General features: G+C 66.3%; 41 protein-coding genes and 1 tRNA gene (1 of these 42 running past the window's edge). 18 read left to right on the plus strand and 24 right to left on the minus strand.

What is annotated here, in order from left to right; translation table 11 throughout:
• Both ACU0AG_RS07340 and ACU0AG_RS07345 read right to left on the minus strand, forming a co-directional pair.
• Positions 1 to 12, minus strand: partial view of an FAD-dependent oxidoreductase gene (locus ACU0AG_RS07340; RefSeq protein WP_482781604.1) — the 5' portion only. 2130 nt of this gene lie to the left of the window's left edge; 12 of the gene's 2142 nt are visible here — the first part of the coding sequence; its start codon is at positions 10 to 12; the stop codon falls past the left edge of the window.
• Between the two features lie 42 nt (positions 13 to 54).
• The gene (locus ACU0AG_RS07345) at positions 55 to 1155 is read right to left on the minus strand and encodes an FAD-dependent oxidoreductase (RefSeq protein ID WP_482781605.1); all 1101 of its coding nucleotides are present in this window, start codon (positions 1153 to 1155) and stop codon (positions 55 to 57) included.
• A gap of 339 nt (positions 1156 to 1494) precedes the next feature.
• Between ACU0AG_RS07345 and ACU0AG_RS07350 the strand changes: the two genes are divergently transcribed.
• The 3 genes from ACU0AG_RS07350 to ACU0AG_RS07360 are packed head-to-tail and all read left to right on the plus strand — an operon-like array spanning position 1495 to position 5749.
• Entirely contained in the window at positions 1495 to 3222 is a 1728-nt protein-coding gene (locus ACU0AG_RS07350; RefSeq protein WP_482781606.1) for an ABC transporter transmembrane domain-containing protein, read from the plus strand.
• 2 nt (positions 3223 to 3224) lie between these two features.
• Positions 3225 to 4256, plus strand: a complete 1032-nt coding sequence (locus ACU0AG_RS07355) for an HlyD family secretion protein (protein ID WP_482781607.1) — start codon at positions 3225 to 3227, stop codon at positions 4254 to 4256.
• 2 nt (positions 4257 to 4258) lie between these two features.
• Positions 4259 to 5749, plus strand: coding sequence for a TolC family protein (locus ACU0AG_RS07360; protein WP_482781608.1), 1491 nt, complete (start codon positions 4259 to 4261; stop codon positions 5747 to 5749).
• On the opposite strand, the gene ACU0AG_RS07365 is transcribed toward ACU0AG_RS07360, so the two are convergent.
• The 10 genes from ACU0AG_RS07365 to rpsU form a co-directional block, all read right to left on the minus strand.
• Positions 5727 to 6716 carry a hypothetical protein gene (locus ACU0AG_RS07365; RefSeq protein WP_482781609.1) on the minus strand — a complete coding sequence of 330 codons (990 nt, stop codon included), beginning with the start codon at positions 6714 to 6716 and terminating at the stop codon, positions 5727 to 5729. The genes ACU0AG_RS07360 and ACU0AG_RS07365 overlap by 23 nt on opposite strands.
• Positions 6713 to 7309, minus strand: a complete 597-nt coding sequence (locus ACU0AG_RS07370; RefSeq protein WP_482781610.1) for a hypothetical protein — start codon at positions 7307 to 7309, stop codon at positions 6713 to 6715. Before ACU0AG_RS07370 ends, ACU0AG_RS07365 begins: the two co-directional genes overlap by 4 nt.
• 59 nt (positions 7310 to 7368) lie before the next feature.
• A complete protein-coding gene (locus ACU0AG_RS07375; protein ID WP_482781611.1) occupies positions 7369 to 7836 on the minus strand; it encodes a tRNA (cytidine(34)-2'-O)-methyltransferase in 468 nt (155 codons plus the stop codon).
• A gap of 118 nt (positions 7837 to 7954) precedes the next feature.
• Positions 7955 to 9451 (minus strand): Asp-tRNA(Asn)/Glu-tRNA(Gln) amidotransferase subunit GatB, encoded by a 1497-nt coding sequence (gene gatB, locus ACU0AG_RS07380; RefSeq protein WP_482781612.1) that lies wholly within the window; start codon positions 9449 to 9451, stop codon positions 7955 to 7957.
• Positions 9448 to 9648, minus strand: coding sequence for a hypothetical protein (locus tag ACU0AG_RS07385; protein WP_482781613.1), 201 nt, complete (start codon positions 9646 to 9648; stop codon positions 9448 to 9450). Before ACU0AG_RS07385 ends, gatB begins: the two co-directional genes overlap by 4 nt.
• Positions 9648 to 10595 carry a class I SAM-dependent methyltransferase gene (locus tag ACU0AG_RS07390; RefSeq protein ID WP_482781614.1) on the minus strand — a complete coding sequence of 316 codons (948 nt, stop codon included), beginning with the start codon at positions 10593 to 10595 and terminating at the stop codon, positions 9648 to 9650. Before ACU0AG_RS07390 ends, ACU0AG_RS07385 begins: the two co-directional genes overlap by 1 nt.
• Positions 10596 to 10605: 10 nt before the next feature.
• Positions 10606 to 12087, minus strand: a complete 1482-nt coding sequence (gene gatA / locus ACU0AG_RS07395; RefSeq protein ID WP_482781615.1) for an Asp-tRNA(Asn)/Glu-tRNA(Gln) amidotransferase subunit GatA — start codon at positions 12085 to 12087, stop codon at positions 10606 to 10608.
• Between the two features lie 127 nt (positions 12088 to 12214).
• A complete protein-coding gene (gatC, locus tag ACU0AG_RS07400; RefSeq protein WP_482781616.1) occupies positions 12215 to 12517 on the minus strand; it encodes an Asp-tRNA(Asn)/Glu-tRNA(Gln) amidotransferase subunit GatC in 303 nt (100 codons plus the stop codon).
• A 14-nt stretch (positions 12518 to 12531) separates the two neighbouring features.
• Complete coding sequence (locus ACU0AG_RS07405; RefSeq protein WP_482781617.1) at positions 12532 to 13122, minus strand: FKBP-type peptidyl-prolyl cis-trans isomerase; 591 nt, start codon at positions 13120 to 13122, stop codon at positions 12532 to 12534.
• Positions 13123 to 13259: 137 nt separating this feature from the next.
• Entirely contained in the window at positions 13260 to 13466 is a 207-nt protein-coding gene (rpsU, locus tag ACU0AG_RS07410; RefSeq protein ID WP_017664771.1) for a 30S ribosomal protein S21, read from the minus strand.
• A gap of 220 nt (positions 13467 to 13686) precedes the next feature.
• Here rpsU and crcB point away from each other — a divergent pair, with 220 nt between their 5' ends.
• From crcB to ACU0AG_RS07440, 6 genes are read left to right on the plus strand one after another with little or no spacing between them, the layout of a single operon-like run.
• Positions 13687 to 14097 (plus strand): fluoride efflux transporter CrcB, encoded by a 411-nt coding sequence (gene crcB, locus ACU0AG_RS07415; protein ID WP_482781618.1) that lies wholly within the window; start codon positions 13687 to 13689, stop codon positions 14095 to 14097.
• A complete protein-coding gene (locus ACU0AG_RS07420) occupies positions 14094 to 15314 on the plus strand; it encodes an RluA family pseudouridine synthase (protein ID WP_482781619.1) in 1221 nt (406 codons plus the stop codon). The genes crcB and ACU0AG_RS07420 overlap by 4 nt, the downstream gene beginning before the upstream one ends.
• Entirely contained in the window at positions 15314 to 15913 is a 600-nt protein-coding gene (locus ACU0AG_RS07425; protein WP_482781620.1) for an FMN-binding negative transcriptional regulator, read from the plus strand. Before ACU0AG_RS07420 ends, ACU0AG_RS07425 begins: the two co-directional genes overlap by 1 nt.
• A complete protein-coding gene (locus tag ACU0AG_RS07430; protein WP_482781621.1) occupies positions 15910 to 16584 on the plus strand; it encodes an HAD-IA family hydrolase in 675 nt (224 codons plus the stop codon). The genes ACU0AG_RS07425 and ACU0AG_RS07430 overlap by 4 nt, the downstream gene beginning before the upstream one ends.
• On the plus strand, positions 16581 to 16820 hold the full coding sequence (locus ACU0AG_RS07435) for a hypothetical protein (RefSeq protein ID WP_482781622.1): 240 nt from the start codon (positions 16581 to 16583) through the stop codon (positions 16818 to 16820). Before ACU0AG_RS07430 ends, ACU0AG_RS07435 begins: the two co-directional genes overlap by 4 nt.
• Positions 16817 to 17521 (plus strand): ATP12 family chaperone protein, encoded by a 705-nt coding sequence (locus ACU0AG_RS07440; RefSeq protein WP_482781623.1) that lies wholly within the window; start codon positions 16817 to 16819, stop codon positions 17519 to 17521. Before ACU0AG_RS07435 ends, ACU0AG_RS07440 begins: the two co-directional genes overlap by 4 nt.
• Here ACU0AG_RS07440 and ACU0AG_RS07445 read toward each other — a convergent pair.
• The 4 genes from ACU0AG_RS07445 to ACU0AG_RS07460 are packed head-to-tail and all read right to left on the minus strand — an operon-like array spanning position 17518 to position 21054.
• Positions 17518 to 18117 (minus strand): ABC-type transport auxiliary lipoprotein family protein, encoded by a 600-nt coding sequence (locus tag ACU0AG_RS07445; protein ID WP_482781624.1) that lies wholly within the window; start codon positions 18115 to 18117, stop codon positions 17518 to 17520. The two genes, ACU0AG_RS07440 and ACU0AG_RS07445, sit on opposite strands and share 4 nt — an antisense overlap.
• Positions 18118 to 18129: 12 nt before the next feature.
• Positions 18130 to 19080, minus strand: coding sequence for an MlaD family protein (locus ACU0AG_RS07450; RefSeq protein ID WP_482781625.1), 951 nt, complete (start codon positions 19078 to 19080; stop codon positions 18130 to 18132).
• A 51-nt stretch (positions 19081 to 19131) separates the two neighbouring features.
• Positions 19132 to 19932, minus strand: a complete 801-nt coding sequence (locus ACU0AG_RS07455) for an ABC transporter ATP-binding protein (RefSeq protein WP_482781626.1) — start codon at positions 19930 to 19932, stop codon at positions 19132 to 19134.
• 9 nt (positions 19933 to 19941) lie between these two features.
• The gene (locus ACU0AG_RS07460) at positions 19942 to 21054 is read right to left on the minus strand and encodes an ABC transporter permease (RefSeq protein WP_482781627.1); all 1113 of its coding nucleotides are present in this window, start codon (positions 21052 to 21054) and stop codon (positions 19942 to 19944) included.
• Between the two features lie 104 nt (positions 21055 to 21158).
• Between ACU0AG_RS07460 and ACU0AG_RS07465 the strand changes: the two genes are divergently transcribed.
• The 3 genes from ACU0AG_RS07465 to ACU0AG_RS07475 all read left to right on the plus strand — a co-directional run bounded on the left by ACU0AG_RS07465 (position 21159) and on the right by ACU0AG_RS07475 (position 26050).
• Entirely contained in the window at positions 21159 to 24194 is a 3036-nt protein-coding gene (locus ACU0AG_RS07465; RefSeq protein ID WP_482781628.1) for a valine--tRNA ligase, read from the plus strand.
• Positions 24195 to 24258: 64 nt separating this feature from the next.
• Positions 24259 to 24813, plus strand: a complete 555-nt coding sequence (gene dcd, locus ACU0AG_RS07470) for a dCTP deaminase (RefSeq protein WP_067407156.1) — start codon at positions 24259 to 24261, stop codon at positions 24811 to 24813.
• 61 nt (positions 24814 to 24874) lie between these two features.
• Positions 24875 to 26050 (plus strand): saccharopine dehydrogenase family protein, encoded by a 1176-nt coding sequence (locus ACU0AG_RS07475; RefSeq protein ID WP_482781629.1) that lies wholly within the window; start codon positions 24875 to 24877, stop codon positions 26048 to 26050.
• A 162-nt stretch (positions 26051 to 26212) separates the two neighbouring features.
• On the opposite strand, the gene ACU0AG_RS07480 is transcribed toward ACU0AG_RS07475, so the two are convergent.
• Both ACU0AG_RS07480 and ACU0AG_RS07485 read right to left on the minus strand, forming a co-directional pair.
• Positions 26213 to 28387 carry a TonB-dependent receptor gene (locus tag ACU0AG_RS07480; protein WP_482781630.1) on the minus strand — a complete coding sequence of 725 codons (2175 nt, stop codon included), beginning with the start codon at positions 28385 to 28387 and terminating at the stop codon, positions 26213 to 26215.
• A 170-nt stretch (positions 28388 to 28557) separates the two neighbouring features.
• A tRNA-Gly gene (locus tag ACU0AG_RS07485) sits at positions 28558 to 28632 on the minus strand.
• 214 nt (positions 28633 to 28846) lie between these two features.
• Between ACU0AG_RS07485 and ACU0AG_RS07490 the strand changes: the two genes are divergently transcribed.
• The 3 genes from ACU0AG_RS07490 (at position 28847) to ACU0AG_RS07500 (ending at position 31189) form a co-directional block, all read left to right on the plus strand.
• Positions 28847 to 29779 carry a tetratricopeptide repeat protein gene (locus ACU0AG_RS07490; protein WP_482781650.1) on the plus strand — a complete coding sequence of 311 codons (933 nt, stop codon included), beginning with the start codon at positions 28847 to 28849 and terminating at the stop codon, positions 29777 to 29779.
• On the plus strand, positions 29776 to 30387 hold the full coding sequence (locus ACU0AG_RS07495) for an LON peptidase substrate-binding domain-containing protein (RefSeq protein ID WP_482781631.1): 612 nt from the start codon (positions 29776 to 29778) through the stop codon (positions 30385 to 30387). The genes ACU0AG_RS07490 and ACU0AG_RS07495 overlap by 4 nt, the downstream gene beginning before the upstream one ends.
• A 67-nt stretch (positions 30388 to 30454) precedes the next feature.
• Entirely contained in the window at positions 30455 to 31189 is a 735-nt protein-coding gene (locus ACU0AG_RS07500; RefSeq protein WP_482781632.1) for a 7-carboxy-7-deazaguanine synthase QueE, read from the plus strand.
• Positions 31190 to 31284: 95 nt separating this feature from the next.
• Here ACU0AG_RS07500 and ACU0AG_RS07505 read toward each other — a convergent pair whose 3' ends face one another.
• The 6 genes from ACU0AG_RS07505 to ACU0AG_RS07530 all read right to left on the minus strand — a co-directional run bounded on the left by ACU0AG_RS07505 (position 31285) and on the right by ACU0AG_RS07530 (position 38095).
• Complete coding sequence (locus ACU0AG_RS07505) at positions 31285 to 32982, minus strand: ATP-binding protein (protein ID WP_482781633.1); 1698 nt, start codon at positions 32980 to 32982, stop codon at positions 31285 to 31287.
• Between the two features lie 90 nt (positions 32983 to 33072).
• On the minus strand, positions 33073 to 33858 hold the full coding sequence (locus ACU0AG_RS07510; RefSeq protein WP_482781634.1) for a TIGR02186 family protein: 786 nt from the start codon (positions 33856 to 33858) through the stop codon (positions 33073 to 33075).
• A 10-nt stretch (positions 33859 to 33868) separates the two neighbouring features.
• Positions 33869 to 34786, minus strand: coding sequence for a sulfite exporter TauE/SafE family protein (locus ACU0AG_RS07515; protein ID WP_482781635.1), 918 nt, complete (start codon positions 34784 to 34786; stop codon positions 33869 to 33871).
• A gap of 220 nt (positions 34787 to 35006) precedes the next feature.
• Positions 35007 to 36119, minus strand: coding sequence for a hypothetical protein (locus ACU0AG_RS07520; RefSeq protein ID WP_482781636.1), 1113 nt, complete (start codon positions 36117 to 36119; stop codon positions 35007 to 35009).
• A complete protein-coding gene (locus ACU0AG_RS07525; RefSeq protein ID WP_482781637.1) occupies positions 36116 to 37537 on the minus strand; it encodes a glycosyl transferase family protein in 1422 nt (473 codons plus the stop codon). Before ACU0AG_RS07525 ends, ACU0AG_RS07520 begins: the two co-directional genes overlap by 4 nt.
• A gap of 120 nt (positions 37538 to 37657) precedes the next feature.
• Positions 37658 to 38095 carry a VOC family protein gene (locus ACU0AG_RS07530; RefSeq protein WP_482781651.1) on the minus strand — a complete coding sequence of 146 codons (438 nt, stop codon included), beginning with the start codon at positions 38093 to 38095 and terminating at the stop codon, positions 37658 to 37660.
• A 311-nt stretch (positions 38096 to 38406) separates the two neighbouring features.
• On the opposite strand from ACU0AG_RS07530, the gene ACU0AG_RS07535 reads away from it, so the two are divergent.
• The 3 genes from ACU0AG_RS07535 (at position 38407) to ACU0AG_RS07545 (ending at position 41404) form a co-directional block, all read left to right on the plus strand.
• The gene (locus ACU0AG_RS07535; protein WP_482781652.1) at positions 38407 to 39057 is read left to right on the plus strand and encodes an SIMPL domain-containing protein; all 651 of its coding nucleotides are present in this window, start codon (positions 38407 to 38409) and stop codon (positions 39055 to 39057) included.
• A 228-nt stretch (positions 39058 to 39285) separates the two neighbouring features.
• A complete protein-coding gene (locus ACU0AG_RS07540) occupies positions 39286 to 40035 on the plus strand; it encodes a metallophosphoesterase family protein (RefSeq protein ID WP_482781638.1) in 750 nt (249 codons plus the stop codon).
• 58 nt (positions 40036 to 40093) lie between these two features.
• Complete coding sequence (locus tag ACU0AG_RS07545) at positions 40094 to 41404, plus strand: UDP-glucose dehydrogenase family protein (RefSeq protein ID WP_482781639.1); 1311 nt, start codon at positions 40094 to 40096, stop codon at positions 41402 to 41404.
• Positions 41405 to 41549 lie beyond the last annotated feature (145 nt).

Below are 41549 nucleotides of genomic sequence, written 5' to 3' on the forward strand. Positions count from 1 at the left end.
GATTTTCTTCACGGGAACTCCTTGGGCCGGTGTTCGTGCGAAACCTGCACAAGGTTACGCCGGATTGGCAAGCGCGGCGTATTTGGCGATCCAGCGCCGGTCGATGCGGTGCTTCCAGCGCAGCACCCATGCCCCTTGGGCAGACCACGGGCCATAGCTGGCAATCGCCGATCCGTCGCCGGTGTTGATCAGGTAAAGGCTGTGGCGGCGTGGATGGTAGGCGGCTTGGGGAGGCTCGCCCGCCAGCACGGCGCGCAGGTTGGCGGCGATCACCGGTCCGGCGAAGACCGCGTGGACACCCGACCGGGCGAGCGGGCGGTCGATCCGGGCCGCGACATCGCCTGCGGCAAAGATGTGCGGGTGCGAGGGCGATTGCTGCTGCGCGGTGACACGGATGAACCCCGCATCGTCCACCGCCAGCCCGCTATCCCGCGCCCATGCCGGTGCCGCACTGCCCAGCGCGGCGATGATCGCATCGGCAGGTTCGAGCGTGGCATCCCCCGCCATGATCGCCCCGCCCTCGATCCGCGCCCTGCCATGGATCACCGCGATATTCTGCCGCGCCAGCGCAGCGGCGACCCTGCGCTGCACTGCCGGGGCAAAGCCGGGCAGCACGCCCCTCTCGCCCGTCACCAGCGTGACATTGGCAGGCGCGCCTTCACGATTGCGCAGCGCAAAGGCAAGTTCTACCCCGCCCGCGCCGCCGCCTGCCACCACCACGCGGGGCAGCGCGGGCAGAGCCTCCAGCCGGCGGACAAAGGCGCCGATCGGGCGCACGTCGATCAAGCGCGGATCATCGCCCAGCACGGCCCGCGCCCGCCCCTCCCCGCCGGTGTCGATCGATGCAAGGTCGAAGGCGATGGTCTGGCCGCCCGCTGTGGTCACCCTGCGGGCGTCCGGCTTAATCGCGGCGCAGCGATCGAGCACCAGCTCCGCCCCCGCCCGCCGCGCCAGCGCGGCCAGATCGACCAGCCCCGCCGCGCTCGTGTGCTGTCCCGCGATCCAGCCGGGCACCATGCCGGAATAGCGCAATTCCGGCTCCGGCGTCAGCAGCACCGCCTGCGCGCCCGCAGGCCGACCGCGCGCGATCCAGTCGGCCAGCACCGCCACATGGGCGTGCCCTCCACCGATCAGCAGCAGCCTTTGTGCCTCCACCTGCGCAAACTCCCCCGCTGTATCCGATAATCCTGCGCTTCATTGCCCGCGGTTCAGCCAAGAGCAAGGAATGAACGCTATCGGACTGCCCAGACGACAATGCTTCGCAATAGCTTCTCATAGGTTTGTATATTCAAGAAATTGCACATGTCGCGCCGCGCAGGAACCGCAGGCGCGCTGGGCGATTGACCACTTGCAGCAGCAAGGCATTGCGCTTCATGCAATCCGGCTTAACGCGCCGGGCGACATGCGGGCGCAAGGCGGATATATCCCGGTTTCCGAGGGGCCGGCACCTGCGGTGCGATTGCGTGAACACAGGTTTCGATATGAAAGGCTGCCATGGCAGGTGAAGGCCAGAATAACGGCGCGGAAATCTCGCTCGCCAAATTCTTCAGGATTTTCTTCGAGATCCTGAAGCCCGAAGCGAATTTCTACTGGCTCGCCGCGGTCTATGGCATCGGCATCAGCCTGTTGAGCCTTGCCACGCCGATTTCGGTGCAGATGCTGATCAACACCATCGCCAACACCGCGCTCACCGCGCCGCTGGTGATGCTGTCGCTGACGCTGTTCGGGCTGCTGACCATCTCCAGCCTGCTCTATGCCCTGCGCGTCCACCTGATGGAGCTGTTCGCGCGGCGGTTCTACGCCCGCATGGTGGCCGAAATCTCGCTGATTTCGGTCTATGCGCAGAACCCCTTCTTCGGCGACTTCAAGAAAAGCCCGCTGTTCAACCGCTATTTCGATGTGGTCTATGTCCAGACCGCGATCCCGATCCTGTTCATCGGCGGGTTCACCACCCTGTTGCAGATTGCCGTGGGGTTTGTGCTGGTGAGCCTCTACCACCCCTATTTCCTCGGCTTCACGCTGGTGATGATCGCGCTGATCTGGGTGGTGTGGCTGATCTGGGGCGGCCGTGCGCTGCGCACCGGGATCGACCTGTCCCATGCCAAGCACCAGACCGCCGGATGGCTTGAACTGATCGGCGGCTCCAACGGCTTCTTCAAGTCGCAGCGCCGCATCGACTACGCGCTCGACAAGACCGACGAGTTCACCGGACGCTACATCGTCGAACGCAAGCGGCACTTCCGCCACCTGTTCTCGCAGACCATCGCCTTCCTGCTGATGTATGCCGCCGCCAGCGCAGCGCTGCTGGGGCTGGGCGGGTGGCTGGTGATCCAGAACCAGCTTACGCTCGGCCAGCTGGTCGCGGCCGAACTGGTGCTGTCGGCGGCGTTCTTCGGCGTGGCGCAGCTGGGCAGCTATCTCGGCTACTTCTACGACCTGTTCGCCGCGGTCGAGGAAATCTCGCATTTCTACGATGTCGAACAGGAACAGCCCAAGGGCGCCGACCCCTTCGAAGGGCCGGACCACACCATCGTCATGAAGGCCGTGCGCGGCCATGCCCGGCATGAAGAGGCGCAGTTCGATCTCGAAATCCCGAGCGGATCGATCATCATGGCCGCCGCCAGCCATCACGGGGTGCAGCGGTTGTTCAACAACCTGCTGAAGATGCACGTCCTGCCGCAGGGCGGCTATGCCACGCTCGGCGGGATCGACGTGAAGGACATCGAGGCGCACCACCTGCGCAAGAACGTCCACGTGCTCGACCGGCCAACCTTTGTCGAAATGACGATCCGCGAATATCTCGCCCTGTCGTGCAAGGACACCGCGCCCAAACGGATGGTCGCCGCGCTGGAAACCGTGGGGCTCGCCGATACCATCGCCACCTTCGACAAGGGGCTGGACACGCCGATCGCATCGACCGGCTTTCCGCTGTCCTCGGTCGAATTGCAGCAGCTGAAACTCGCCAACGCGCTGCTCGAAAGGCCGCGCATTCTGGTGCTGTCGCGCCTGTTCGACCTGCTTGACCCCGAACCGCTGCAACGCGCCATCAGCGAACTGCGCGAACAGGCCTATTCGACCGTGATCTGTTTCTCCAACCGCCGCATCGATCTGGGCTTCGACCGGTTCCTCTATCTCGAAGCGAACCGGCAGACCTATTTCGACAATTTCGACGAATTCTGCGCGGCGGCGAATGCCGGCGCCAACGGGCAGGCGGAGGGCTGACCATGGACATGCTCAAGCAGGACATGGCCCACTTCACCACGCTGGCCTCGATCAAGACCCCGCGGGTGATGCGCGCGGTGTTCGTCATGCTGCTGGTGGCGATCGTCATCGCGGTTGCCTTCCTGATCTATGTGCCGTGGGTGCAGACCACCTCGGGCCGCGGGGTGGTAACCACGCTCAGCCCCAACGAACGCAAGCAGGATATCAACGCGCTGGTGCCGGGCCGGATCGAGGAATGGTACGTGCGCGACGGCAGCTCGGTGAAGAAGGGCGATCCGATCGTCCGCATCGCCGATATCGATCCCAACCTGCTCGACCGTCTGCGCGCCGAACGCGGCCAGATCGAACTGCAACTCAAGGCCGCGCAATCCGCGCTCGCCACCGCGCAGATCGACGAACGCCGCAGCCGCGAGCTGTTCGAGGCGGGGCTGGCGGCAAGGCGCGATTTCGAACTGGCGCAGATCAAGGTCGCCGACATGCAGGCGCGGGTGGCCGCGATGCAAGCCGATCTCAACCGCGCCGATGTGAACATCTCGCGCCAGTCGGTGCAGATCGTGCGCGCCCCGCGTGACGGCTTCATCCAGAGCCTCAACGCAGGCGATGCCGCCACCTACATCAACGCGGGCGACGTGCTGGCGACCTTCGTGCCCGACAATGCCCAGCGCGTGATCGAAATCTTCATCGACGGGCGCGATGTCGCGCTGGTGAAGAAGGGTGACCGCGCGCGCATCCAGTTCGAAGGGTGGCCCGCGGTGCAGTTTTCCGGCTGGCCCTCGGTCGCGGTCGGCACCTTCGGCGGGCGGGTGATCGCGGTCGACCAGTCGGCGCAGGTCGATGGCCGGTTCCGCGTGCTGATCGCCGAGGAAAAGCTTGATGGCTACAGCTGGCCGGAGGAACGCTACGTCCGCTTCGGCGCGGCGGTGCAGGCCTGGGTGCTGCTGGAGACAGTGCCGGTCGGCTACGAAATCTGGCGTCAGCTCAACAACTTCCCGCCTGTGCTTCCGCCCGCGGAAGGCGCCGGGCAGGCCAAGTGACGATGAAGCGCAGGCTGGCCTTGACGAAGCTGGGCGCGCTGCTCGGCGGGGCGGCGCTGCTGGCGCTGGCTGCGCCGGCGCCCGCTGCCGCGCAGGATATCGCCGCGGTGGGCGAGCCGCTCGATGTGGCGCTGACCACCGGCCCGCTGCTGCCCGACGAGGTGCTGCGCTCCTCCGCCCTCACCTTCCCCGCGATCCTCGAAGCCTTCGAGCGCGAAGCCGCCGCCCGGTCAGACCAGCTCGCCGCCGACGGCGCGTTCGATCTGATGCTGAAGGGCGAATATTACGACCGCCTCACCGGCTTCTATTCGGGTGGCTTTGCCAAGGGTGAAGCGCGCCAGCCGCTGCGCCCCTATGGCGCGGAAGTGTTCGGCAGCTACCGCGTGTCGGACGGCACCTTCCCGACCTACGAGAACATCAATTACACCAATGCGCTGGGCGAGATCAAAGTCGGCGCGCTGTTTTCGCTGCTGCGCAACCGCGACATCGACAGCCGCCGCTTCGCGATCGAGGACACGCGCCTTGCCGCCACGCAGGCGCAGCTCGATGTGCTGCTGGTGCAGCTCAACGTTCAGCACGAAGCGCTGCGCGCCTATTGGCGCTGGGTCGGCGCGGGCGAGGAAATCCGCGTGTTCGAGGAACTGCTCGAAATCGCCGAGGCGCGCCAGATCGGTCTCACCCGCGAAGTGCGCGAAGGCGCCCGCGCGCGCATCGCGCTTACGGAAAACGAACAGAACCTGCTGCGCCGCCGGTCCTTGCTGGAAGAGGCCAAGCGCAATTTCGCCACGGCGTCGAACAGCCTCGGGTTCTATCTGCGCGGCTCGGACGGGCAGATGATCGTCCCCACCCGCGAGATGCTGCCCGATATGGCGCAGTTCCGGGCGATCCCCCCGGCGGAAAAGCTGGCCGCACTGCCGACCAGCGAAGTGATCCGCAACCGCCCCGAACTCCAGACCTTCAAACTGGCGCTCGAACGGGCGAACAACCGCGTGGCGCTGCGCCAGAACGATCTGCAACCCTCGCTCACGGCCTCGGTCGAGCTGTCGCGTGATTTCGGGCAGATCGGGCCGGGCGGGCCGGGCTTCGATTCGACCGATACGGTGGTGGGCGTGACCTTCACCGTGCCGCTCCAGCGCCGCGAGGCCCGCGGGCGGTTGCAGCGCGCCGAGGCTGAACTGCGCGAAACCGAACTGCGCCAGCGCCGCATCGCCGACCAGATCACCACCGAGGTCAGCAATATCCTCGCCAATCTCAGCGCCGCGCTGAAGCTGGGGGAACTGGCCGATGCCGAGGTCAAGCAGGCGCAGCAGATGGTGCAGGCCGAACGCACGCGGTTCCGGCTGGGGGCGGGCGATTTCTTCCTGGTCAACGTGCGCGAGGAAGCCGCCGCCAACGCCCAGATCAGCGCAATCCGCGCCGATCTGAGTGCGCGTCTGGCCGAAGCCAGCTACAACGCGGCGACGATGAACCTTACTGCGCTGGGGCTTCGCTAGGGGCAGCAGCCGCCGCAGCTTGGGCTTCCGCAGCCGCGGCAGCCTCCGCCGCAGCCGCCTCGGCCGCTGCCTTGGCCGCCGCCTCGGCTTTGGCCTTCGCCCTCGCCTCGGCCAGCCCGATCAGATCGACCGGCACATCGCGCTCATAGGCCAGCACCCCCGGCACCGGCGGAATCCGGCCTACCAGCGCCCGCAGGAAGTTGTTGCGCTTGCCCGCCGCCCGCAATTCGGCCTTGGCGCTGGGATATTGCGCCAGCGATGCCGGCACGCTCCAGTCGGTGTCGCGCGCAGGGCGGTCGGGCAGCATGGTGCGCTCGAAGGTCGATTGCTCCAGCGCCTTGCGATCCGCCCAGTCGAGGCTGAGGAAATCGCCGAGCGAGGTGATCTGCCCCGCCTTGGCTTCGAACTTCACCGAACCCATGCAATAGCACTGCCCCAGCACCGGCGTGCCGGGCAGATAGAGCACCGGGCCGAACCAGGTGTATTCGCCCGGCTCCACCTCGATCAGATAGCTGAAGCTCTTGTTCTCGCCATCGACCTTGTCGAACACGAATTGCGGGCCGAAGGGCACGATCATGCGGTAATCGATCGGCGTGATCGCGAAGTTTTCCTCGGTCGGCTCTTCGGGCTTTTCCTTGGGCGGACGGCCGGATTTCACCGCGATGTCATAGCGCTTGAGCTTGCCGGGATAATCCTTCTTCGCATCCTCCAGCTCCTCGCGCCACTTCGCCTCGTAATTGGCGATTTCTTCGGGCGACGGGGTCTTGAGGAAGATGCCGTTGGTGCGGTTGCGCGGGCTGTTGACGTAGATATAGGCCTTGGCCGGATCGATCTTGGCCTTGCCCGAAGTAATGTTCTTCAGCTCGATCTGCTTGTAATCGGCAACGTCGGGCTTGATCTTCTCGGCAGCGGCAGGGGTCGCGGCCAGCGCCAGCGCGCCCGCGATCAGAGTGATGATGCGCTTCATGGTTCGAGCACCTCCAGAGCGGGCTTGGGACCGGATGCGACACGCGCCTGCTTCAGCAGCGCGGCTTCGCGATCCTTGGCGTTTTCGCGGCTCAGCCCTTCCTCGAAATGGAATTCCTGCCACAGGTCCTTTTTCAGGCCATAGCGGTCATAGCCCTTGTAGAACATGCAGTTGCGCAGATTGATACGCTTGATCCGGCGGCGTTCGGCGCTGCCGAAGATGGCATCGGCCATCAGCCCGCCCAGCGCCCCGCCGATCCCGCCGGCCAGCGCGCCATATTGCGACATGGCCGATGCGATCGCGGCATCATTGGCACCCATGTAGAAATTGATCCCGCTCGCCAGCGAATCGCATTCGGTGATGTCGGCATAGGCGTGGGCAAAATCGGTGTCGGGCCGGTGGAAGAAGAAATACTTGTCGAAATCCGCCGCGATGGTCGGGTCCGGCGTATAGGCCAGCGACGGCATCGCCACCGCTTCCACTTCGGCGGCGGTGAAGGTCTTCATCGGTGGTTCGGTCTTGATCGCCTGCGCCTGCACCGCGGCAGGCAGGCTTGCCAACACGGCAAGCATAGCGGTGTGCAGCAATTTCATGGATATGCGCCCCTTTCCCCCTGCGCGTGAAGTGACAGAGCGAAAGGCCGTCTGCAAGCCTATATCTTCCCCCGGAGCGCCTGATAGGCCGCCGCCGATACCGTGTTGGCGAGGTTCAGCGAGCGGATCACGCCAGACCGCATCGGCAGGTGGAACAGGCGGTCATCATGGCGCGCGATGATCGCTTGGGGGATGCCCTTTGTCTCCTGCCCGAAGACCAGGAAGGCGTCATCGGGGTAGTCCGGCTCGTAGAAGCTGCGGCTGCCGAATTCCTCGAACAGGAACAGCTGGTCAGGCCGGGGCGCGCGGACGGCGAGGAAGGCGTCCCAGCTGGCATATTCGGTGAGGTGCACGTGGGGCCAGTAATCGAGGCCGGAGCGTTTCACCCGCTTGTCGCTGATCTCGAAGCCCAACGGGTGGATCAGGATCAGCTCCATATCCAGCGCCACACAGGTGCGCCCCACCGCGCCGGTGTTGCCGGGGATTTCGGGCTGGATCAGGACGATGGAGAGTTTGGGGGTAGTCACGAGCGGTGACCCCGGCGGCACAGGCCCACCCCTAACCCCTCCCGCAAGCGGGAGGGGAACCCGATGCACCGCTTCTCCCCTCCCGCTTGCGGGAGGGGTCGGGGGTGGGAACGCGCAATCAGCCCAGCTTGCCCTTGAGCAGCTGGTTGACCACCGCCGGATTGGCCTTGCCCTGCATCGCCTTCATCGTCTGGCCGACGAAGAAGCCGAACAGCGCTTCCTTGCCGGCGCGGTATTGTTCGACCTTGTCGGCGTTGGCGGCGATGATCGCGTCCACGGCGGCTTCGATGGCGCCGGTGTCGGAGACCTGCTTCAGCCCCTCGGCTTCCGCGATTTCAGCAGGATCGCGACCGGTCTTGAGGACGATCTCGAAGATCTCCTTGGCCTGCCCGCCGCTGATCTCGCCCTTGTCGGCCATGGCGAGGATGCTTGCCTGCGCGGCCGCCGTGGCGTTGGCGGGGTCTGCTTCATCGCCCAGCGCCTTGATCACCCCCGGCGCGACCGAGAGTGACCAGTTGGCGACCTGCGTGGCGACTGCGGCTTCGCCCTTGCCGGTGACCTTGGCGGTTTCCGCCAGCAGGGTCTCGAAGCGCGCGAAGGTTTCGACCTCGGCGGTCAGCTCGCGGGCGTTGTAGGGGGTGAGGCCGAGCACCTCGACATAGCGCTTGCGCTTGGCATCGGGCAGTTCGGGCAAGGACGCGCGGCATTCGGCGAGGAAATCCTCCTCCAGCACCAGCGGCAAAAGGTCAGGATCGGGGAAGTAGCGGTAGTCGTGCGCGTCTTCCTTGCTGCGCATGGTGCGCGTGGTGCCGGTGCCGGGGTCGAACAGGCGGGTTTCCTGCACCACCGTGCCGCCCGCTTCCAGCACATCGACCTGCCGCATCGCCTCATGCTCGATCGCCTGCATGACGAAGCGCACGGAGTTGACGTTCTTGGTCTCGGTGCGGGTGCCAAACGGCTCGCCGACCTTGCGCACGCTGACGTTCACGTCGGCGCGCATCGAGCCTTCTTCCATGTTGCCATCGCACGAGCCGACATAGCGCAGGATCGCCCGCAGCTTCCTCAGGTAAGCCCCTGCTTCGGCAGGCGAACGCATATCGGGCTTGGAGACGATCTCCATCAGCGCCACGCCCGAGCGGTTGAGGTCGACGTAGGACATGGTCGGGTGCTGATCGTGCATCAGCTTGCCCGCGTCCTGCTCGACGTGAATGCGCTCGATCCCGATGACCTTGTCCTCGGGGATGCCCGCCTTCTCGTCCGCCTCGATCAGCAGTGAGCCTTCGCCCACAAGCGGATGATAAAGCTGGCTGATCTGGTAGCCCTGCGGCAGGTCGGCGTAGAAGTAGTTCTTGCGGTCGAACCGCGACCACGCATTGATCTGCGCCTCGATCGCCATGCCGGTGCGCACCGCCTGACGGATGCATTCGCGATTGGGCACGGGCAGCATTCCCGGCATCGCGGCATCGACAAGGCTGACCTGCGCATTGGGCTCGGCACCGAAAGCCGTGGCGGCGCCGCTGAACAGCTTGGAGTTCGAGGTCACCTGCGCATGGACTTCAAGGCCGATCACGACCTCCCATTCACCCGTGGCACCCTGAATGCGGTAGTTGCTCATTGCTCGCCTTCTGTCTTGTCCGTGTTGTCGATCCGCCGTGCGGGGCGGATGGTCTGGTCTTGCGGTGGCTTGCGATCGGAGATCACTCTGCCGCTCGCATCAAACCGCGCTTCGCCGTGTTCGATCGTGCGCGACAGATAGAACGCGAAAGCGGCGATCACAATGAAGGCGATGAGGAAAATCACGGCAAACAGCATCAAACCACCTCGAACCAGAACGCGCTGTTGCTCCAGTAATCCTCCACCTGCCGCGAGGGGAAGACACGGGCCAGCAGCGGATCATGATACTGCGCCAGCCAGTTCATCGCCAGCAGCACGCGGTAACGCGGCGAATGGGCAATCATGGCTTCGAGCAGATATTGCTCGTTCCACAGCCGCCGGTCGCCGCGCAGCCATTTTTCGGGGTAATCGAAGGGCGTGAAAATGTCATGCGCGTGGATGATCACCCCGCTGGCGAGGCGCGGGATCACCGCCTGATACAGCGTCAGCACATCGCCGAAGGGGCGGATCACGTGGCTGGAATCGATGAACAGCACATCGCCCGCCTGCAACCGGTCGAACGTGCCGGGCGGCAGGGCCTCCACCCTCTGGCGGATCACCTCGACGCCGGTGGCCTCAAGCCACGGCTTTTCGTAAGGCTCGATGCAAATGTGTTCGCAAGGGCGGCCTTCGGCGGCATTGCGGGCGAGCGCACGCGCCGCCACCAGCGTTGACTGGCCCGAACCCACCTCGATCATGCGCGCCGGTTTCAGGTGGCGGAGCATGGCATAGAGCGCATCGGCATCGCCGGAGCCGTATCCGCCCGCATCATAACGGAACGCCCGCTCACCCGGCGCAGGGGTGGTCAGCTGCGCGAGTTCATCCTGACAAGCGAAGGATGCGACCAGATCGAGTTGCGCCGCCGCGCGCAGGTCGATCCCCGGCAGATCGCGGGGCTGCGTCACATCGGCAGGCAGATCGGCATCGCGGTAGGTGGGGTGATAGTAATGCGTGGAGCGCCACTGCACCCCGGCCTTGTCGGCCTGCTTCAGATAGCGCGGATAGCCCGCCGGCCAGTTGCCCACCGCCCGGAACAGCGGCGCGCCGAGCGTGACGACCAGAGCCGCCACCGCATCGGCCAGCCGCCTCAGCATAGGCGCGGCCACACGGCCATCCTTACCACCACTTCTCCGGCTTGGCGGTGAACCCGGCGCGCTGCTGGATCGCGAGGCCGGCGTTGAGCACGCCCTGCTCGTCGAACGGACGGCCGACGATTTGCAGACCCAGCGGCAGGCCATCGGCGTTGATCGTCGCAGGCACGCTCATCGCCGGAAGGCCTGCAAGGCTCGCAGGAACGGCGAAGACGTCGTTGAGATACATGGTCAGCGGGTCTTCGTTCATCGAACCGAGCGGGAAGCTCGCCGTCGGCGTGGTCGGGGCGAGGATCACGTCGCACTCGGCAAAGGCGCGCTCGAAATCGCGGGCGACCAGTGCGCGCACCTTCTGCGCCTGCGTGTAGTAGGCGTCGTAGAAGCCTGCCGAGAGCACATAGGTGCCGATCAGGATGCGGCGCTTGACCTCGTCACCGAACCCGGCGGCGCGGGTGGCGGCGTACATGTCCTGAAGGCCGACATTGTCGGGCAGATCGCGCAGACCGTAGCGCACCCCGTCATAGCGGGCGAGGTTGGACGATGCCTCGGCAGGCGCGACGATGTAATAGGCAGGCAGCGCGTATTTGGTGTGCGGCAGCGAGACGTCGACGATTTCCGCACCCGCATCCTTCAGCCAAGCCTTGCCCTGCTCCCACGAATCGAGGATCGCCTGATCGGTGCCCTCCATCCGGTATTCGCGCGGAATGCCGACCTTCTTGCCGCGCAGGTCGGAATTGAGGGCCGCTTCCCAGTCGGGCACGTCCATCTGGAGCGAGGTCGAATCCTTGGGGTCGAACCCCGCCATCGCGCCCAGCATGATCGCGCAATCTTCCACCGAGCGCGCCATGGGACCGGCCTGATCGAGGCTGGAGGCAAAGGCGACAATGCCCCAGCGCGAGCAGCGGCCATAAGTCGGCTTGATCCCGCAGATGCCGGTGAAGGCGGCGGGCTGACGGATCGAACCGCCGGTGTCGGTGCCGGTCGCCGCCGGGGCGATGCGCGCGGCGACAGCGGCGGACGAACCGCCCGAGGAACCGCCGGGGCTCATCGCGGCGTTGCTGCCCGCCTTCTTCCACGGCGAGGTGACATTGCCGAAATAGCTCGTCTCGTTCGACGATCCCATCGCGAACTGGTCAAGGTTGAGCTTGCCCAGCATCCCTGCGCCCGCGTCCCACAGTTTCTGGCTGACGGTGCTTTCGTAGCGCGGTTCGAAGCCTTCGAGGATGTGGCTCGCGGCGGTGGTCTGCACGCCGTGGGTGGCGAACAGGTCCTTCATGCCGATCGGCACACCCGCCATCTTGCCCAGCGCCTCGCCCGCAGCACGGGCCGCGTCCACCTTGTCGGCGGCGGCGAGCGCGTGGTCGGGGGTGGTGACGATGAAGGCGTTGAGCGCAGCGGCTTCGGCCACGGCGGCATTGAAGGCCTCGGCCACTTCACGCGCGGTGAAGTCACCCTTCGCCACGCCATCGCGGATGTCTTTCACGCCGAGAGAGGTCAGGTCAGTCATATTGTCTCCCCTCCCGCCTGCGGGAGGGGCCGGGGGTGGGCCTGACCGCAGACGGAGGTTTTGTTGTTCGTGCCCACCCCTGGCCCCTCCCGCGAGCGGGAGGGGAACAGGCGGGCAAAGCGCAAATTCACTCGATCACCTTGGGCACGCCGAAGAAGCCGTGTTCTGCCGCAGGGGCATTGGCGAGCACATCGGCCTGCTTGCCGCCGCCGGTCAGCGGATCGGCATCGATCACATCGTCGCGCAGGCGCAGGGTGTTGGGGATCACCGCCGCCATCGGCTCGATCCCGGTCACATCGACTTCGCCCAGCTGTTCGACCCATTGCAGGATGCCGTTCAACTCGGGCACCATGCGTTCGAGCGCGGCATCATCCATGCGGATGCGCGCGAGGCTGGCGATCTTGGCGACGGTTGCCTTGTCCACCGACATGAGCCGTCCGCCCCTTACTGGCCCGGTGCGGGCGCTGCGCCCGGCGCGCCGCCCGGGGCACCGCCCTGCTGGCCCATCTGCGACTGCATCGCCTGTTGCAGGATCGCGAGGTTCCGCTCGAACGTCTGCTGGCTCATGATGTCGATCACTTCGATCTCGAACACCAGATCGGCGTTGGGCGGGATCGGCGCGCCCTGCGGCGGCTGGGCGCCGTAAGCCTTGTCGGCGGGGATGAAGAGCGAATACTTGCCGCCCTTCTGCATCTGCTGGAGCCCTTCGAAGAAGCCGGGGATGGTCGCCCCTTCCTCGATCGGGAAGGGCGTGCCTTCGGGGAAGATGCCCTGCACGGGGAGCGGAATGTCACGCGATTCGTCGAACACAGTGCCGTCGCTCGCCAGCTTGCCCTTGTACTTCAGGAACACGACATCGCCCATCTTGGCCATCGCGCCGGTGCCGGCCACCTGCGTGTCGATATCCAGCCCGCGCGGCATCGCGGCCCAGGCGAGCCCGCCGCCCACGGCCATGGCCAGCGCCACGCCCAGCCACAGCTTGGTCAGCGAACCCTTGGCAACGGGCTTGATCGGAACGGCGGTAATTTCGGTCATGGATCTGTCCTGCGTGGCAGCGCGCCTTGCGCCGCGTGATGACGACAAAAGGGCGCGGAATGAAACCGCGCCCTGATGGCTGATCGGAAAGGGGGATTCAAGCGCTTCCCGTCATGGAAGGGCGCTTGGCGACGGGATTATTTGCTCCCGTCACGCTCCATCCGCTTGCGCTCCATCTTGCGGGCGCGGCGCACGGCAGCGGCCTTTTCGCGGGCGCGCTTTTCCGAGGGCTTTTCGTAGTGGCGACGCAGCTTCATTTCGCGATAAACGCCTTCACGCTGCAGCTTCTTCTTGAGCGCGCGCAGGGCCTGATCGACATTGTTATCGCGAACCATGATTTGCATAAACGAACACTACCTCGGTTTCAAAACGCCAGAGCCCGCCCGAATCACGCGGGGTTACGCGGTCAATTTCCAATGAAAGACGGGCGATTCCCAAGGGGAGCCGCCCTCCAAACCGCGCCCCGATAGTCCAACACCGCCCGAAAGGCAAGCCGCCAGAGCGATCCGGCCAATCTGCGCCCCTGCTAGGCAGAAGCGCGCTGCGGCGCTAAGAGCCTCTCGCATGACCTCCCCTGCCCTTTCTCCGCTTGCCGCATCGGCTCTGGTCGCCGGTGGCGGCGCGCTTGGCGCGCTGGCGCGTTACCAGACCGGCCGCCTTGTGTCCCATGTGCTGGGTTCGCGCGCCGCAGATGCCTTTCCGTGGAGCACGCTGGCGGTCAACCTCGCCGGATCGCTGGCGATGGGCCTGCTGGTCGGCTGGCTTGCCCGCCACGGCGCGAACGAGGGCCTGCGCCTGCTGCTCGGCGTGGGGGTGCTGGGCGGGTTCACCACCTTCAGCGCCTTCAGCCTTGAAATGGTGATGCTAGCCCTACGCGGCCATGCGGGGCTTGCGGCAGGCTATGCCGCCGTGTCGGTGATGGCAGGGCTGGCGGCACTGTGGCTGGGGCTGGCGATGATGCGGGGTGCCGCATGACCACCACCCCGCCGCCTGCCGACAACGTCCGCCAGTTCACCGTCGCCGAGGATGACGACGGCATCCGGCTTGACCGCTGGTTCAAGCGCAACCTGCCGCAGATCGGATTTGCCACCGTGTCGCGCTGGGCGCGCACCGGGCAGATCCGGGTGGATGGCAAGCGCGCCAAGCCCGAAGATCGCCTGTCCACCGGCCAGCAATTGCGCGTGCCGCCGGGCGGAGAGGATGCGCCCGCCGCGAGAAAAGCCGCCCCCCGCGCCCGCCCGCTCTCGCCCGAACAGATCGCCGAAGCCAAGGGCATGGTGATCCGCGAAACGCCCACCGCGATCGTATTGAACAAGCCCCCCGGCCTCGCCACGCAGGGCGGCAGCAAGACCACCAAGCATGTCGACGGGCTACTCGATGCCTTCATCGAGGATGACCGCACGCCCCGCCCGCGGCTTGTCCACCGGCTCGACAAGGACACCTCCGGAGTCCTGCTGATCGCCCGCACGCCGGGCAGCGCGGCGAGTTTTTCCAAGCGGTTCGCCAGCCGCAGCGCGCGCAAGGTCTATTGGGCGCTGGTGGTCGGCAATCCGCAGCTATCCGAAGGCGTGATCGACGCTCCGCTGGCCAAGCAGCCGGGCACCGGCGGCGAGAAGATGCATATCGACGAGGAAAACGGCGCAGCGGCCAAGACCCGCTACCGCGTGGTCGACCGCGCCGGGCAGCGCGCCGCATGGGTGGAGCTGGAGCCGCTGACAGGGCGCACCCACCAGCTGCGCGTGCACATGGCGGCGATCGGCCACCCGATCGTGGGCGATGGCAAATATGGCGGGCCCGATGCCTTCCTCACCGGCGCGGTCAGCCGCAAGATGCACCTGCACGCCCGCCGGTTGATCATTTCCGAACCCAAGGCGGGAGAGGGAACGGGCGGCAAGCTCGATGTGACTGCCGAACTGCCCCCGCACTTTGCCATGAGCATGGAAGTGCTGGGCTTCGATCCCGCCATGTCGGACGCCTCGCCCCTGCGCGAGGAAACCCCCGAAAAGTCGGCGGAAGAAAAGAAGCAGGCCGCCCGCCGCCATTTCAAGCAGGCGCGCAAGGAAGAACGCAGCCCCCGCCGTGCGCGCGGCGCGGCGAACAAGGCGGCAAGGCCCAAGGCCAAGCCCAAGGCCAAGCCGAAAACAGCGGGCAAGCCCAAGCCGGGCGGCAAGCCCCGCAAGCCGGCGCGCTGATGCATCCCGATCCGCTCTACCGTTCGGACGACCGCGCCCTGTGCGAAAGCCTGATCGACCAGATCGGCTTCGGCATGGTGTTTGCCCAGACGCCGGACGGGCCGCGGGTGGCGCACACGCCGCTGATCGCGACCGGCGATGGCGCGGTGCAGTTCCACCTGTCGCGCGGCAATGCGCTGACCCGCCATCTCGAAGGCGGAACCGCGCTGATCGTGGTCAATGGCCCGGATGCCTATGTGTCCCCGCGCTGGTACGACAATCGCGATACGGTGCCGACATGGGATTATGTCGCGCTGGAGCTGGAAGGCCGGGTGCGGCGCATGGCGGATGAAGGTCTGGAAGCCTTCCTCCACGCCGCCATCGCAAAGCACGAGGCGCGGCTGGCGGGCGCGCCGTGGCGGGCGGAGGAATCCTCCGAAAAGGTCTGGGCCGGACTGTTCCGCGGGATTACCGGCTTTGAAATGGAGGTGCTGGCATGGCGCCCCACCTTCAAGCTGTCGCAGAACAAGCCCGCCGCCACCCGCGAACGCATTGCCGAAGGGCTGGAAGCGGCAGGCTCCGCCGCGCTCGCGCACCTGATCCGGGGGCTGGCGGCATGAGGCTCGCCCCTGTGCGTCTGGCCGTGTTCGATTGCGACGGCACGCTGGTCGACGGGCAGGCCGATGTGTGCTGGGCGATGGAGCGCGCCTTTACCCGCGCCGGGCTGGCCGCGCCCGAGCCGCAGGAGGTGCGCCGCATCGTCGGGCTCAGCCTGCCCGCCGCCGTCCGCGCCCTCGCCCCCGATCTGCGCGACGACCAGAACGCGGCGGTGACCGAATTCTACCGTTCCAGCTTCCGCGCCCGGCGCGAGGAAGGGCTGCTGGACGAGCCGCTTTATGATGGCGTCGCCGATCTGCTGCGCAATCTGCACGGCGCGGGCTGGAGCCTTGCGGTGGCCACCGGCAAATCGGACCGCGGGCTGGCCGCCTGCCTTGCCAGCCATGGCATTGCCGATCTGTTCGTCTCGCTCCAGACCGCCGACCGCCACCCTTCCAAACCCCACCCCGCGATGCTCGAAGCCGCGCTGTTCGAGGCCGGGGCCGAAGCGCATCAGGCGGTGATGATCGGCGACACCAGTTTCGACATGCTGATGGCGCGCAGCGCCCTCGTGCCCGCCATCGGGGTCAGCTGGGGCTATCACACCCCCGCCGAACTGCTGGCCAGCGGCGCGCAGAGCGTGGCGCATGATGCCGCCATGCTCGCCGCCGCGCTGGAGGAAGCGCTGGGATGAGCCGTTCCCCCCGCGAGGTTGCCGAGGCCCGCGCTCGCAATCGTTTCATCGCCATCACCGCAGCACGCTTCGGCGGGGTGGCGATGGTGATGTTCGGCTTTGCGATCGTGCGCGGCATCATTGATCTGCCCTATCTGGCCGGAGCAGCCATCGCCGTGCTGGGCGTTGTCGAGATCTTCGTTCTGCCCTTCGTCATGGCACGGGCTTGGAAGAGTGGAGACGAAAAGCGCCCATGATCCGTAGGTTTTACAAGGACGTAACGCTCGCACACCATGCGGGCGGGTTTCAGGTGATGCTCGACGGGCGCGGGGTGAAGACCGTGGGCGGCGCGGCCCAGATCGTGCCCACCGCGGCGCTGGGCGAGGCGCTGGCGGCGGAATGGCGCAATCAGGGCGAGAAAATCGACCCTGCCAGCCTGCCGCTGCGCGACATGACCGATTACGCGATCGACATCGTCGCCGCCGATCCTGCCGCCATCGCACAGGGCCTTGTCGCCTATGCCGAAACCGACACGCTGTGTTACCGCGCCGATCCGGACGAGCCGCTCTATGCCCGCCAGCAGGAGGTGTGGGAGCCGCTGCTCGCCGCGTTCGAGGCTGCACACGGCATTGCGCTGGTGCGGGTCAGCGGGGTGCTCCACCGCCCGCAGCCGCCCGAAGCGCTGGCGGTGCTGCACGCAAGGCTGATGACGCTCGATCCCTTTGCGCTGGCGGGGGTGGAAGCGATGGCGAAGCTCGCCGCCTCGCTCGTCACTGCGCTCGCCGCGCTGGATGCCGCGCAGGAGGAAGAACCGCTCGCGCTGTGGCAGGCAGTGTGCCTTGAGGAAGAATGGCAGGCCGATCTGTGGGGCCGCGACTGGGAAGCGGAAGAACGCCGCCAGAAGCGCGAGGCCGATTTCCTGCGCGCCTGCGCCTTTGCGCGATTGGTGCGGAGTTAACCCCCCGCAACCCAGTCCGCGACTTCGCCCGCCACGCGGTTCGCCGCCACGTTCAGCGCTGCGCCCACGGCGCGACCTTCTGCCGGAACGCCGGCCTCGCGCGCTTCGAAGCGGCGGGTGGCGACCTTGCCGTCGGTGCCGATCCGCACCGCATCGAACCGCACCACCGCAGCCGATCCCTTCGCGTCGTAGCCCATGTCGATCAGCGTGCCGCGCACTGTCATCGTCGCCAGCGTGGCGGTGTCATCGCCGTCGATCACCATGGCATTGCCGCGCGCACGGATCGTCTCGCCCACCAGCCGCCGGAACAGGCGGGCGGGCTTTTCCACCCAGAACGCCTCTTGCAGATAGGCAAGCTCGGTATCGCTCACCGCCACCGGCACGCGCAGCACATCAAGCTTGGCGGGGGTATCGAAGGATAGCACCGCGATCACCGGCTGCTCCGATCCGGCAGAGGCCCCCGCCCCGGCAGGCGCCCGCGTGGCGGGATTGAGGGTCAGCAGGCTTTCGGGCGGCGGACCGCCAAGGCTGATGCAGCCCGGCAGCGCCAGCAGCAGCGGCGCGAACAGCAGGACGGGCCGGTTGCGGATGTTCATGCGATCTGTCCTTTACTGCGGCTTGTAATCGGGCAGCGACTTGCCGCCCACCAATGCGCCCGCGCCTTCGCTTTCGAGCTTTTCGGTGATCGAACGCAGCGCCCGGCTGGTGGCGCGCAGGTCTTCGAGGGTGGCCTCGGCATTGGGCAGCGTGCTGGTGCGCAGCTGGCGCGCGGCAGGCCGCGTATCCTCCAGCGTCGCCGACAGCGAAGCGAGCGCGGCATTGGCCGATTTCATCGTCTCGCGCAGTTCGCGGGCCAGCGGTTCGCCCTCGCGGCTCATCAGCCCGTCGGTGGTCTGCGCCAGCTTCTCATAGGCGTCGAGCGTCTGGTTGAATTCCGTCATGGTGGTGCGGAATTCCTTGAGATTGGCGGTCAGTTCCGGCGTCGCATCGGCCAGCCCGCCGGTCAGGCGGTTGGTGTTCTTGAGGATGCCGGCCAGTTCCTCCTGATTTTCCGGGCCGAGGATGGTGTTGAGCTGTTCGGTCAGCGTCGCCAGCCGTTCCAGCAGCAGCGGCGCGTTGGCGACGATCTCGCCAAAGCCGCCGCGTCCGGGCGGGATCACCGGGCGGCCTTCGGGGCAGGCCGTGGTCTCGCAGGTGATCGGCGGATTGTCCTTGCGCGCGCCATCGAGCAGGATGGTCGAGACACCGGTGAAACTGGCCTGGATGGTGGCCTGCGTGCCGACCAGAATCGGCACCTCCTCCTTCACCTTGATCCGCACGCGCACGAATTCGGGGTTGCCCTTGGCCAGCGCGATTTCGGTCACCTGCCCCACCGGCACGCCCGCAAAGCTGACCTGCGAGCCATTGGCCAGCCCGTCGACCGACTGGTTGTAGAAGATGTCGAATTCGTCCTGCGCGCCCTGCCCCAGCCGCGCGATCCACACGATGAAGGCCGCCAGCGCCGCCAGCAGCACCAGCGTCACCGCACCGACCCACAGATGATTGGCTCTGGTTTCCATGTGCGTGTTCCTATGCGGCCCGGCGAGCGGGCTTGTCCAACATTCTCTGCCTCATGGCGCGCCTCGCAAGTGGCTGGCATGGGCAGCACGGCCGCGCGGGCCGTTGAAATATTCCTCGATCCACGGATGCCCGGTGGCGATCAGTTCGGGGATGGTGCCGACCGCGATGATGCGCTTGTCCGCGATCACCGCCACGCGGTCGCAGATTTCGTAGAGCGTATCGAGATCGTGGGTGATCAGGAACACGGTCAACCCCAGCGTTTCCTTCAATTCGCGGGTCAGCCGGTCGAAATTGGCCGCGCCGATCGGGTCGAGGCCCGCGGTCGGCTCGTCAAGGAACAGAAGTTCGGGATCGAGCGCCAGTGCGCGGGCAAGGCCGGCGCGCTTCTTCATCCCGCCCGACAGTTCGGACGGATATTTGCCCACCGCGCTTTCGGGCAGGCCGGTCAGGATCACCTTGTAGCGCGCAATCTGGGCGCGCAGTTCGGCGCTGAGATCGGGGTAGTATTTGCGGATCGGCACCTCGACATTCTCGCCCACGGTCAGGGTCGAAAACAGCGCGCCGCCTTGAAACAGCACGCCCCAGCGCCGCCGCACGCCGATGCCGCGATCCAGATCGACCCCGGTGATGGTGCGCCCCAGCACGTCGATCCGGCCTTCGCTGGGCCGTTGCAGCCCGATGATCGATCGCATCAGCACCGATTTGCCGCTGCCCGATCCCCCCACCACGCCAAGAATCTCGCCCCGCCGCACGGTGAGATCGAGCCCGTCGTGGACCGTGAAACTCCCGAAGCGGTTGACGAGGCCCTCGACCACGATCGGCGGGGTATCGTCATGCGTGTGCCGGCCCATTCCCATGCCTCAGCCCCAGCCCACTTCGGTGAAGAACACCGCGAAAAACGCATCGAGCACGATCACCGCAAAGATCGCGGAGACCACCGCCATGGTGGTGCGGCGCCCGACTTCCTCGGAATTGCCGCGCACCTGAAGCCCGTTGTAACAGCCCGCCAGCGCCACGATCAGGCCGAACACCGGCGCCTTGATCAGGCCGACCCACAGGTCATGGTCGGGCACCACTTCCTGAATGCGCGACAGGAAGGTCCAGAACGGGATGTTCAGCGTCAGATCGCCGACCACCGCCCCGCCGATGATCGCCACGACCGAAGAATAGAAGCCCAGCAGCACCATCATGAAGGTCGCCGCCAGAATGCGCGGGATCACCAGCGCTTCGATCGGGGAAATGCCGATGGTGCGCATCGCGTCGATTTCCTCGGTCAGCTTCATCGTGCCCAATTGCGCGGCAAAGGCGCTGCCGGAACGGCCTGCGACCATGATCGCGGTCATCAGCACGCCCAGTTCGCGCAGGGTGATGCGGCCGACGAGATTCACCGTCAGCGCCTCGGCCCCGAACTGTTCGAGCTGCACCGAGCCTTGCTGCGCGATGACGATGCCGATCAGGAAGCTCATCAACCCGATGATCGGCAGCGCGGTCACGCCGACCAGTTCCATCTGGTGCACCAGCGCCTTGATCGGGAAGCGGGTGGGATGGCGCAGCAGGCTGGCCACGCCGATCAGGATCTGGCCGAAAAAGCCGACCACGCCATAGGCGCCGCTGCGGGCGGCATAGACTTTCTCGCCCACCGAAATCGGCGCGCGTTCCCACACCGGCGGGCGCGGCGGGCCGATGTCGCCGCTGGCGTCGATATCGCGCACGGCAGCCAGCAGGCGCTCGGCCGCTTCGCCCGCGCCGGTGATCTGCGCGCCATGTTCGGCAGCGATGCGGCACACCACCCAGGCGCCGACGGTGTCGATATCCTCGACCCCCGCCAGATCGATCGCCGCGATGGTGCCGGCCAGGCGTTTCAGATCGCGTTCAAGCGGCGCCATCTGCGCCAGCACCAGCTGGCCCGACAGCAACAGCCGCGTGCCATTGGCGCCGGTCTCGTCCAGACTGAAGTGCGCGGCGTCATGCATCGCGGCCAGCTATGGGCAGATTTTCCCGGCCTCGCAAGGCTTGGCGGCCATGCCGGGCGCGCAGATCATTGCACCGCAGCATGGTTGCTGGCATGGCGCGCGCCATGACGAGCGAAACTCTGCCCACCACATTCGACCCCGCCGAAATCGAGGCGCGCTGGTATTCCCATTGGGAGACGAACGGCTGCTTCCGGCCCGATCGCCCCGACGCGGAAGCCTTCACCATCGTCAACCCGCCGCCGAATGTGACGGGGTCCTTGCACATCGGCCACGCGCTCGACAACACCTTGCAGGATGTGGTGATCCGCTATGAACGGCTGCGCGGCAAGGATGCGCTGTGGGTGGTCGGCACCGATCACGCAGGCATCGCGACGCAGATGGTGGTCGAACGCCAGATGGAAGCTCAGGCGGACAAGCGCACCAATTACAGCCGCGAGGATTTCGTCGCCAAGGTGTGGGAGTGGAAGGCCGAAAGCGGCGGCACCATCACCCACCAGCTGCGCCGCCTGGGCTGCTCGATGGACTGGAGCCGCGAACAGTTCACCATGGACCCGCACTTCACCCGCGCAGTGATCAAGACCTTCGTCGATCTCTACAACGACGGGCTGATCTACCGCGACAAGCGGCTGGTGAACTGGGACCCGAAGCTGAAGACCGCGATTTCCGATCTCGAAGTCGAGACGCAGACCATCGCGGGCAGCTTCTGGCACCTCAAATACCCGCTGGCAGACGGGGTGACCCTGCCCGACGGGCGCGACTATCTCGAAGTCGCCACCACCCGCCCCGAAACCATGCTGGCCGACATGGCCGTGGCGGTGAACCCGGCGGACGAACGCTATGCCAGCGTCGTCGGCAAGCACGTGATCCTGCCGATCACCGGTCGCCGCATCCCCGTGATCGCCGATGAACACGCCGATCCCGAACTGGGGTCGGGCTGCGTGAAGATCACGCCGGGGCATGACTTCAACGACTTCGAAGTGGGCAAGCGCGCCGGGATCGCCGCCGCCGATATGCTCAACATGCTCGATGCCGAAGCCAACGTCTGCCAGACCGCCGACGGGCTGGTGCCGGAGGAATTCCTCGGCCTGCACCGCTTCAGGCGTGACGGCGTGGACGGCGCGCGCGAGCTGGTGGTGGCGCGGATGAAGGCGCTTGGCCTCCTGATCCCCCACGTGACCAAGGACAAGGAAGGGAACGAAGTCCTCCACGACGCCGAACCCCGCCAGATCGCCACGCCCTTCGGCGACCGCGGCGGCGTGGTGATCGAACCGTGGCTGACCGACCAGTGGTATGTGAACGCCGCGGAACTGGCGAAGAAGCCGATCGAGGCGGTGCGCTCGGGCGAAATCCAGATCGTGCCCAAGACGTGGGAGAAGACCTTCTTCAACTGGATGGAAAACATCCAGCCGTGGTGCGTCTCGCGCCAGCTGTGGTGGGGGCACCGGATTCCGGCGTGGTTTGGGCCGCTAAAGATAGGCGAGAAAGAAACGGCTGAATATCCGAATCGCTCGGATGGTATGAAGGTATTCGTCGCAGAGTCAGACGAGGCCGCACTTGAACAGGCTCGACTGTACTACGGCGACGGCTTCAACGTTCTCATATCACACAATCCGCCGTTCAAAGTAGCACAAGCCGCTGGTGACATCGGCTTCCACTCGCAAACACTCGGTGACGAACAAGCGACCGTACTGCTTACGCAGGACGAGGACGTGCTCGACACATGGTTCTCATCCGCCCTCTGGCCCTTCGCCACGCTCGGCTGGCCGGAAGAGCAACCTCCGTTCGTGTCGAGCGAAGTCGAGACACCCCGCACCGGCCTCTCAACTTCGCTCGAGGCGAACGGGAATGGGGACTTGTTGCAAAAACACTTCCCCAACTCGCTCCTCATCTCCGGCTTCGACATCCTGTTCTTCTGGGATGCGCGGATGATGATGATGGGTTTCTACAACATGGGCCAGAAGCCCTGGGACACGCTCTACCTCCACGGCCTCGTGCGCGCGGCTGACGGCGCGAAGATGTCGAAGTCCAAGGGCAATGTGGTCGATCCGCTCGGCCTGATCGACCAGTACGGGGCCGACGCGCTGCGTTTCTTCATGGCGGCGATGGAAAGCCAGGGCCGCGACATCAAGATGGATCAGGCCCGCGTCGAGGGATACCGCAACTTCGCCACCAAGCTGTGGAACGCGGCGCGCTTCTGCCAATCCAATGGCATCGGCGCGTCTGGCACGATCAAGGCCCCGCCCGCCCGCCTCGCCGCCAACCAGTGGATCATCGGCGAGGTGCAGGCCTGCGTCTCCGAGATCGAAAAAGCCATGGCTGACCTGCGCTTCGACGCGGCGGCCAATGCGATCTACCAGTTCACGTGGTCGAAGTTCTGCGACTGGTATCTGGAGCTGGTGAAGCCCGTCCTTTCCCCCCTCCCGCTTGCGGGAGGGGCCGGGGGTGGGCCTGATGACGCGCCCACCCCTAACCCCTCCCGCGAGCGGGAGGGGGACTGGAGCCCTCAATCCGAAACCCGTGCGGTGGCCGGCTGGGCGCTCGACCAGATTCTCGTCATGCTCCACCCCTTCATGCCCTTCATCACCGAAGAGCTGTGGCACAAGCTGGGCGAGCGTCCCTACGAGCTGATCGTGGCGCAGTGGCCCGCGCCGGAAGCGGAAGTCAGCAAGGAGGCGACCGACGCGATCGACTGGGTGATCGAGCTGACCACCAACACCCGCAGCGCCAAGAACGAACTCGGCATCGCGCCCGGCGCGAAGCTGGCGGCGTGGCTGGCGAACCCCTCGGATGTGGCGGCGCGCACCATCGAACGCTCCAGCGCCGCGATCGAACGGCTCGCCCGCCTCACCCCCGTGCATCTGGGCGAAGCGCCCGCAGGCCCCGCGATGCAGGTGATCGCAGGCGGCGATGTGTTCGTCATCCCGCTTGAAGGGATCGTCGATATCGCGGCGGAGAAAGCCCGGCTGGAAAAGGCGCTGGCAGCCTCGCAGAAGGAAGCCAAGAGCCTCGAAGGGCGGCTCTCAAACCCCGCCTTTGCCGAGAAAGCCAAGCCGGAAGCGGTCGAAAAGGCCCGCGCCGATCTTGCCCACCATCAGGGCGAGGTGGAGCGGCTGACGGCGGCGCTGGCGCGGCTGGGCTAGACTCATCCGGATAAAACCCCCGCGCCCCTTGCCGGGCGCGGGTCCATCGGGAATCCCATGATCCATGGCGATTCTCTCCGACAAATGGATCCGCGCACAGGCGCTCGAACACGGCATGATCGAACCCTTTGTCGAGGCGCAGCGCCGCGACGGGGTGATTTCCTACGGCCTGTCGTCCTACGGCTATGACGCCCGCGTCGCGCCGGAGTTCAAGATCTTCACCAATGTCGATTCCTCGGTGGTCGATCCCAAGCAGTTCGACCCCAAGAGCTTCGTCGACCGCGAAACCGATGTCTGCATCATCCCGCCCAATTCCTTCGCGCTCGCCCGCACGGTCGAATATTTCCGCGTGCCGGAAGATGTGCTGGTGATCTGCCTCGGCAAGAGCACCTATGCGCGCTGCGGGATCATCGTGAACGTCACCCCGCTGGAGCCGGGCTGGGAGGGCCATGTGACGCTGGAATTCAGCAACACCACGCCGCTGCCCGCGAAAATCTACGCCAATGAAGGCGCGTGCCAGTTCCTGTTCCTCAAGGGCAACGAACGCTGCGAGACGAGCTACAAGGACCGCGCCGGCAAATACATGGGCCAGCGCGGGGTGACGCTGCCGCGGCTTTAGGGCCGCGCCTCTGGACTTGCGCCCCTCCCTCGCGCATCACCGCGCGCAAAGGAGAGCAAGCATGAGCACCCGCGAATTCGACATCATCGTCTATGGCGCCACCGGCTACACCGGGCGGCTGGTGGCGGAATATCTCGCCCACCATTACGCCGGCCGCGAGGACGGGCCGAAATGGGCAATGGCCGGCCGCAGCCTCGCCAAGCTGGAGGAAGTGCGCGACGCAATCGGTGCGCCCGCCTCCACGCCGCTGGTGGTCGCCAATGCCGATGACGATGCCGATCTCGAAGCCATGTGCCAGCGCACGCGCGTGGTACTGACCACGGTCGGGCCCTACCAGCTCTATGGCGACAAGCTGGTTGCCGCCTGCGTCAAGACCGGCACCGATTATGCCGACCTGTGCGGAGAGCCGGCATGGATGGCCGAGAAGATCGCCGAACATCAGGCCGCCGCCGAAGCCAGCGGCGCGCGCATCTGCTTTTCCAGCGGGTTCGATTCGATCCCCTTCGATCTCGGCGTCATGATGACGCAGAAGGCCTGTGTCGAGCGGTTCGGCAAGCCCGCCCCGCGCATCCGTGGCCGCGTGCGGGCGATGCAGGGGACGTTCTCGGGCGGCACCGCGGCGAGCCTTGGCGCGACGATGAAGGCGGCAGCCAAAAGCCCCTCGCTCATCAACGTGCTGCGCAATCCCTTCGCGCTGACCCCCGGTTTCGAAGGGCCGGACCAGCCCTCGGGCATGATCCCGTCCTATGAGGACGATCTCGGCAAATGGTCCGCGCCCTTCGTGATGGCGCCGATCAACACCAAGAACGTGCACCGCACCAACTTTCTGCTCGGCCACCCCTACGGCACCGATTTCCAGTATGACGAGATGGTGCTGACCAGCCCCGGCGATGCGGGCAAGGCGGCGGCGCAGGCGGCGCTGGAATTCATGAAGAACCCCTTTGGTGCCAAGCCCCCCAAGCCGGGCGAAGGGCCGAGCAAGGAAGAGCGCGAGAACGGCTTTTACGATGTCGTCTTCGTCGCCGACATGCCGGATGGCCAGCGCCTGCAATACGGCGTCAAGGGCCGCTATGATCCGGGCTATGGCTCGACCAGCCGGATGCTTTCGGAAACCGGCATTGCCCTGCTCGCCTGCGACCGTCCGGGCGGGATCGGCACGCCGGGCAGCTTCCTCGGCGAAGATCTCGTCAAGCGGCTGGAGGAACACGCCGAACTGACCTTCGCTGTCGAGGATTGATGCAAAAAGGGCAGCCGGCGCGAACCGGCTGCCCTTCTGTGCGACCCTGACGCGGGCGGCGCCTGAGGAGCATTTTGCCAGCGCGCCAAGATGCTGGCGCATCACGCGCTGGAAATGCTCAGGCGCCGCACGGGCTTGACCAGAGGGCAATGCCCTCTGGTATCAGAAACTCAGACGCACGCTCGCGCGGAAGTTGCGGCCCATCAGGGGCACAAAATCCTTGGTGAAGCTGGCATGGCGGCGGCCCACCACATCGAAGATGTTGTCCGCCGCGATCTGCACCGTCACGTTCTGGTTATCCGCCAGCGGACGCCATGCCACCAGCGCATTGACCAGCGTGAAGCTGTCGGTCGGGGTTTCGAAGGCCGTGACGCGGTCCTGCTTGTCGAACCACTGCACTTCGCCGCGCACATCGAAAGCGCCGGTCTGGGCCTCCAGCGCGCCGAGCAAGCTCAGCGGCGGGATGCGCGGCACGGCGGTGCCATTGCCCAGTTCGGCCTCGACATAGGAGGCGCGCAGATCGGTCAGCAGGCGGAAGCCTTCGCTGTCGATCACCGGATAGCTCAGCTCCGCCTCGATCCCCCAGAAATCGGCATCCTGCTGGAGGTATTCGAACACCGGCAGTTCGTCTTCTTCCTCGCCGGTTTCGTCGAGGTAGATGTAGTTGTCGAACCACTGGCGATAGGCGGTCAGGTTGAAGGTGCCTGCCCCGATGCTGCCGCGCGCATAGGCTTCAAGCCCCCAGGCGCGTTCGGTGCGCAGGTTGGCATCGCCGATCTCGAAGGCCTGCGTGGCGATGTGCGGACCATCGGAGAACAGCTCTTCGGCCGAGGGTGCACGTTCGGCGCGCGAACCATTGATGCCGAAACGCACGCCTTCGATGCCTTCATAGACAAGGCCGAGCGCGCCCGAGAAGGTGTCGAAATCACGCTCGATCCCCAGCGTCTGGGCTTCGACATTGGTGAATTCGGCACGGGCGGCGGCTTCGATCTGGATCGGGCCGGTGCCCAGTTCCTGAAGGGTGAAGACCGCCAGCTGTTCGGTCAGGTTCGGCGGGACATAAGCTTCCGCCCCCACGGCGAAGAAATCGCGGTGGTTGTACTGGATGCCGGTCGAACCGCGCAGCATCCCGCTCGACTTCTGAACCAGTTCGGCGCGGGCTTCGACGCTGGTGCTGTCGAACACCGTGCCGACTTCGGCGCCTTCGAATTCGGTGTGGGTGTAATCGGAATAGCCGACCCGCAGCTTCAGCCGTTCGAACGCGCCTTCGCCGAGGTAGATGTCACCCTTGAAATCGGCGCGGAACTGCTGGAGGCCGATGGTGACGAGCTCTTCGCCTTCCTCCTCGCCGCCGTCTTCTTCCTCGCCTTCCTCGCCGTGGTGGTGGCCCGCACCGGGCCGGGTCGGGACGCCATAACTGGTGTCATACCAGCCGAGCGAGGCGCCAAAGGTGCTTTCGCCGAGGATCAGGCCGAGGCCGGCGTTGATCGTCCAGCTTTCCATCGCCGAATTGGGCACGGTGCCGCGCTGGCCGGCGGCTTCGCGCAGTTCTTCGGCCTCTTCCAGCTCGCCCTCTTCCTCTTCCTCGGCAGCGTCGGCCAGCAGATCGGCGCGCAGCGCGGGCGCGACCTGAAAGCCGCCGATGCGCATGTCATCGCTCTTGCGCCACGATCCGTCGAGATGGAACACGAGGTTCGAACCCACGCCCACATCAAGGCTCGCCGCGCCGGTGCGCAGGTCGGCGGCACTGTCCACCCCGGCGAAGGCATCGAGGTGGACGCCGTGATCGGGCATCCGGGTGGGAATGCGCTTGTCGATCACGTTGACCGCGCCGCCGATCGCCTGACTGCCGTAGAGCAGCACCGCAGGCCCGCGCAGCACTTCGATCCGTTCGACCGTGATCGGCTCGATCGAGGTGGCGTGATCGACCGAGGTGTTGGAAACGTCCGCCGTGCCGACCCCGTCAACCAGCACGCGCACGCGCTCGCCCTGCTGGCCGCGCAGCACCGGGCGCGAGGAACCGGGGGCAAAGCTGGTGGCGGAAACGCCCGGCAGCTTGGTCAGCAGGTCGCCGATCTGGCCGGTCACGGCATCACGCTGGATGTCGCGCACTTCGAGCACGCTGGTGCCGGCCAGCACGTCCAGCTCCTTCAGGCCCGATGCGCTGACGATGATGTTGCCCTGCGAATCGGCCTGCCGGTTGTGGAGATCGTCTTCGACCGTGGCATCGCTCGCGGCCCTGTCCTGCGCCGCGGCGGGCACGGCCATCAGGCCCGCGCCGATCACGGCAGCGAGCGCAAGGCGGGAGGTGGCAAGGAGAGGCTTGCTGTTGATCATGGGGCTTCCCGTTGGTTGTATGAGATAACGTATCGCGCATTTAGCGCCCGATGCAGCAATTGCAAGCCGCAAGGCACGTGCTGGCTGAGGAAACGGCAGGACCACGCGCAGGTTCCCCGGGGCGCGGCCTTGCGGCCACACCGTGCACATCGACTGCGATGGAGGAAAACTGGAGCGGGCGAAGGGATTCGAACCCTCGACCCCAACCTTGGCAAGGTTGTGCTCTACCCCTGAGCTACGCCCGCTCACTGGCGTTGACAGAAACCCGCTTTGCCGCGGTATCTGCCGGAGAGGCGGCGCGATTAGCAGCGCTTCTTGCACCCTGCAAGCGCAAAATTTGACCCCGTGGGGCTTGATCGCACCGGCGCAAGGCTCCAGCACGAATTGCACGCTTCACATCCGCAACATCCGTCCCACATTGGGGCCAGCAACACAGCAGGAGCAGATACCTTGGCCAGCATGGGACTGAGCATCGACGAACAGAAAGCGGTCGAGCGATTCCGCAAGACGGTGGTCGAACCGTCGCAGACCAGCCTCGTGATTCTCGATTTCTGGGCCGAATGGTGCGGGCCGTGCAAGGCGCTGACCCCGGTGCTGGAAAAGGTCGCCGCCGATTATGCCGACAAGGGCGTGGTGCTGGCCAAGATCAACGTGGACGAGGAACAGTTCATCGCCGCGCAGTTCCAGGTGCGCTCGATCCCGACGGTCTATGCCATGTTCCAGGGCCAGCCGGTCGCCGATCTGACCAATGCCCGCAGCGAATCGCAACTGAAGGCGATGCTCGACCAGTTGCTGGCGCAATTGCCGGTGCAGGCGGGCGGCGGCGCCCCCGCCGGTGCGCCGCAGGGCCCCTCGCTCGAAGAGCTGGCCCAGTTCGTCAAGCTGGCCGAAGACGCGCTGGCCGCAGGCGATCCGCAGCGCGCCACCGGCATCTTTGCCCAGATCACCGAATTCGCGCCAGACAATGCCCCCGCCCACGCCGGGCTGGTGCGCGCTCTGGTGCAACTGGGCGAGATCGAGGAAGCGAAACAGGTGATGCAGGTGATCGACAGCGATCCGCGCCTTGCCACCGATCCCGCCATCGCGCCGGCCCGCAGCGCGCTGGAGCTGGCGGGCACCCGCGTAGATGACAGCGAGCTGGCCACCCTGCGCGCCGCCGCCGCTGCCGCGCCCGCCGACATGGCCGCACAGTTCGCCTTTGCCGAAGCCGCCTTTGCCGCAGGTGCGCGTGACGAGGCCGCCGATACCCTGCTCGCCATGATCACCGCGGACCGCGAATGGAACGAGGGCGCGGCGCGGGCCAAGCTGCTCAAGATCTTCGAGGCGACCGGGCTGGAGGACGAATGGGTGGTCGGCGTCCGCCGCCGCCTTTCGCGCGTATTGTTCGGATGACGAAACGCCTGTCGATCTTCCCGCTGACCGGCGCGGTGCTGTTTCCCGGAATGCAGCTGCCGCTCCACATCTTCGAGCCGCGCTACCGGGCGCTGGTGGGCGATGCGCTGATCCGCGACCGCCAGATCGCGATGATCCAGCCGCAGCGGCCGATGGAAGGCGCCACGCTCTACAAGGTCGGCTGCATCGGCAAGATCGGCGAGGTGCAGGCGCTGGATGACGGGCGCTACAACCTCATCCTCGAAGGCACGGCGCGGTTCCGGATGGTGCGCGAGCTGGAGGTCACCACCCCGTTCCGCCAGATCGAGGCCGAAGTCTATGAAGAGGACGCGGACGAGACCATCACCCACGCCCAGCGCGGCGGGTTCGAGCGCGAGGCCCGCGATTTCGCCGACCGGCAGGGCTACAGCGTCGACTGGGATTCGGTGGCGCGGCTCGACGATCGCTCGCTGATCAACGGCGTGTCGCAGATCGCGCCCTTCGATCCGGCGAGCAAGCAGGCGCTGCTGGAGGCCGAGACGCTGTCCGACCGCTGCGAATTGCTGGTGCAGCTGATGCAGTTCTTCGGCCGCACCGACGGCACCGAGGAAATCACCACCCTGCAATAGAGCGGTTTCCGCCTGCCTGCCAATCATGGCATAGGCTGCCCATGCCTGCCTGCACCGGGAATTGCCGATGAACCTTGCGCTTGCCACCGACGATACCGGCGGGCCGGAAATCTTTGCCTCGTTGCAGGGCGAAGGGCCTTCTGCCGGAATGCCGGTCGCCTTTGTGCGCCTGTCGCGCTGCAACCTTGCCTGCGTGTGGTGCGACACGGCCTACACCTGGCGGTTCACCGGCGACAACCGGCCCCACCGCGATGGCATCGCCTTTGATCGCAAGGCCAATCAGGTCACGCTTTCGCCGCAGGAAACCGCCGCCCGCATCGCCGCACTGGGCCAGAGCCGCCTTGTGATCACCGGCGGCGAGCCGCTGCTTCAGGCAGGCGCGCTGGCCGAGATGCTCGGCCACCTGCCCGACATGACGGTGGAGATCGAAACCAACGGCACCGCCCAACCGCCGGCGCGGCTGGATGTGCGGGTGGACCAGTATAATGTCAGCCCCAAGCTGTCGCACAGCGGCAATCCGGCAGAGCTGGCCCTGATCCCCGAACGGCTGGAGGCATGGGCGGCAGACCCCCGCGCCTTTTTCAAATTCGTGATCGCCGCGCCGGATGACGTCGCCGAGGTGCTGGACTTGCAGCGCCGTTACCGGATCAGGCCGGAGCGGGTGTTCCTGATGGCCGAAGGGACGGACAGCGCCACTCAGCGCGAGCGGCAGGCGTGGTTATCGCAGCTATGTCTGGAGCACGGTTTCCGGATGAGCGACCGGCTGCATATTCATCTTTACGGGGATACGCGGGGCACGTGACGGTCCCACCCCTAACCCCTCCCGCAGGCGGGAGGGGGACTGGGTCGCGCTGATACTCCCCTCCCGCCTGCGGGAGGGGCTGGGGGTGGGAATTCCTACCCCTGGCTTCTCCAGCGCATCACCACGCGTTCGACCAGCTCGTCCTCGCCGCCGTCGGTGCTCCACAGTTCGGCGAAGCTCGGGTCTTCGGACGCCGGGCGCTTGTGTTCTTCCAGCGGATCGAAGGTCACGCGGATCGGGATCGCCACGCCTTCGCCGCAGATGATGCATTCGCGGTTGCGCAGCGCCGGGATCGAATCGAGGAAGCCGCGCGCGCCTTCGGGCATGGCAGCCTTCACGAAGGCCTGGTCGCGGTCGTTGTTGAGGCGCATCGAGATGATCGTGCCGCACTGCGACAGCACGCCTTCGGCAAGGTCTGACGGGCGCTGGGTGATAAGGCCAAGGCTGATGCCGTATTTACGGCCTTCCTTGGCGATACGGGACAGAATCTTGCCGACCGACGATCCATCGGCGTTCTTCTCGCTCGGAACGTAGCGGTGGGCTTCCTCGCACACCAGCAGCACTGGCCGGGTCTTCTCCTCGCGGCCCCAGATCGCGAAATCGAACACGAGGCGGCTCAGCACCGCCACCACGGTCGAGGTGATGTCCGACGGCACGCCCGACACGTCGATGATCGAGATCGGCTTGCCATTGCCCGGCATCCGGAAAATCTTGCTGATGAAATCGGCCATGGTGTCGCCCACCAGCATGCCGGAGAACATGAACTGGTAACGCGGATCGGCCTTGATCTCGTCGAGCTTGGCCTTGATCCGCATATAGGGCGCGGACGAGGTCGCCTTGTCGAGCTTGCCCATCTCGTCCTGCAGGATGTTGCCGAAATCGGACAGCAGATAGGGGATCGGGCTGTCCACCGTGATCTTGCCCATGGTCTGTGCCAGCCGGTTTTTCTGGCGCGCGCCCAGCAGGCACTTGGCGAGAATATCGGCATCGACCTGGCGTTCGTTGCCGCTGCTCGACAACAGGACTTCGCAATGCTCCTCGAAGTTCATCAGCCAGTAAGGCATCTGCAGGTTCGACACGTCGAGGATCTGCCCGGTCTGGCGGAAGGCGGCGGAATATTCGCCGTGCGGGTCGATCATCACGATGTGACCCTTGGGCGCGGCCTCGCAGATGCGGTGCAGGATCAGCGCGGCGCTGGTCGATTTGCCGGTGCCGGTCGATCCCAGCAGCGCGAAGTGCTTGCCCAGCATCGCGTCGATATAAAGGCCGGCGCGGATATCCTTGGTGGGGAACACCTTGCCGATGGTGATGCTGGCACGGCCATCGCTGGCGTAGATCTGTTCCAGATCGCGGGTGGTGGCGGGATAGATCATCGCGCCGGGGATGGGATAGCGCGTTACCCCGCGCTTGAACCCGTGGATGCGGCCGGTCAGCTTTTCCTCGCCCCCTTCGCCGAGGAAGTCGATATGGGCGATGATCCCGCCCTCGGTGCGGCGGTCCTTGCGCTGGTCGCGCACGTTGGCGAGCAGCCAGGCATCGCCGACGCGGATCTTGATCTGGCTGCCGACCTGCCCTGCCATCTGCACCGAAGGATCGCTGTCGGCCATGCATTCGTTGATGCGTTGCAGATCGAGCGCGATCTGCGAGCCGGAGCCGGAGATTTCCAGCACCACGCCGATCGGCAGGCGGGCATTATCGTGGGTGCCGCTCGCCACGGCGGCAGCAAATTCCGCCTCGCCAGCCGGATTGGGGCCGGTGAAACGTTCGAAATCCTGCCTCGGTTGATCGGTCATCTGCGCCTTTCCCTGCGCCGGAGTTGGTCGGCGACAGGGATAGGGCAGGCAAGGTTAAGAACGGGTCAACGCTGGCCCGTCAGCCACGCCCTAGGGCCGCGCGAACAGGCGTCCGGCGATCCACCCCATGCCGAGCGAAAGCGCAATCGCGCCAAGCCCGTAGAGGAACGACCAGCGCTGCGCGGCGGTGACCACCTGCCCTTCCAGCCCGGCCTTCACCACTTCGATCCGCGCCGTCGCGCTCGCCAGTACCCGTCCGCGCGCGATTGCGAAGGTTTCGGCGGTGTAGCGTCCGGTGGTGACGTTGGACGGCAGGTTGATGCGCGCCTGATAAAGCACCTTCTCGCTGATCCGCACCCCGCCGGGGTTTTCCTGATAAAGCCCCTGCCGCTGGCGCAATTCGACCAACCCTTGCGCGAACCGGGCCTGTTCCTCCGGCTCGATCTGGCCTGACGGGCTGAGCTGGATGAACTGCGTCCCCAGCTCGTAGATCGCGGCGGTGCGTTCATCGACGATTTCGGACACGGGGCGCGAGGATGCGACCGCAAAAAACGAGGGCGCGGAGCGGAAATCGCTCGATCCGGCATTGGCCCAGATGCCCGCGATCCGTTCCTTCTCGCGGATGCGCACCGCTTCGGCCGGGCCTTTGAGCACCACGACGATATCGTAATCGCTGCTGCGCCCGGCACCTGCGGGATCGATCACCGCGCCGTAAAGCAGCAGCCGCGCGCCGGTGAAGCCCTGCCGCACCTCGATCCGCGACTGGCTGACCGCGGGCACCAGCACCGGCTCGCGCTGGGCCAGCGCGGGCGTGCCGGTCAGCACCAGCCAGCCGCACAGCGCCAGCGCCAGCGCAATCCGCTTGCCGCCCCTCACCGGCAGGAACTCACAGCGGCACCACCGTGTAGATCTCGTCGGGCTGCACGCCGAGGCCGTAGAGCATCCGCAAGGCGATCACGAGCACCAGCGCCGCCAGCGCAAGGCGCAGATATTCGGGCTTGGCCTTCAGCGCGATCTGCGTGCCGAACTGCGCGCCGAGCACCGATCCCAGCAGCAGCAGCGCCGCCAGCACCAGATCGACCGCCTTGGTCGTCAGCGCGTGGGTCATGGTGGTGACCATCGTCACGAACAGGATCTGGAACAGCGAGGTGCCGACCACGACATTGCCGCTCATCCCCAGAATATACAGCATCGCGGGCACCAGCAGGAACCCGCCGCCGACCCCCATCAGCATGGTGAGGATGCCCACCGCCATGCCCAGCAGCGCCGGCGCGAGCGGCGAGATGTAGAGGCCCGAGGCGTAGAACCGCCAGCGATAGGGCAGGCTGGCGACCAGCGGGTGGTGGCGCCGCTTGCGCACCGGCGCGGCGGCGCGGCCCAGCAGGCCGGGCTTCAGCGCACTCACCGCCTCGCGCATCATCAGCGTGCCGATCGAGCCGAGCATCAGCACGTAGAGGATGCTGATCACCACATCGATCTGCCCCAGCGATTGCAGCACGCGGAACAGCAGCGCCCCGAACAGCGCGCCGACGATGCCGCCGCCCACCATCACCGCGCCCATGCGGTAATCCACCCCCTTGCGGCGCGAATGGGCGAGCACGCCCGACACGCTGGCGCCGGTCACCTGCGTCGCGGCAGAGGCCGCCGCAACCGTGGGCGGAATGCCGTAGAAGATCAGCAGCGGCGTCGTCAGAAACCCGCCACCGACGCCGAACAGGCCGGAAAGAATGCCCGTCAACCCGCCCAGCAGCACGATGTAGAGGCCGTTGACCGAAAGATTCGCGATGGGCAGGTAGACGTCCATGCGCAAGGGTTAGACCAGCGCGGCAGGCGATGAAAGCCGCGGGATTGCGGTTATTCGGGATTATGGCTGGAGTCTTTGGGCCACCTTCGGTGGCGCAGACGTCCCTGCTCTTTGGCCGCCCCGCCTCCCCACCCGGCCACCAATGATACCATCAGGCTGTGGTGGCCGGGTGGGGAGGCGGGGCGGGTGGTCTGCGTCGTGCGCCAGCACGACCACAAACCTAGAATCTCGCCGAGACCGTCGCTGCCAGCCCCGAACCCGGCCCTGCCTCGCCGCCCACGCGTTCGCGCCAGTCGAGCGAGAGGCGGGCGGGCACCTCGCCCACGGTCAGATCCAGCCGCATGGTCGGGCCGACATCGATCCGCTGCGCATCCTGCTGCGCCCCGCCCCATGCGCCTGCCCCCAGCCGCAGCCGCACGGCATCGTCGGTCAGCGCGGCAACCTTTGGCCATTCGCGGGTCAGGCTCGCCTGCCCGTCGGCAAAGGGGGTGGCAGCCGCGCCGCCGACCCAGCCCGCCTGCCCGTAAGCCTCCAGCTGCGTTTCGTAGGGCAGCGCCAGCGGCGGAATTTCGGTGACGGCATAGGCAGCCGGACGCAGCTGCGTGCCAAAGCCGCTGTCGGCCACGCGCACCTCGCCCGCCAGTCGCAGCGGCACCCTGCCGAGGGGGCGGGCCGAGGCTCCCAGCGCCAGCTCGCTCTCCCCGCGCTGCACCAGCGCGCGATAGGCGCGGGCATAGAGGCGCGGATCGTGGGCAGCATCGGGGGCGAGGCGGTATTGCAGCAAGGCGCCCGCCTGGCTCGCGCCATAGACCGGCACCCGCCCCTGGCTGACTGGCGCAGCGCCCGATCCCTGCCGCCAGAACGCCCAGACATCCGCCGACCAGCGCCCGCCCGCCCCGCGCCGCGAAGGCTCTGCGGCGGCGAGGAAGGGCGCGCTGTCATCGCGGATCGCACCGCCAATGCCGAAATCCGCCAGCGCCGCGCCGCCATCACGCCGAGCAGGCTGGCGCAGGGCCGCAAGCCACAGGAAACCGTGCGCGGCAGCAAGCTGCGGGCGTGTGCCTGCGGGCAGGCGTTCGCGGGCCATTGCGGCAAGCGGCGCTGCGCCCGTCGTCGCGGGCAAGGCCAGAGCCTCTGCCGGACCGGGCAGCGCCGCCGCCAGCAGCCCGTCCGGATCAGGCGGCGGCGCAGCGGCGAAGGTCTCCTCCAGCGCCGCACCCACCGCGGCAAAGGGGTTCTCCCACCAATAGGCCCGCCCCGCCGTCCACGCGGTGAGCAGCAGGGCCAGCATCAGCAGCGGCCCGCCGCGCCGGGTGCGCGCCGCCTGCATCATGCCGCCGCCGCCCCGGCGAGGGCGAGCTGCGCAGGATGCATGTCGTGTTCGGTCTTGTCCCACGCCGCCACCCGCCCGCCGAGCGTGCGGACATAGGCGAACAGGGCGCGGCGACCGGCGATGATGGCGATGACATTGGCCAGCGGCAGGCGCAGCACCGCCCACACCCCTTCGGCCCAGCCATATTCGCGCACAGTGAAGGCGAACCGCATCGCCACCCGCCATGCGAAAGCGATGGCATTGGCGACCAGCACCGCGTGCAGCAGCGGGGAAAGCGGCACCGGCACGGCAAGGCCGGAGGCGAGCGCGATCCCCATCATCCCGGTCAGCACCACCAGCGCATAGCCCGCCAGCAGCACCAGCGCAGTCAACGGCCCGCGCCGGTCGCGCAGCCGCATCCAGCATTCGGCGAGCCCGCCAGACCAGCCCACGCGGTCCCACCCCAGCAACGCAATGCCCAGCACCCAGCGGCTTTTCTGGCGCAGCACATTGTCGAGCCGGTGGGGGAAGAAGGCGCGGGTGGCAATCAGACGGCCATCCTCGCCCCGTGCGCGGACAAAGCGGCACCGCCCGCCGCTTGCGGCAATGGCAAGGCCAAGCTCGTAATCCTCGGTCAGCGAATCCGCGGCAAAGGGCAGGCGATCGGCCCGCTGCGCCGCCAGCCGCGCGAGCGCCTGCCGCGATGCCGCGCAGCCCACGCCCGCGCCCGGCAGCCCTGCGCCCAGCGCATCGCGCACCACCAGCGCCTTGCCATGCGCCTCGGCGAACTCCTCGCAGTAATGGCTGCCGACGTGCCGCGCCCACCAGCCGCGATGCCGCACCGGCAGCGGCTCGACCGGCAGCTGTGCGAAATCGGCACCGCCCGCGATCGCCTCGTCCAGCAGGCCGAGCGCCCCCGCGTCGACCAGATCCTCGGCATCGTGGAAGATCACGCTGGCGAAGGCATGGGCGCTGCGCGCCTCGTCCACCATCAGCGCGCGGTAAAGGCGGTTGAGGCAATCGGCCTTGGTGCTCGGCCCGTCGCGGTCATGGATCACCAGCCTCAGGCGCGGATCGCCCCGCGCCGCGGCCATCGCGGCGGTGAGGGTCGCGGGATCGTTGCGATAGCAGCCGACATAAAGGCGCAAGGCCGGCTGCGGCCAGCTTTCAAGCAGGTGGCGGATGGTCTGGCCGATCACCGCAGCTTCGTGCCAGGCCGGGATCAGCACCGCCGCCGGCCCGTGCAGGCTGCGGGTTTGCAGGGCACGGCGGGAGCGGCGTGCCGTGACGGCCTTGCGCCGCGCCTTCAGCCACAGCCACACGCCATCAAGCGCGATGTCATCCAGCGCGCCGATCAGGAAGAACACCCCGGCGAACAGCAATATTTCGTGCTGTAGCAAGGCGAGCCATTGCCACAGATCCAGTTCCCCGATGGACAAGGCGACCCCCTTACCCGATGAAGTCGCCAGCCTATAACGCAATTGCGCTGCGCGCAACTGCCTGTGTTATTTTAATAGTTTAGGGCTGATTAATTGCGGCTCGCCACAATGCTTGCGCGATTACCAGCTGCCGACATTGGGCATACTCGCCCACGGCTCTGCCGGTTCGAGATAGCCTTCCTGCAACAGTTCTACCGAGATGCCATCGGGCGATTTGACAAAGGCCATGTGCCCGTCACGCGGGGGGCGGTGGATGATGTGCCCGGCATCGGCGAGGCGCTGGCACGTCTCGTAGATATTCTCGACGCGGTAGGCGAGATGCCCGAAATTGCGCCCGCCGGTGTATTCCTCGGCGGGGCTGCCGTCTGCGGGTGGCCAGTTATAGGTCAGCTCGACCTCGGCCACACCCGCCTGCCCCGGCGCGGCGAGGAAAATCAGCGTGAAGCGCCCCGCCTCGACATCGAAACGGCGCACTTCCTCCAGCCCGATCAGCTTGAAGAAATCGACCGTCGCATCCGGATCGGTGACGCGGATCATGCTGTGAAGATACTTTACCATCATTCTACCCTTTGAATTGGCAACTTTTCGGTCGCGCAGCGACCGCAAGGCCGACCGGCCGCCCGCAGCGACGCGGCCGTCAGGCCGTGTGAGCGAGGATTTCGCATCGCGGAGGCGATGCGGCAAACAAGGACTCTTTCCGTTCAAAATCCATTCATCGTAGCTAATGCACAACTCGTCGCACCAACTCGAACAGGGGGGACAATGCGATGCGTGACGACGAAGTGCAACCGGTGACTGCGACGAACGGTGTCCTGAGCGAGCCTGCCACCATCCGCTGGTTCGGCACAGCCGCGATCGCTGCGATCGGGATGATGGCGGGCGGATACCTGCTGGGCAACGGGTTGCTGCGCGCCAAGGATGCCGAACGCGCCGTCACCGTGCGCGGGCTCGCCGAGCGCGATGTCACGGCCGATCTTGCCACCTGGACGATCAGCTACTCCGCCACCGACACCAATCTGGCCGCCGCGCAGGACAAGGTGCGCCGCGACACGCAGGCGATCGAGGGCTTTTTCAAGGAGCTGGGCTTCCCCGCCGATGCGCTCCAGCCGACCGGGGCCAATGTCTCCAGCTACACCAACGAAGGCATCACCACCTTCACCGTGCGCCAGCGCCTCGCCCTGCGCACCACCGACATCGCCCGCGCCCAGAAGGCGGTCGCCCGCCAGTTCGATCTGGTCGGACGCGGGGTGTTTCTGGAGGAGGGATCGGGCATGGCCTACACCTTCACCAAACTGAACGACATCAAGCCCGAAATGGTCGCCGAAGCCACCAAGGACGCCCGCGCCGCCGCGCAGCAGTTTGCCGAGGATTCGGATTCCGGCGTCGGCAAGATCAGGGATGCCACGCAGGGCTATTTCGAGATCGAGGCGCGCGATGGCGAGGCGGGCGGCTGGGGATCGGCGGACAGCCCCTACAAGAAGGTGCGCGTGGTCACCACGGTCAGCTTTTCGCTCGATTGACGACCGTTTGGCGACAATTTCGCACCGTCCGGCGCGCCCGGCGGAGGGTTTGTTGCCGATCGCCGTTGCCGGACGTATGGGGGCGCTCCCCAAAAAGGGAACAGGGGCGAGAGACATCGCCCCAGCCCGCCACCCCTCTTCCGGGTCGCCAATAGGAAAAACGGCTTCGTCATGTTTCAGAAGTTGCGCGACTTTTTCAGACCCCCCGCCCCGCCGAAGCTTCCGGCGGTGCCCGCGGGCACGCGCTATTACGCAATCGGCGATATTCACGGACGGCTTGACCTCTACGAGGCGCTGATCGCCGAGATCGAGCGCGAGATCGCCGCCGAACCCGCGCTCGAACACCGCATCGTCCTGCTCGGCGATCTGGTTGATCGCGGGCCGGACAGCGCGGGCGTGATCGAACGCACCCGCCTGTGGCAGCAACAGCGCAATGTCCGCGTGCTGGCCGGCAATCACGAGGAAATGTTTCTCACCGCCTTCGAAAAGCCCGAGGCGCTGCGCCATTTCGTCAAGCATGGCGGGCGCGAGACGATCATGAGCTACGGCCTTTCGAAAAAGAGCTTCGCCACGCTCGAACTGGAAGACCTGTTCGAACAATTGCCCAAGCTGGTGCCACAGTGGGTGCGCGATTATGTCGCCGGGTTCGAGGCGATGATCATCGCGGGCGATTATGCCTTCGTCCACGCGGGCATCGATCCGCAGCGCCCGCTGGCCGAACAGAAGCGCAGCGATCTGATGTGGATCCGCGACCGCTTTCTCAACCACGATGGCCCGCTGGAAAAGGTGGTGGTGCACGGCCACACGATTTTCGAGCGGGTGATGGATTGCGGCAACCGGATCGGCATTGATACTGGCGCGTTCCGCTCCGGTGTGCTTACAGCGCTGGTGCTTGAAGGCGACCAACGGCGGATTCTGCAAGCCTGCATCAGCGATGGCGGGCCGGTGGAAATCTTCCACGGCGAGCGGCCACGCTAACCGCAGCGGTCTGCCACGCGGGCGCAGGAACGAAATTTCGCGTAAAGGCAGGGTTTGCATGAAGATTGCGATGGTGGGTTCGGGCTATGTCGGGCTCGTATCGGGGGCCTGCTTTGCCGATTTCGGCCACGATGTGGTGTGCATCGACAAGGATCAGGGCAAGATCGACCGCCTGCACGCAGGGGTCATGCCGATCTATGAGCCCGGCCTTGATGCGCTGGTCGAAAGCAATGTGAAGGCCGGCCGCCTCAGCTTCACCACCGACCTTGGCGAAGGCATTGCGGGGGCCGATGCGATCTTCATCGCGGTCGGCACCCCCAGCCGCCGGGGCGATGGCCATGCCGATCTCACCTTCGTCTACGAGGTTGCACGCGAGGTGGGCGAAAAGCTCTCCGGCCCTGCGGTGGTCGTCACCAAGTCGACCGTCCCCGTCGGCACGGGTGACGAGGTGGAACGGATCATCCGCGAGACCGGCACGGGCCACAAATTCTCGGTCGTCTCCAACCCCGAATTCCTGCGCGAAGGCGCGGCAATCGGCGATTTCAAGCGGCCCGACCGGATCGTGATCGGCGCCGAGGACGATTTCGGCCGCGAGGTGATGCGCGAGGTCTATCGCCCGCTGTTCCTCAATGAATCGCCGATCCTGTTCACCTCGCGCCGCACCAGCGAGCTGATCAAATACGCCGCCAACGCCTTCCTCGCGACCAAGATCACCTTCATCAACGAGATGGCCGATCTGTGCGAGAAGGTCGGCGCGAATGTGCAGGACGTGTCCCGCGGGATCGGGATGGACGGGCGCATCGGATCGAAGTTCCTGCACGCTGGCCCCGGCTACGGCGGCAGCTGCTTCCCCAAGGATACGCTCGCGCTGCTCAAGACCGCCGAGGATTACGACAGCCCGACGCGGATCGTGGAGGCGGTGGTCAAGGTCAACGACAGTCGCAAGCGGGCGATGGGCCGCAAGGTCGTCGATGCGCTCGGCGGCATGGAAGCGGCGCGCGGGAAGAAGGCGGCACTGCTCGGCCTGACCTTCAAGCCCAACACCGACGACATGCGCGACAGCCCGGCAATCGCCGTGGCGCAGACGCTGATGGACGCGGGCGTTTTCGTGGCGGCCTATGACCCCGAAGGCATGGAGCAGGCCCGCCCGCTGCTGCCGGAGGTCACCATGTGCGACAATGCCTATGCCGCGATCGAAGGTGCGGATGTGGTGGTGATCGTGACCGAATGGGACGCCTTCCGCGCGCTCGATCTTCGCCGCGTGAAGGAACTCGCCAAGGCGCCGGTGATGGTGGACCTGCGCAATGTCTACAAGCCCGAGGACATGCGCGCTGCGGGCTTCACCTATGTGAGCGTCGGGCGGGCGTAGTTTGTTTTCCGCATCGCCTCCGCGATGCGAAATCCTCGCTCACACGCCCTGCGGGCGCGTCGCTGCGGGCGGCCGATCGGCCTTGCGGCCCGTCCGTTGGCAGGCCTTTTGGGACTGGCCCCAGCCTCCCCCCGCCCCCGGGGGG

The sequence above is a fragment of the Erythrobacter sp. RANMB8 genome (genome assembly GCF_056848235.1).

Bases quoted from the DNA above. Each gene is read 5' to 3' on its own strand.
- ACU0AG_RS07350 (WP_482781606.1), top strand. From the start codon at position 1,495: ATGGCAGGTGAAGGCCAGAATAACGGCGCGGAAATCTCGCTCGCCAAA.
- ACU0AG_RS07355 (WP_482781607.1), top strand. From the start codon at position 3,225: ATGGACATGCTCAAGCAGGACATGGCCCACTTCACCACGCTGGCCTCG.
- ACU0AG_RS07360 (WP_482781608.1), top strand. From the start codon at position 4,259: ATGAAGCGCAGGCTGGCCTTGACGAAGCTGGGCGCGCTGCTCGGCGGG.
- ACU0AG_RS07365 (WP_482781609.1), bottom strand. From the start codon at position 6,716: ATGAAGCGCATCATCACTCTGATCGCGGGCGCGCTGGCGCTGGCCGCG.
- ACU0AG_RS07370 (WP_482781610.1), bottom strand. From the start codon at position 7,309: ATGAAATTGCTGCACACCGCTATGCTTGCCGTGTTGGCAAGCCTGCCT.
- gatB (WP_482781612.1), bottom strand. From the start codon at position 9,451: ATGAGCAACTACCGCATTCAGGGTGCCACGGGTGAATGGGAGGTCGTG.
- ACU0AG_RS07385 (WP_482781613.1), bottom strand. From the start codon at position 9,648: ATGCTGTTTGCCGTGATTTTCCTCATCGCCTTCATTGTGATCGCCGCT.
- gatA (WP_482781615.1), bottom strand. From the start codon at position 12,087: ATGACTGACCTGACCTCTCTCGGCGTGAAAGACATCCGCGATGGCGTG.
- gatC (WP_482781616.1), bottom strand. From the start codon at position 12,517: ATGTCGGTGGACAAGGCAACCGTCGCCAAGATCGCCAGCCTCGCGCGC.
- ACU0AG_RS07405 (WP_482781617.1), bottom strand. From the start codon at position 13,122: ATGACCGAAATTACCGCCGTTCCGATCAAGCCCGTTGCCAAGGGTTCG.
- rpsU (WP_017664771.1), bottom strand. From the start codon at position 13,466: ATGCAAATCATGGTTCGCGATAACAATGTCGATCAGGCCCTGCGCGCG.
- crcB (WP_482781618.1), top strand. From the start codon at position 13,687: ATGACCTCCCCTGCCCTTTCTCCGCTTGCCGCATCGGCTCTGGTCGCC.
- ACU0AG_RS07420 (WP_482781619.1), top strand. From the start codon at position 14,094: ATGACCACCACCCCGCCGCCTGCCGACAACGTCCGCCAGTTCACCGTC.
- ACU0AG_RS07425 (WP_482781620.1), top strand. From the start codon at position 15,314: ATGCATCCCGATCCGCTCTACCGTTCGGACGACCGCGCCCTGTGCGAA.
- ACU0AG_RS07430 (WP_482781621.1), top strand. From the start codon at position 15,910: ATGAGGCTCGCCCCTGTGCGTCTGGCCGTGTTCGATTGCGACGGCACG.
- ACU0AG_RS07435 (WP_482781622.1), top strand. From the start codon at position 16,581: ATGAGCCGTTCCCCCCGCGAGGTTGCCGAGGCCCGCGCTCGCAATCGT.
- ACU0AG_RS07440 (WP_482781623.1), top strand. From the start codon at position 16,817: ATGATCCGTAGGTTTTACAAGGACGTAACGCTCGCACACCATGCGGGC.
- ACU0AG_RS07445 (WP_482781624.1), bottom strand. From the start codon at position 18,117: ATGAACATCCGCAACCGGCCCGTCCTGCTGTTCGCGCCGCTGCTGCTG.
- ACU0AG_RS07450 (WP_482781625.1), bottom strand. From the start codon at position 19,080: ATGGAAACCAGAGCCAATCATCTGTGGGTCGGTGCGGTGACGCTGGTG.
- ACU0AG_RS07455 (WP_482781626.1), bottom strand. From the start codon at position 19,932: ATGGGCCGGCACACGCATGACGATACCCCGCCGATCGTGGTCGAGGGC.
- ACU0AG_RS07460 (WP_482781627.1), bottom strand. From the start codon at position 21,054: ATGCATGACGCCGCGCACTTCAGTCTGGACGAGACCGGCGCCAATGGC.
- ACU0AG_RS07465 (WP_482781628.1), top strand. From the start codon at position 21,159: ATGACGAGCGAAACTCTGCCCACCACATTCGACCCCGCCGAAATCGAG.
- dcd (WP_067407156.1), top strand. From the start codon at position 24,259: ATGGCGATTCTCTCCGACAAATGGATCCGCGCACAGGCGCTCGAACAC.
- ACU0AG_RS07475 (WP_482781629.1), top strand. From the start codon at position 24,875: ATGAGCACCCGCGAATTCGACATCATCGTCTATGGCGCCACCGGCTAC.
- ACU0AG_RS07480 (WP_482781630.1), bottom strand. From the start codon at position 28,387: ATGATCAACAGCAAGCCTCTCCTTGCCACCTCCCGCCTTGCGCTCGCT.
- ACU0AG_RS07490 (WP_482781650.1), top strand. From the start codon at position 28,847: ATGGGACTGAGCATCGACGAACAGAAAGCGGTCGAGCGATTCCGCAAG.
- ACU0AG_RS07495 (WP_482781631.1), top strand. From the start codon at position 29,776: ATGACGAAACGCCTGTCGATCTTCCCGCTGACCGGCGCGGTGCTGTTT.
- ACU0AG_RS07500 (WP_482781632.1), top strand. From the start codon at position 30,455: ATGAACCTTGCGCTTGCCACCGACGATACCGGCGGGCCGGAAATCTTT.
- ACU0AG_RS07505 (WP_482781633.1), bottom strand. From the start codon at position 32,982: ATGACCGATCAACCGAGGCAGGATTTCGAACGTTTCACCGGCCCCAAT.
- ACU0AG_RS07515 (WP_482781635.1), bottom strand. From the start codon at position 34,786: ATGGACGTCTACCTGCCCATCGCGAATCTTTCGGTCAACGGCCTCTAC.
- ACU0AG_RS07520 (WP_482781636.1), bottom strand. From the start codon at position 36,119: ATGATGCAGGCGGCGCGCACCCGGCGCGGCGGGCCGCTGCTGATGCTG.
- ACU0AG_RS07530 (WP_482781651.1), bottom strand. From the start codon at position 38,095: ATGGTAAAGTATCTTCACAGCATGATCCGCGTCACCGATCCGGATGCG.
- ACU0AG_RS07535 (WP_482781652.1), top strand. From the start codon at position 38,407: ATGATGGCGGGCGGATACCTGCTGGGCAACGGGTTGCTGCGCGCCAAG.
- ACU0AG_RS07545 (WP_482781639.1), top strand. From the start codon at position 40,094: ATGAAGATTGCGATGGTGGGTTCGGGCTATGTCGGGCTCGTATCGGGG.